The sequence below is a fragment of the Balneolaceae bacterium genome (assembly GCA_034521495.1).
Classification (GTDB): domain Bacteria; phylum Bacteroidota; class Rhodothermia; order Balneolales; family Balneolaceae; genus Rhodohalobacter.
In genome coordinates this window covers 57,672-115,342 of record JAXHMK010000019.1, presented here as the reverse complement: position 1 = coordinate 115,342, position 57,671 = coordinate 57,672, and the positions used below count along the sequence as shown (strand labels likewise).

General features: G+C 40.8%; 58 protein-coding genes and 1 riboswitch (1 of these 59 only partly in view). Of the genes, 31 read left to right on the top strand and 27 right to left on the bottom strand.

What is annotated here, in order from left to right; genetic code table 11:
• Positions 1–313: 313 nt before the first annotated feature.
• The 17 genes from U5K72_17725 (at position 314) to U5K72_17645 (ending at position 15,550) form a co-directional block, all read left to right on the top strand.
• Positions 314–550, top strand: a complete 237-nt coding sequence (locus U5K72_17725) for a DUF4007 family protein (protein ID MDZ7720661.1) — start codon at positions 314–316, stop codon at positions 548–550.
• Between the two features lie 202 nt (positions 551–752).
• Positions 753–1,079 (top strand): hypothetical protein, encoded by a 327-nt coding sequence (locus U5K72_17720; protein ID MDZ7720660.1) that lies wholly within the window; start codon positions 753–755, stop codon positions 1,077–1,079.
• Between the two features lie 35 nt (positions 1,080–1,114).
• Positions 1,115–1,453: a hypothetical protein gene (locus tag U5K72_17715; protein ID MDZ7720659.1), complete on the top strand. Its 339-nt coding sequence runs from the start codon at positions 1,115–1,117 to the stop codon at positions 1,451–1,453.
• A gap of 749 nt (positions 1,454–2,202) precedes the next feature.
• Positions 2,203–2,838, top strand: coding sequence for a hypothetical protein (locus tag U5K72_17710; GenBank protein MDZ7720658.1), 636 nt, complete (start codon positions 2,203–2,205; stop codon positions 2,836–2,838).
• 1,308 nt (positions 2,839–4,146) lie between these two features.
• Complete coding sequence (locus U5K72_17705; protein MDZ7720657.1) at positions 4,147–4,320, top strand: hypothetical protein; 174 nt, start codon at positions 4,147–4,149, stop codon at positions 4,318–4,320.
• A 260-nt stretch (positions 4,321–4,580) separates the two neighbouring features.
• Positions 4,581–4,721 carry a hypothetical protein gene (locus tag U5K72_17700; GenBank protein ID MDZ7720656.1) on the top strand — a complete coding sequence of 47 codons (141 nt, stop codon included), beginning with the start codon at positions 4,581–4,583 and terminating at the stop codon, positions 4,719–4,721.
• A gap of 770 nt (positions 4,722–5,491) precedes the next feature.
• Positions 5,492–5,686 carry a hypothetical protein gene (locus U5K72_17695; protein ID MDZ7720655.1) on the top strand — a complete coding sequence of 65 codons (195 nt, stop codon included), beginning with the start codon at positions 5,492–5,494 and terminating at the stop codon, positions 5,684–5,686.
• 1,340 nt (positions 5,687–7,026) lie between these two features.
• Entirely contained in the window at positions 7,027–7,368 is a 342-nt protein-coding gene (locus U5K72_17690) for a hypothetical protein (GenBank protein MDZ7720654.1), read from the top strand.
• A complete protein-coding gene (locus U5K72_17685; GenBank protein ID MDZ7720653.1) occupies positions 7,355–7,633 on the top strand; it encodes a hypothetical protein in 279 nt (92 codons plus the stop codon). The genes U5K72_17690 and U5K72_17685 overlap by 14 nt, the downstream gene beginning before the upstream one ends.
• A 612-nt stretch (positions 7,634–8,245) precedes the next feature.
• Positions 8,246–8,839 carry an ATP-binding protein gene (locus U5K72_17680; GenBank protein MDZ7720652.1) on the top strand — a complete coding sequence of 198 codons (594 nt, stop codon included), beginning with the start codon at positions 8,246–8,248 and terminating at the stop codon, positions 8,837–8,839.
• 41 nt (positions 8,840–8,880) lie between these two features.
• A complete protein-coding gene (locus U5K72_17675; protein ID MDZ7720651.1) occupies positions 8,881–9,210 on the top strand; it encodes a hypothetical protein in 330 nt (109 codons plus the stop codon).
• Positions 9,207–9,494, top strand: coding sequence for a hypothetical protein (locus tag U5K72_17670; protein ID MDZ7720650.1), 288 nt, complete (start codon positions 9,207–9,209; stop codon positions 9,492–9,494). The genes U5K72_17675 and U5K72_17670 overlap by 4 nt, the downstream gene beginning before the upstream one ends.
• Positions 9,495–11,616: 2,122 nt before the next feature.
• Positions 11,617–11,988 (top strand): HNH endonuclease, encoded by a 372-nt coding sequence (locus U5K72_17665; GenBank protein ID MDZ7720649.1) that lies wholly within the window; start codon positions 11,617–11,619, stop codon positions 11,986–11,988.
• A gap of 357 nt (positions 11,989–12,345) precedes the next feature.
• Positions 12,346–12,456: riboswitch (SAM-I-IV-variant riboswitch) on the top strand.
• Positions 12,457–12,508: 52 nt separating this feature from the next.
• Positions 12,509–12,961, top strand: coding sequence for a hypothetical protein (locus U5K72_17660; GenBank protein ID MDZ7720648.1), 453 nt, complete (start codon positions 12,509–12,511; stop codon positions 12,959–12,961).
• A gap of 1,066 nt (positions 12,962–14,027) precedes the next feature.
• Positions 14,028–14,756 carry a winged helix-turn-helix domain-containing protein gene (locus U5K72_17655; protein ID MDZ7720647.1) on the top strand — a complete coding sequence of 243 codons (729 nt, stop codon included), beginning with the start codon at positions 14,028–14,030 and terminating at the stop codon, positions 14,754–14,756.
• Complete coding sequence (locus U5K72_17650) at positions 14,740–15,009, top strand: hypothetical protein (GenBank protein MDZ7720646.1); 270 nt, start codon at positions 14,740–14,742, stop codon at positions 15,007–15,009. The genes U5K72_17655 and U5K72_17650 overlap by 17 nt, the downstream gene beginning before the upstream one ends.
• Positions 14,999–15,550: a hypothetical protein gene (locus U5K72_17645; GenBank protein MDZ7720645.1), complete on the top strand. Its 552-nt coding sequence runs from the start codon at positions 14,999–15,001 to the stop codon at positions 15,548–15,550. Before U5K72_17650 ends, U5K72_17645 begins: the two co-directional genes overlap by 11 nt.
• On the opposite strand, the gene U5K72_17640 is transcribed toward U5K72_17645, so the two are convergent.
• Positions 15,507–15,824: a hypothetical protein gene (locus tag U5K72_17640; protein MDZ7720644.1), complete on the bottom strand. Its 318-nt coding sequence runs from the start codon at positions 15,822–15,824 to the stop codon at positions 15,507–15,509. The genes U5K72_17645 and U5K72_17640 overlap by 44 nt on opposite strands.
• 606 nt (positions 15,825–16,430) lie before the next feature.
• On the opposite strand from U5K72_17640, the gene U5K72_17635 reads away from it, so the two are divergent.
• Both U5K72_17635 and U5K72_17630 read left to right on the top strand, forming a co-directional pair.
• Positions 16,431–17,432: an amidohydrolase family protein gene (locus U5K72_17635; GenBank protein MDZ7720643.1), complete on the top strand. Its 1,002-nt coding sequence runs from the start codon at positions 16,431–16,433 to the stop codon at positions 17,430–17,432.
• 299 nt (positions 17,433–17,731) lie between these two features.
• Positions 17,732–18,091, top strand: a complete 360-nt coding sequence (locus tag U5K72_17630) for a four helix bundle protein (protein ID MDZ7720642.1) — start codon at positions 17,732–17,734, stop codon at positions 18,089–18,091.
• A 667-nt stretch (positions 18,092–18,758) separates the two neighbouring features.
• Here the strand turns inward: U5K72_17630 and U5K72_17625 are convergent.
• Entirely contained in the window at positions 18,759–19,958 is a 1,200-nt protein-coding gene (locus tag U5K72_17625; GenBank protein ID MDZ7720641.1) for an AAA family ATPase, read from the bottom strand.
• Between the two features lie 291 nt (positions 19,959–20,249).
• Between U5K72_17625 and U5K72_17620 the strand changes: the two genes are divergently transcribed.
• Positions 20,250–21,386, top strand: coding sequence for a Fic family protein (locus U5K72_17620; protein ID MDZ7720640.1), 1,137 nt, complete (start codon positions 20,250–20,252; stop codon positions 21,384–21,386).
• Between the two features lie 236 nt (positions 21,387–21,622).
• Here U5K72_17620 and U5K72_17615 read toward each other — a convergent pair whose 3' ends face one another.
• The 5 genes from U5K72_17615 to U5K72_17595 form a co-directional block, all read right to left on the bottom strand.
• Positions 21,623–22,792 (bottom strand): ATP-binding protein, encoded by a 1,170-nt coding sequence (locus U5K72_17615; GenBank protein ID MDZ7720639.1) that lies wholly within the window; start codon positions 22,790–22,792, stop codon positions 21,623–21,625.
• 972 nt (positions 22,793–23,764) lie between these two features.
• Complete coding sequence (locus U5K72_17610; GenBank protein ID MDZ7720638.1) at positions 23,765–24,502, bottom strand: hypothetical protein; 738 nt, start codon at positions 24,500–24,502, stop codon at positions 23,765–23,767.
• Positions 24,503–25,132 carry a SatD family protein gene (locus tag U5K72_17605; protein ID MDZ7720637.1) on the bottom strand — a complete coding sequence of 210 codons (630 nt, stop codon included), beginning with the start codon at positions 25,130–25,132 and terminating at the stop codon, positions 24,503–24,505. It lies immediately after the preceding gene.
• A 229-nt stretch (positions 25,133–25,361) separates the two neighbouring features.
• Positions 25,362–25,688: a hypothetical protein gene (locus U5K72_17600; GenBank protein MDZ7720636.1), complete on the bottom strand. Its 327-nt coding sequence runs from the start codon at positions 25,686–25,688 to the stop codon at positions 25,362–25,364.
• The gene (locus U5K72_17595) at positions 25,591–26,649 is read right to left on the bottom strand and encodes a serine hydrolase (GenBank protein ID MDZ7720635.1); all 1,059 of its coding nucleotides are present in this window, start codon (positions 26,647–26,649) and stop codon (positions 25,591–25,593) included. Before U5K72_17595 ends, U5K72_17600 begins: the two co-directional genes overlap by 98 nt.
• A gap of 429 nt (positions 26,650–27,078) precedes the next feature.
• On the opposite strand from U5K72_17595, the gene U5K72_17590 reads away from it, so the two are divergent.
• The 4 genes from U5K72_17590 to U5K72_17575 all read left to right on the top strand — a co-directional run bounded on the left by U5K72_17590 (position 27,079) and on the right by U5K72_17575 (position 29,317).
• Complete coding sequence (locus U5K72_17590; protein ID MDZ7720634.1) at positions 27,079–27,279, top strand: hypothetical protein; 201 nt, start codon at positions 27,079–27,081, stop codon at positions 27,277–27,279.
• On the top strand, positions 27,227–27,673 hold the full coding sequence (locus U5K72_17585; protein MDZ7720633.1) for a nucleotidyltransferase: 447 nt from the start codon (positions 27,227–27,229) through the stop codon (positions 27,671–27,673). The genes U5K72_17590 and U5K72_17585 overlap by 53 nt, the downstream gene beginning before the upstream one ends.
• A gap of 32 nt (positions 27,674–27,705) precedes the next feature.
• Positions 27,706–28,425: a DUF1080 domain-containing protein gene (locus tag U5K72_17580; GenBank protein MDZ7720632.1), complete on the top strand. Its 720-nt coding sequence runs from the start codon at positions 27,706–27,708 to the stop codon at positions 28,423–28,425.
• 196 nt (positions 28,426–28,621) lie between these two features.
• On the top strand, positions 28,622–29,317 hold the full coding sequence (locus U5K72_17575; GenBank protein MDZ7720631.1) for a DUF1456 family protein: 696 nt from the start codon (positions 28,622–28,624) through the stop codon (positions 29,315–29,317).
• Between the two features lie 2 nt (positions 29,318–29,319).
• On the opposite strand, the gene U5K72_17570 is transcribed toward U5K72_17575, so the two are convergent.
• On the bottom strand, positions 29,320–29,760 hold the full coding sequence (locus tag U5K72_17570) for an NIPSNAP family protein (GenBank protein MDZ7720630.1): 441 nt from the start codon (positions 29,758–29,760) through the stop codon (positions 29,320–29,322).
• Positions 29,761–29,957: 197 nt separating this feature from the next.
• On the opposite strand from U5K72_17570, the gene U5K72_17565 reads away from it, so the two are divergent.
• From U5K72_17565 to U5K72_17555, 3 genes are all read left to right on the top strand, one after another.
• The gene (locus tag U5K72_17565) at positions 29,958–30,707 is read left to right on the top strand and encodes a cyclase family protein (GenBank protein MDZ7720629.1); all 750 of its coding nucleotides are present in this window, start codon (positions 29,958–29,960) and stop codon (positions 30,705–30,707) included.
• Between the two features lie 1,049 nt (positions 30,708–31,756).
• The gene (locus U5K72_17560; protein MDZ7720628.1) at positions 31,757–32,707 is read left to right on the top strand and encodes a nucleotide excision repair endonuclease; all 951 of its coding nucleotides are present in this window, start codon (positions 31,757–31,759) and stop codon (positions 32,705–32,707) included.
• A gap of 406 nt (positions 32,708–33,113) precedes the next feature.
• Positions 33,114–33,878 (top strand): MIP/aquaporin family protein, encoded by a 765-nt coding sequence (locus tag U5K72_17555; protein ID MDZ7720627.1) that lies wholly within the window; start codon positions 33,114–33,116, stop codon positions 33,876–33,878.
• Between the two features lie 100 nt (positions 33,879–33,978).
• On the opposite strand, the gene U5K72_17550 is transcribed toward U5K72_17555, so the two are convergent.
• The 3 genes from U5K72_17550 to U5K72_17540 all read right to left on the bottom strand — a co-directional run bounded on the left by U5K72_17550 (position 33,979) and on the right by U5K72_17540 (position 36,398).
• Positions 33,979–34,593 carry a protein-tyrosine-phosphatase gene (locus U5K72_17550; GenBank protein ID MDZ7720626.1) on the bottom strand — a complete coding sequence of 205 codons (615 nt, stop codon included), beginning with the start codon at positions 34,591–34,593 and terminating at the stop codon, positions 33,979–33,981.
• Positions 34,594–35,158: 565 nt separating this feature from the next.
• A complete protein-coding gene (locus U5K72_17545) occupies positions 35,159–36,064 on the bottom strand; it encodes an arsenite methyltransferase (GenBank protein ID MDZ7720625.1) in 906 nt (301 codons plus the stop codon).
• A gap of 1 nt (position 36,065) precedes the next feature.
• Positions 36,066–36,398: a metalloregulator ArsR/SmtB family transcription factor gene (locus U5K72_17540; protein ID MDZ7720624.1), complete on the bottom strand. Its 333-nt coding sequence runs from the start codon at positions 36,396–36,398 to the stop codon at positions 36,066–36,068.
• Positions 36,399–36,658: 260 nt separating this feature from the next.
• Here U5K72_17540 and U5K72_17535 point away from each other — a divergent pair, with 260 nt between their 5' ends.
• Positions 36,659–38,398, top strand: a complete 1,740-nt coding sequence (locus U5K72_17535; GenBank protein ID MDZ7720623.1) for a GMC family oxidoreductase — start codon at positions 36,659–36,661, stop codon at positions 38,396–38,398.
• 101 nt (positions 38,399–38,499) lie between these two features.
• Positions 38,500–39,234, top strand: a complete 735-nt coding sequence (locus U5K72_17530) for a gluconate 2-dehydrogenase subunit 3 family protein (protein MDZ7720622.1) — start codon at positions 38,500–38,502, stop codon at positions 39,232–39,234.
• A gap of 15 nt (positions 39,235–39,249) precedes the next feature.
• Here the strand turns inward: U5K72_17530 and U5K72_17525 are convergent, their stop codons facing one another.
• The 6 genes from U5K72_17525 to U5K72_17500 form a co-directional block, all read right to left on the bottom strand.
• Positions 39,250–39,423 carry a hypothetical protein gene (locus U5K72_17525; GenBank protein MDZ7720621.1) on the bottom strand — a complete coding sequence of 58 codons (174 nt, stop codon included), beginning with the start codon at positions 39,421–39,423 and terminating at the stop codon, positions 39,250–39,252.
• Between the two features lie 29 nt (positions 39,424–39,452).
• Entirely contained in the window at positions 39,453–39,749 is a 297-nt protein-coding gene (locus U5K72_17520) for a type II toxin-antitoxin system RelE/ParE family toxin (GenBank protein MDZ7720620.1), read from the bottom strand.
• Entirely contained in the window at positions 39,734–39,967 is a 234-nt protein-coding gene (locus U5K72_17515) for a hypothetical protein (protein MDZ7720619.1), read from the bottom strand. The genes U5K72_17520 and U5K72_17515 overlap by 16 nt, the downstream gene beginning before the upstream one ends.
• Positions 39,968–40,548: 581 nt before the next feature.
• Entirely contained in the window at positions 40,549–41,133 is a 585-nt protein-coding gene (locus U5K72_17510) for a hypothetical protein (protein ID MDZ7720618.1), read from the bottom strand.
• Between the two features lie 265 nt (positions 41,134–41,398).
• Positions 41,399–42,343 carry a hypothetical protein gene (locus U5K72_17505; GenBank protein ID MDZ7720617.1) on the bottom strand — a complete coding sequence of 315 codons (945 nt, stop codon included), beginning with the start codon at positions 42,341–42,343 and terminating at the stop codon, positions 41,399–41,401.
• A gap of 516 nt (positions 42,344–42,859) precedes the next feature.
• On the bottom strand, positions 42,860–45,217 hold the full coding sequence (locus U5K72_17500; protein ID MDZ7720616.1) for a transglycosylase domain-containing protein: 2,358 nt from the start codon (positions 45,215–45,217) through the stop codon (positions 42,860–42,862).
• Positions 45,218–45,610: 393 nt separating this feature from the next.
• Here U5K72_17500 and U5K72_17495 point away from each other — a divergent pair, with 393 nt between their 5' ends.
• Positions 45,611–46,045 carry a peptidylprolyl isomerase gene (locus tag U5K72_17495; GenBank protein MDZ7720615.1) on the top strand — a complete coding sequence of 145 codons (435 nt, stop codon included), beginning with the start codon at positions 45,611–45,613 and terminating at the stop codon, positions 46,043–46,045.
• Between the two features lie 5 nt (positions 46,046–46,050).
• On the opposite strand, the gene U5K72_17490 is transcribed toward U5K72_17495, so the two are convergent.
• From U5K72_17490 to U5K72_17470, 5 genes are all read right to left on the bottom strand, one after another.
• On the bottom strand, positions 46,051–47,175 hold the full coding sequence (locus tag U5K72_17490; protein MDZ7720614.1) for a DUF445 family protein: 1,125 nt from the start codon (positions 47,173–47,175) through the stop codon (positions 46,051–46,053).
• A gap of 150 nt (positions 47,176–47,325) precedes the next feature.
• Positions 47,326–48,690: a toprim domain-containing protein gene (locus U5K72_17485; GenBank protein MDZ7720613.1), complete on the bottom strand. Its 1,365-nt coding sequence runs from the start codon at positions 48,688–48,690 to the stop codon at positions 47,326–47,328.
• A 2-nt stretch (positions 48,691–48,692) separates the two neighbouring features.
• Positions 48,693–49,193, bottom strand: coding sequence for an rRNA maturation RNase YbeY (ybeY, locus tag U5K72_17480; protein MDZ7720612.1), 501 nt, complete (start codon positions 49,191–49,193; stop codon positions 48,693–48,695).
• Entirely contained in the window at positions 49,159–49,626 is a 468-nt protein-coding gene (locus tag U5K72_17475) for a hypothetical protein (GenBank protein MDZ7720611.1), read from the bottom strand. Before U5K72_17475 ends, ybeY begins: the two co-directional genes overlap by 35 nt.
• Positions 49,627–49,765: 139 nt before the next feature.
• The gene (locus tag U5K72_17470; GenBank protein ID MDZ7720610.1) at positions 49,766–52,801 is read right to left on the bottom strand and encodes a DUF2723 domain-containing protein; all 3,036 of its coding nucleotides are present in this window, start codon (positions 52,799–52,801) and stop codon (positions 49,766–49,768) included.
• Between the two features lie 273 nt (positions 52,802–53,074).
• Here U5K72_17470 and U5K72_17465 point away from each other — a divergent pair, with 273 nt between their 5' ends.
• Positions 53,075–54,583, top strand: a complete 1,509-nt coding sequence (locus U5K72_17465; GenBank protein MDZ7720609.1) for a sodium-dependent transporter — start codon at positions 53,075–53,077, stop codon at positions 54,581–54,583.
• Between the two features lie 114 nt (positions 54,584–54,697).
• On the opposite strand, the gene U5K72_17460 is transcribed toward U5K72_17465, so the two are convergent.
• The 5 genes from U5K72_17460 to U5K72_17440 form a co-directional block, all read right to left on the bottom strand.
• Positions 54,698–55,249, bottom strand: a complete 552-nt coding sequence (locus U5K72_17460) for a PH domain-containing protein (GenBank protein MDZ7720608.1) — start codon at positions 55,247–55,249, stop codon at positions 54,698–54,700.
• Between the two features lie 171 nt (positions 55,250–55,420).
• Positions 55,421–55,999 (bottom strand): peptide-methionine (R)-S-oxide reductase MsrB, encoded by a 579-nt coding sequence (msrB, locus tag U5K72_17455; GenBank protein MDZ7720607.1) that lies wholly within the window; start codon positions 55,997–55,999, stop codon positions 55,421–55,423.
• A gap of 185 nt (positions 56,000–56,184) precedes the next feature.
• Positions 56,185–56,508: a hypothetical protein gene (locus U5K72_17450; GenBank protein ID MDZ7720606.1), complete on the bottom strand. Its 324-nt coding sequence runs from the start codon at positions 56,506–56,508 to the stop codon at positions 56,185–56,187.
• Between the two features lie 43 nt (positions 56,509–56,551).
• Complete coding sequence (locus tag U5K72_17445) at positions 56,552–56,764, bottom strand: cold shock domain-containing protein (protein ID MDZ7720605.1); 213 nt, start codon at positions 56,762–56,764, stop codon at positions 56,552–56,554.
• A 275-nt stretch (positions 56,765–57,039) separates the two neighbouring features.
• Positions 57,040–57,671, bottom strand: the 3' end of a protein-coding gene (locus U5K72_17440; protein MDZ7720604.1) for a TonB-dependent receptor. 1,405 nt of this gene lie beyond the right edge of the window; 632 of the gene's 2,037 nt are visible here — the last part of the coding sequence; its start codon lies off the right edge, out of view — the gene reads right to left on this strand; the stop codon is at positions 57,040–57,042.

The following is a 57,671-nucleotide window of genomic DNA, read 5'->3' as shown; positions in this document are numbered from 1 at the left end:
GGTTGATGACGAAAATGAACGGCCTACAAAATTAGCTCGATTTTTATTTGGGTAAGCTTGGCGGATCCATATTTAGAAGATTTAGGAACGCTTTGGCTTCTGCATTACAAATCGGCGAAAAGTTGATCAGTATCCATCACTTGGTCTTCAGATTCGCAAACAGCGAATTGAATTTGACAAAAGATCATCTCTCAACTTTTTGATAAATGAATGTGAGAGAGTAGATGAAACCCATTGAAATTCTATTGAGAAGATATAGGAGTTTTTTAAAAAAGTCAAATGTGCACCCAATCAGGAAAGAAAAGGATAAATATTGAGTATCTATTTGTCTCTGTTGATTGATCTAAACCTCGTAAAGAAATTTGAAAATTACGGAACGGATGAAAGTGAATGGTATAAAATTGAAAGTTCTGACAGGGAAATGCTGCCAATTGAGATCTTTTTTTATGTGATTTTAGAAAATGCAGAAACTCATGGAAAATCTATCTCATTTCATAAGTTAATGAATGAAGATAACAGTCCAGGTAATATATTTGCACTTACAATTTAGACGGCGTGCTTGTGGCGAAAATAAATAAGTTGGTCAGTAAGTACTATGGACTCTCTTAAAAGAGGATGGAGGCGTTCGTGAACTCCAAATTAATACTGAATTTGATAAAGAAGAGATTTTAGACCAGATGATGCAGAAAATTAGAAGGTTGAAATCTCTTGGTAAATATAGAACGGAATCTTTGTAAGAACAAGTTCTAATTATGTCGTTAGTCCCAACTTCTTGCCAGATATTTTACAACCAATTAGTGGGGAGTTTAAAAACGGGTACACATTCCTTCTCGATTATCGGTTCTTATGGTACAGGGAAATCTTCTTTTTTGGTAGCATTTCGGAAAAATCTCATCGGAGAGACTCTCTATTTTGAACCACTAAATGGAGAATTTTCTGATCTCAGTGGATTTGAGTTTGATTACATTGTCGGGCAATATGGCTCACTTATTGAAGAACTCGGTCTTCATTTTGATGTTGATGACTTTCGGAATGAAAAAGAGATCATAGCACTGATTGATCGGAACATGAGGAATTAAAAAAGGAAAAATTTTGGTTTTGGTTATTGATGTATTTGGAGCATCTTGAATATGCTGCTAAAGAAAATCCTGAACAGGAGCTTTATTTTATTCAATTGCTGGCTGAGTATGCAAATGAAGAGGATAAAAACATCTTTTTTATTACCACTTTGCATCAGGCATTCGACTCATACGCACATGGACTTGATCTACAACAGAGAAAGGAGTGGGATAAGGTTAGGGGAAGATTAAAAGAACTAACCTTTAATGAACCTGTCGAACAATTACTTTTTATCGCAAGCGAATACGAAGCTGTAGAAGAAGCCGTTTTGCCATTGAGAAAAAGATTAATGGACTACTTAAAGCGATTGAACTTGCAAAAGTTTTTCCGTTAAAGAGTGAGCTAAATCTTGATTTGGCAAAAAATCTTTATCCTTTAGACCCGCTTTCTGGTGCTGTGCTATCATTAGCACTCCAGAAATATGGTCAAAATGAACGTTCACTATTCACCTTTTTACAGTCAGATGAATTTCTCGGTATTAACGACTATGATACTGAGACAAATCCATTCTACAACTTGGCTTGTGTTTATGACTATTTAATTCATAATCACCATTCATTCTTTCTTCAAAGTACAATCCCCATTACGTGCAGTGGGGAAGGTGTTAAAGAAAGCTCTTGAACGGGTTGAAGTAATTTTGAAGAGAATGTTTTCGAAAGTTTAAAAAGTATTGGTGAAAAGTTATTTGGTTTTTATATTTTTGCCACGGAAAGGTGCTAAGGTTGATAATAGTTTTCTTATAGAAGATGGTGAAAGAAGCATCCTAGATTTTGATGTCGATTCTATTAAAGATCTCAAAAAGATATTGTTTATTTTACAGCGATATATTTCGTTCAGGGTACCGATTTTTAATATAATCTGAACTTCAGCAGGCGTCAAGCAAAATTGACCCCGTAACGGAGGAATTGTAACTCCTTTAAAAAAAATACTTTGCGTTTCCATACAGACCGGCAAAGCGGGCTTATTATGAAAAAGGAACTCCCCGTTTCTTTGAATTCGTGCTTTATGGAAAAACCTCGTTAGAGAACCCCCGGTACAGCCCGATTGATGGTTATATCAATCTGGTGTTCAACACTTCCTTCGATGAAGTATCGGGAACTTTCTAAAGATGTTGAGGGGCCGATCCTATATGGAGTTTTTGAAAATACTTCTGAAATTGAAAATCAGATCTTTTTGATTGAACGTACGAAGTTCGTGATTGGAGAGATTGAATCAGATAAAATAGCTGAACGGGAGTTGAAGGGGCTGCTTGATGTTCAAATTGATGAGCTGAACAGCATGATTATGGATAATATTTATTCGGCTGCCGAAGATTTGCGTTGGACCCATAATGGGTTTGAGTTTAAAATTAAGAATAGCAAAACTCTGAATAATGAGCTTTCTAAGATTTGTGAAAGGATTTATCACAAAACCCCCATCTTTGATAATGAACTGATTAATAAGGAGAAGGTAAGTCCTGCAATTTATAAGCCGCGAAAAACTCTCCTGAAACTTTTAATCGAAAGTTCTGAAGAGGAGAATTTAGGATTAGATCCAGATACTTTTCCTGCAGAAAAAACGATCTATCTTTCTCTGTTCGAGCAAAATGGCGTTCATGCTGGAGATGGTGAAACCTGGGAGATTAGGAGCTACGCTGATGAGGATCAGTCGGATTCAATCAGCTTTGGGATGTTTGTGAAGAAGTTTTTTGAAGCACAAAAACAGGCAAGAAGCCCATAACGATATCAGGTGTCCATTTTGAAGAAGCCGCCCCTTGGTTTAATAGAATGGATCTATCGAAGCTGTGGGTGCCCGTTTTTCTAGAGTCATCAAAGAAAATGATTATGCACTTTTTCAAGAAGAGGCGTATATACCCGAATTGACCTATGACATCGTAAATCTGGTCTACAGAAATCCAAAGCTTTTTGAAATTAAATCCTATCAAATTCATGTGATGTAAAGAAAAAAGTATTACGCGAAATATCGAGCCTATCATGATCATGACGAGACGACGGATTTTTCGAATCAAAGCTTTGTCGAAACAATCCGTCCGTTTGTTGCTAGCTCTATAATTCACTGACCTGGATATTGGCCGCCGGACCACAAAAATAAGCCAGGCGGCACAGAAATTACGGGAGCACGGTGTAAAACAGCGACAGAACCAGAAAAAGCGTTCTTCGAAGATTTTCCATTAGCGCTTGGATATACAAACTTAGAAGCTCTTCGATCCGATAAAAGCTTGAAACAGTTTGTAGATGATTTACATAAGTCGATCGAAGAGATCAAACATTCCTACACGCATTTAATTGATCGAGTGGAGCGATGTCTTTTAGATGCTTTAGACTTTAGCCAAGATATAGATTTTGAAACATACCAAGAGAAAATTAGATCTCGATATGACTGACAAGAAAACCTACAAGCTGGCACTCATCTCAAAAGAAGTTACTGGGACGGTTATTGTACGCACTTTCGGATCGTGAAAAATGGGTGAGTTCGGTTGCGTTTGCTATCCTCGACAAACCACTCACAAAACTGGAGGACTGACGGAAGAACCACTCCTCCTTGACAGATTATACACCCGAATTGAAGAACTTGACAATTTGCGTGATTTAAGTAGTTTGAATATCTGATTTTAGAAAGAATGAATGCACAGGGTTACACTTCAAGGTTTTGACAGGACGCCGATTGATTAGCGAATCTCATTATCGATGAAGCCGAAACTTTCAAGAGACAAATCGACATTAAAGAGTTGAAACGTCTATTAACTGACGACAAAAAAACGAATATGGCATTATTGCTAAAACTGATTGAGGACGTAAGAAAAATAAATCAGTGATGTACGACAAGTTATTGGTATTAGCGGCGGCAAAGATGGTGCAGCGCTCATCAATCTATCTTCAAGAGCATTTTCCGATCTCTCTGACTTAGAGCTTTATTGCTGTGATACGGGACGCGAACTGATAGAAACCTATGAGCTAATTTGAAAAATTAAAGAGGCTCACTTAGGGTAAAGAAGTAAAACGGCTTAAGGCAGTTGATACCGATAACATGGCCAAACCAAATTTTGAAGAAGAGGAAGAGATCTCCCCGTTTGATTATTATCTAAAAGACTATGATGGGGTCCCTTCCCTCATCCTATGCTCGGTGGCGTACACAAAAAATCTGAAGTTGAAACCGTTTGAAGAGTACATATCGGAGACGACCCGACCACATCGTATGTAGCAATTCGTGGAGATGAAGAACGAGAGGCGTATGTCTCAACGCAACAAAACGTTCAAACTATTTTTCCTTTCAAAAAGAACATCTGGAGTTTTGACGTGATCTCATTAGTACTGGACCAGCACAATATTGGTCAGTTAAAAGAAATTTATGAGAAGAAAGTTAAGCCACACCAACTTGAACCGGATTCAGGAAGAGGTTGAACGTCCCGATTTCGGTTGAACACAATTTAAACCGAAAAACGAAAACACTCATCGATTTAGATGCCAAGACGGCGTTTCAACTATGCCCGTTTTCATTTCTTAAAAAAAACCGATTATCCCTTGGGTCGATTAGATGATTTTCCATTGCTGGACAAAAGCCATCTGATGCCGGATGAACAGGTGATTGTACGAGTCACGTAGTGTTAAAATGTTGGAACGAACCGATCAGGGTTTCGCAGAGATCCTCAAGAAGATTAGAACACGAGGTGGACGGGCAAACGCGAACCTGTTCCCGAACACGTTCAGGGTGCTTCTTACTGTTTCTACCAGCAAAAAATTGAGTGGGTGTGGCTCGTACTGAAAACAACCGCGAAAAGTTTGATCAGGCGGTAAAGTATGAAAAGGATGGATTTACCTGCCTGGAAGATGAATCCTCTACTTGAGTTAGCCAACACCTGAGCGACGAGACGAAATAAAACGACAACACTTAAAAAAGAAACAGAACGGGTCCAGCAAAAAATCTAAAACTCTGTTGAATAATCTTTAGAGGATGAAGAAAAAGGAGAAATAATTTCGATAAAGAGGATGAGGATTATGCTGGGTGTACGGTTTGTTTCTAAATAAATTATGAGTGAACTCATCAATAGAAGAAATAGATACAGTGAACTTGTTCAATTATGAAGACTGTAATCCTATTCTCTTTCCACTCGTCTTTCCAATATGAGTGTTCTCTCAGGTGAGCCTACCATACTGATTATCAGATTTTGAACAAGTTAGATTATTCAATGATGATAACCAGGATCTTGAGCAAATTATCTTATTTAAAGGGGAGTAAGTTCACACATCAAGAGCTACGTTCATTTTATTCGGCTCAATTAAAAGTTTCTATTCAAAAAAGACATCAAAAATTTATTCAAAGAACAATTTAAGCAGCTTTGTGACTATTAGAGAATCCCTTCCATTATTTTCTGATGAAGCATGATCATGAAGGGGATATAGTGGAAAACGAGTTATTGGAAGAATTTCCTGAATTGTTGGATGAGGTTAGCAGAGATAACGTAGTTACTGAAAATGAAAAAGAACTATTAATTGAACGGGCTAATGAATTAGGCTTACCTGTCGAGAAAATTGACCATCTACAAAATAAAAGATTCATTGGTTATTAAAACTTTTAGAATTTTAGTAGATCAAGTTTGTGAAGATGGTATTATAACAGATCGAGAACACTCCTTTGTATTAGAAAAAGCAGATCAATACAATGTACCCAAGAAATAGTCTCTAAATTATTAAAAAAGGGATTAGCAAAGGTAAAGATTCTAAAAGAGAAATCTGTAGATGAAGATTTTTATCTGTATATAGTTTCTTTTTTTGTGCTTAGATTTGTTGAGAAATCAATTGGCAAAAATATAGTTGATGAAAATTTAACTGAAAAAATATTCAACGTTGACAGTGTTACAAGTTCTTCAATTCGAAGCCATTCATGGGGATGTATTGTAAGCCATCGAGAAGTCGCTCTGTACTTATCTGAATACTGATATTAAAATAAATAATGTGAATGTATTCTTAAGAAATTTAGGATTAAATACCCTATCGAGAGATGAAGCTATAAAAAGATACAAATCAAATATTGAAGGGAGGACATTAGAAGATTTTCAGAAAAAGATACACGAGTTCTACTAAAGAGTTTAAAGGTTTTTTATACCAGCTTAACTATAAATCTATGAACTCCAATGAATTATTTACTCATAAGGTAAAAGGAGATGAAGTAATTATACAGATAAATATTGACCATCCTCTCTTCATACAGAACAACAAACAGGTTGAAGTAATTGAATTTTTTATAATAACGCTCATATCGACAAAGTTTGAGTACACAAATAATAAACACGTGAACCATTTTTGGAATTTATTTAAGCTATATCAGCAACACTTTACAATAACAAACCATTAGTATGAAAGAGGCTTATTATTATATAAATAAAATACCAGATGGAACTCTATTATGAATTAATTGGTGAAGATGTACATAGGGCTATTGAATCATTATTATGTCAATGAACCGGATAAGAAAAAAGCCTGACTATGCAAAAATACTTTTTAATTAAATATGGTCGTAAAATCTTATTCCGAAAGGATGTATTCCAAAACTTAGTTTGGTTTCTAAGTGATTCTGAAATTACGTGCTATTAGAGATTTTTTGAATTGGAATAAAGACCAAAGTATTGAAAAGCTAAGAAAAAAGCTATCTAATAAAACGATTTGGATACGGGAGCCATAAATTTTCTCAATCTGTTCTTAGAGCTTTAAATCTCGATGTTGATAAATATTTCCCACCACGTGAAACGGTAGAAAAAAGTTTTGAAGATGTTAAAAGATCCGCAATTTCCATTACATCAGTATCAAAAGAATGTAAAGGATGAAGCAATTAAATATTTATTAGATCCACAAACTTCTCAAAGACTTTTCAATTCATATGCCAACCGGTTCCGGAAAGACTAAAACAACAATGGAAATTATATCAGATTATCTCAGATGCCGTTCAATTAATACGGGGTTTGAGAAGAAAACTGGTATAGTTTGGTTAGCACATACAAAAGAACTTTGTCAGCAATCCTCTGAAAGCTTTAGATTAACATGGGATTTAAGAGGAGATACTGCTATCGATGTTTATGATTTATATGGAGATAATGAATATCCTGAAAAGTTATTAGATTCCGAAAAATTCATTGTTTTTGCTGGTTTTCAAAAGATGCATGCTCTAAGAAATTCTAATAAAGATTTACAAAAAAAGATTAAAAGAAAGCTAAGGAATGACACAAACTTAGTCATTGTGGATGAGAGCACATAAATCTCTTGCAACTACATATAGTGAGTCAATTAATTATTTAACTAAAGCGAATGTAGATCAACAATTAATTGGATTAACGGCAACGCCAGGAAGAACTGCTGATGATGATATTGAAAATAAAATGCTTGCCAATTTTTTTAGATCCAATAAAATAACTTTAACAGATGAGTTTGGAATAGAGGTTGAGAATCCAATTAAGTATTTACAGGATATTGAAATTCTGGCAAAGCTTAATCGTAGAAGCTTTATTCCAATATTGAAATAAAATTTACGGAAGAGGAGCTCAGACAACTGAAACTATATGGTGATGAAAAACTGGGTAAAATTTTAAATGCTTTAGCTGTCCATCCGGGAAGGAATCAAAAAATTATCACTCGAATTGAACAATCAGTAAATAGTGGTGAGTCTCATTTTAGTTTTTGGTTGTAGTGTTGATCATTGTATTATTTTGGAATCACTTTTAGCTCAAATCAATATTGAGGCAAAAAGTGTATTGGGTCAGACAAGTAAATCAGAAAGGAATAAAATTATTACTGATTTCAAAGAAATAAGCTTAGTGTATTAATTAATTTATGGGGTACTTACGACAGGTTTTGACGCTCCTAATTTAAATACAGTTATTATTACTCGACCGACTACCTCAATTGTTCTTTATAGTCAGATGTTAGGTAGAGCTTTACGGGTCCAAGAAATGGTGGTAACTACCAAAATACTGTCGTGGATATAAAAGATAATTTTGATAAAGGGACCACAGGCAAAATGTTCTCATTTTTCAATAAGATTTGGAATTAATCATATAAAATATTATGGCACAAGGAGTACACTTTTTTGATCCAGAAGGTATTTTATCATTAAGAAAAATGGATATCGAGATACGATGGCTTTGGCTGAATTAATTGATAACTCAATTCAGGCTGATTCTGAAAATATTAGAATCATTCTCATAGAGAGAATTAGAGAGGGTAAGAGAAGAACATGGAATGTTGATGAAATACTAATCGTGGATGATGGGCATGGTATGAGCAAAGATGAGACCATGCGCTGTTTAAGATTCGGTGGAGGTACGAGACATGGAGCTAAAAAAGGTCTTGGGAAATTTGGTTTTGGTCTTCCTAACTCTTCAGCATCACAATGCCCAAGGTTTGAAGTTTATACATGGCAAAATCCGTCAGTAATCTACCGCAATTATTTTGATTTTAATGAAATCTATAAAGAAAAAACTGAATTTCTTCCTGAAGTAGAAGAAAGTAATAGTTTACCTGGTTCATTTAGTCACTTGGGTATAGATGTAAATAAAAATAATACTGTGATAAGATGGATTGATTGCGATCGTTTGTCTTTTAAAACTGGAGGACGTTTAGCTAAACATATAGAAAAACCTGTTGGTAGAATTTTCAGACATTTTATTAACGATGGTTTAATAAACATTAAAATAGATGTTTATCAAGATAACGGTGATAAAATTAGCTAAGAAAAAGGAGATGTATAAGTAAAGTTAAACCGTTGGACCCTATGTTTTTGATGACTGGTACACAGTTACCTGATCCCTATGGCAATGAAGCGACAGATATTGTTCATCCGCAAGGAATGGCGAGTAATGAATATTTCACAGTTAAGGTGAGAGAAGAAACTGATAATGGGGAAATAGAACATAAAGTAAACGTTAAATTTAGTAGAGTTGAAAACAGAGAAAATATTCATGGTGGTTCTGAACTCGGTGAGATTTATAGAGAAATGCAGGGAGTTTCAGTTGTAAGAGCTGGGCGAGAAATTGCATTTAGACTGACTTTGGGTTTATGCACAGATGTAAGTGATCCCAAAAATAGATGGTGGGGAGTTTGAAGTTAGATTTGAGCCGATTTCTAGATCACTTGTTTGGTCTTGATAACAGTAAGCAAAACGTATTCAACTTTAAAAATGTACTCAACGATGATGCAATTGATGTTCTTAATGATGAGGATAGCCCAACTGCTTTTAAGTTGATGCATGAACTTGCCAAACTCATCAATCCCAATATCAAAGAAATGAAAAAAGATATTGATGAGATGAAGAAAGGGAGTAGATCAAAACAGGAAAAAGAGACTGAAGATGCAGGTGAACTTGAGGATGAAGTTAGAACCGATTAGAATTCCACCAACGGATGGAAAGCGAGATAAAGAGGTAACTGCAATGAAGGATATAAAAGAAGCCAAAGAATGGATTTTAAATCGGTATCCTAGTCACAGCAGTGAACCGCAGAAGTTAAATGCTTGCTTTAGACTGGTTCTTCAATAAAAATCCTTTTGAACAGTTTATCGTGTTTAGGCAACTAGGCGATAATGACTTACTTAAGCTATACAAAAATTAGGAGATCAAAACGATTATTGCGGTAAATCGCAACCACGAATTTTGCCAATAGATTTATTGTGCCAATTTTTAATAGTGAGGATTATAGTAAAATAGATCCTTTTGTTAAGTCTTTTTGGTGCTATGGTACAATCAGAATTGGCATTTGTCCAGAATCTAGACAAGGTCCTTCAAATACTTTCAGATCTCAATTAATTGGGATATAATTTGAATTTGTATATAAATGAATGGTCAGCAATATCTAGTAAGTAAAATTTAATCTTTTACAATAATTCCTTTGATCACTTCGGAAATTATAAAAAATGAGTATCTAAAGTTCATTGATAAGAGGATTAATTGAAATTTTTTGTCCAGTCATATCTTTTTGAAGTTTTTAAGAAAATAATCAATAAGACAGAGAGGACAACAAGGGTTATAACGAGATGGAGATTATCTGATTTTAGAAATGGATATGCAGATATAAGGATATATGACTTATGTTCTCTACATGGGATTGATTTATATTTAAATCCAAGAGTTCATCTGAAAGCTACCATTAAAAATATGAAGTCGAATGTTATTCATTCTCTTCACAGCAAATCTAACAGGAAGAGGTTTAAATATAGACTCTCCTGAACGTATACAACTATGAATTATCTGGAATCCTCAGAACAAGTAGCATCCAAGATTTTAAGATATTTTGAAAGGATTGTACAGGATTCAAATTGATGGTGAAATGAAACGGTAGATGTGAGAGATTAAAAAAAGTTTAGTAGAATTGGATTCTTATGAAGTTACTGAACCTAAAGAATTTGATTTCATGACAGATAAAGCATTTTATATTTCACAACTTCCTCAAACATCTTCTACAAGGACTTTATAGCTTCTAGTAGCTAGCTGCATCTTTCATGAAATTTACTGATGAAGATTAATAAATTGTGCAATTCACGACTGTATCAATTTATGAAATTCTCGAGAAATTAAATTGATGAATGTTCTCAGATGCTTTGTCTCATGCTTTTTTTAGTCATCCTTTTATTAAATAGATATGATTGAAGAAGTCAATACATTGATCGCGCTTCATGTGTTTAGTGAAGCTGTCAAAGCAATTGGATTCAAAATGATGTCTTAGATTGTGCCAGTTCCTAAAAGGAGAGAATTAACTGAAAAAGTAAAGGTACTCTACAAGTGGATTGAAGAGTTAGGGGGAGATAAGTTTCAAATAGATAGGCCTCGTCATTCACAAAGGATAAAGATTGTAGATTTAGATTAAACATCTGTTGTGCACCTGACCCACACTTCTTCACCACAAAAACCGATGTCATTCTCGATAGTGGTAAGTCCTGGTTGCTAATGATTAAATATTGCTTATCATTACTATATGTCAACAGATTCATTAGAATCAGAACAGCCGCTTTCAAGCTGGTTAAATAAACTGATTAATCACGTGGAAGATGTTTGTCAAGAGATTTACTTCGAAAAGGGTTTGAATTCAAAGGTTTGCGAATTCCTTTGGTTTCTCCACAAGGAACCTTCAAGCCAAAAGAAGATGGATTATCCCTTAGCGATTACGACACGTCCCAAGGTCCGTACGAAGATAGTTTCAACTATAAAGATCAGCTTCTCTACAAATATCGGGGCACTGATCCGAAACATAGAGATAATGTAGGTCTGAGAGAGGTCATGAAGCGAGAACTCCCACTCATATATTTTCACGGAATTATACCTGGCCGATATTTGCCGATATTTCCGGTATATATAATCGAGCAGCAGAACCCAAATGACCTTTCTTTTTTACCATAGTTGCCGATGAAAAAGTCATTAATCCAGATACGTTGAAGACTTCTGATTTTGTAGCAGTGAAAGAATGAAGGTCTGTAAGGTCTTACATCACAAGGCAAGTTAAACAAGAGGTCCATCAGCATGGATTTCGAAGAGAGAGTTATTGCAGCATACCGCTCACAGTGTGCATTGCCCGTCAATGAAACATGGTGCAGACTTTCAGATGCCGCCCATATTGTTCCCGATGGAGAACCCGATGGCACACCAACAGTTGATAACGGTCTCGCACTTTGTAAAATTCATCACTCAGCATTTGATCAATACATTATTGGCGTCACACCTGATTATCAAATTAAAATTCGAAATGATATTTTAAATGAAATTGACGGTCCAATGCTCACTTATGGTTTTCAAAAACTCCATGACCAAAAACTCATCCTGCCTAAATCAAAAAGTTCATGGCCAGATCGTGATAGGCTTGATTGGAGATATGGAAAATTCCGGCAGGCTTAATTCGGAAAAGCTCCCGAAATTCTACCAGCTCAAAGGCTCGCTGGAAAAGTCCAGCAATAACTTACCGACCTGAATGCCTGGCTTGCGCCAAAGTACAAGGACTTTGCAAAAATGATATACGATTGGAGATCATGCCGGTGCGTCAGATATGCGATAGTAGGTAACTCAGATATCAGAAATCGAATATCGCATATCAGAAATCGCATATCCTCTTTAATCTTTGTTTTTTTCACCACCCCAAACATCATATCATCATTCGAACTCTTGCAGTCCGTCTGTTCCTCAGCTTCTTTTGGGAACCAGATCATCCACTTCCAAAAGAGCATTTTGACTAACTGTCTCAATATCTCTATAATTGAATTGCATCAAGAAATTCGTCAATCGACGGATTACCAACCGGCCTTCTCGGGCACGGTGGTTTCAGCGATGTGGGATAGGCAGATACGATATCCAATGATACGAGTCCCATCTTATCGGTCTTGATGTAACGAACCAAAACCTTCATAAAACGTTACATCTTATGCAATCAAACAACGATCAAAAAAACCAATACAATAGAACGCTCAATGCCGAAGAGCTTAAAGATCTCAATCATTCCTTTACACAGGCGGGTATAAAATGGATTGCCATGTTTAAAGGGATTTGGGCTGAAGTGGCAGAGGTTAAAAACGGACAGGTCACCATTTTGGCCACATTTCCAAAGCGAAGCAGTGACTCTCCGGAACCCGACCTGGTCCTTAAAATTTTCTTGCACTGCCGTGCCTTTAATTTTATAGATGACGTGCGACAGATTCTTTTACTTATGTATAAGGATCAGGGATCTGCAGGTTCAGTACGCCTGGAAAATAACCTCTCAGAAAAAGAGAAAACGCTTCTTGCACAAGCATCTGCAACGTTTGGGAGTTCAAAAGTTCACATTGGTGAACGGCTTTATAAACGCAAAGAGTTGCTGAAGATCTATCAGGAGTCCTGATAAATCTAAAATTATAAAGTGAATGCTAAATTAGTGGCAGCCGGATGAAGGCTGCCTTTTTAATCTTAAGTGGTTTAATTCCCCGACCCTCTGAGTCGGAAAAGATTAAAGTCCCCCTTCCCACGAAGTGATCCCTTCGGGAGAAGGGGGAAAGCGAGCGGAGTGAGCAGGGGGATGACTATCTGAGTTTTGAATTGACAAAGTCTTGGTTCTGAAGCATTACACCCCTCCCGGCTAAAGCCGTACTCCCCTCAAGGGGAGATTGATCATCCCCCATTGCCCCCTTCAAAGGGTTGACATTACCCATAAAACCTCAATTTTTGAGATGATCTCTTTATTAAGGTTTATTGGAAAGGTTGAGTATCATTTATAAAAATAGTTTATCAACCTTATCGTTTACCTTGTTCATTTTGTCTTGAAACAAAAGAACCAAAAATTCAAGGCGGTGAAAGAATTGGCGGCGGTCACTGAATCTCTGCTACCTTTTATCAATGGTCCGCCTCGTTTATAGCTCGTTAAATTAGTTCAGAGCCGGTATGATAAAAGGTCCCCGCAGATCTTCAGGCTTCCTCAATCCGCCAATTCTTTCGAGGCCGGAGTTGTTCTTACCCTAAAATAAATCAACTCTAAAACGGCGATAAATGGATGTTGAAATAACTATTATTCCTCTTTCAAAAAGCTTATTGTAGATCTATTTTTAAAATGTTAATCGGATATATTTAAAAAGTATACATAACAGCTTTAAGTCAAGAATTACCAACCCTTTACATAGCCTAAATTGGCCATATTTAAAATTACATGGGTATTGTCAGCTTCAAAGGGGGACACTTTACAATAAGTGCAACCATTGTTAAAAAAATTTGGATTATAAGTTGATACCTCGTAGGCTCTGCCCCGAGGTACGTCATTAAAATTGAAATACGATTGCTGGCACCAGCCTGGCTCCCGGCAGAGGCGAAGTCAGGGATCATTTCATCTCGACCATTCTCAGATACATTCCACACTTTTGCATATAAACAGTAGTTGTTATAAATTAACAATTGTTTACTAATATTAACTACTGTTTATGAGATCTGTAGCAAAATCAAATAGTTCATTAAAGGTTCCGCTGAATGATATCCTGGGATACCAGGCCAATATTCGTGTGCTCAGGTATTTGACGATACATCCTGCATCTGTGAGTTATAGCGAACTGGCAAAGCAGACAGGCATCACTCTTCCGGGAATTCACAAAACCGTGAAAAGACTGATAGAAACGGGAATTATCGTCTATGCCGGCAGCGGGAAACAGCAATTGATTACTCTGCGAACCGAACACCCGTTGTCGGGAATCATCACTGAGTTGTTCAAAAAGGAAGATGAGTATTTTAAGAAGCTCAAAAAAAGCATCAAAAACCAGATAGACAGATTACAGGTTGAAATATTTGCAGCATGGATCTATGGTAAAGTTGCAGACGGGTGTGATGAGTATGGCGATCCGTTACAAATTGCCGTTCTTGGAAAGGCAGATACGGTTGATCGTGCTGCAGAAGAACTTCGAAATTACCTGTTCAAAAGTGATATTGAAGCAGACTTTGATGTTACGATTGAACTTAACGGAATGACGCCAGCGGATCTTGAAGTGAGTAAAAAAACTCTGACAGGGAGAATCATTCATCTCTATGGAATGGATCCCATTATCTATGCGGAGGGGCGTGGTTTTTTTACAGAAAAAGCAGAAAATCATCAAAATTTAGATAAGCGCTCGCAACTTGCAGGAAAGGCCTGGGGTACTGTTTGTGCACCAACATCCTGAATTGATCTCAAGAACCATTCAATCTTTAGAAAAAAGAATAGAGGAAGGAGACAGCCATACAAAAAATGAATTAAAAGAATGGAAAGACTTTCTGGAATCAACATCTGTTCAGCGGCTTGCGAAGTTCCTGGAGTCTGAATCTGAGCGGGCAACACAAATGCGGCAATCAAATCCTTTTTGGCTGGTGGTATCAGATGAAGAAAAAGAGGAATATGAGAAAATCCTGTCCAAATTAGTACAAAATGAATATTGAACAACTGAAACACGCCATTCGGGCCGCTTGTAATGTGGCAAACGACAATGAAATGATTGTCTTTGGATCACAAGCTATTTTGGGCATGTTCCCCGAGGCCGATTCCAGGTTAAGAAGGTCGATTGAAGTGGATATGGTTCCTAAAAACAAGCCCGGAAACGTCGACAAAATAGATGGTGCTTTGGGAGAAATGTCTGCTTTTCACAAGACTCATGGTTTTTATGTTCATGGCGTTTCTGTTGAATCTGCAAAATTGCCTCCGGGGTGGGATAAGGGGATTTTCAGATCAGAGATCGGATATCGCATATCAGAAATCGCATATCAAAAAGAGAAATCATGGTGTGGCAGGCGAGATTTTTTCTTGGTTGAAATGTCCCTAAAAATGGTTTTATGTAAAAAGACTGATATTCGATTGGAGATATTTGATTTCAGATATGCGAAGGGCGGGACAGATCAGAAATTGCATATCGCATATCTTCACAAATTTCATTTTTTCTTTACTCCCTTACCCGATGTACCCATTCGCGCAGTTCTTCACTAAATGAATCAAGATCTTCCTCTTTCATGAGGCCGTGGCGCAGCATCATCAGGATATGCATATCCATATTAGATTTTGTGTATCCATCCAGGCAGTCGCGCAGGATTTTTGCCTCTTCCTTCATAGCATCCAGCGTATCCCAAAATTGCTCCGTTGGTGTTCGTTTATCGCTGTTCAGAAGTTTGATAAATGTTGGATTGCGTTCGGCGAGATATCGTTCGCGCAGCTCCGGCAGCATATCACAGAAGGTTTTCCAGTCCCGTTTTGTTGGTTTCATTACTGAGAGGTTTAGGTTGAGGGATTTATTTTGTTTGATGTAAACCTGGTCGATTTTAATCTGTCAAAGTCTCATAGATCACCCAATGGTCCTTTTGCGCAAGGAGGGGAGCCTCTGATATGCGATTGTGAGAATCGACACTGAGGTTGTCGGTATCATGCATGTAATTTGATCTCGATGATATGCGATTGGAGATTAGCGGTGGTCGGACAAGTATCTGATCTCAGATATGCATAGTCGGAGCATATCAAATATCGCATATCAAAAAGAGAAATCATGTTGAGATAGGCGAGATTCTTTCTTGGCTGAATTGTCATTAAAAGGAGGCTTTGAAATACCCATCTGTCGGTTGTTTTTACCGGCTGATGGGTGTCCCCAACCCGTCAGCCCGCACATACAGCGTGCAGACGGGCAGTAATGCAAAGCCCTCTAAAAATGGTTTTGTGTCAAAAGATGATATGCGATTGGAGATATCCGATCTCAGATATGCGAAGTAAGGAACAGATCAAAGATCAAACTCCTTCAATCAAAGATCTGTTGTGCGTAACACCAAAACGGTATGATCGTAATCTTAAGAGAACTCATTTTCATCTGAACTCTATGATCATGAAAAGATTTCGAATTTTGTTACTTCTCATTTCTGCTCTTCTTTTTTCTCCATTTTTCACTCTCATCGCCCAGCCGCCAACGGTGGATCACCATTTACATATCCGCAGTGAAGACGGGACCCAGGCGCTGGTTCGAATCCTGGATGAAGTGCAAGGCCAGCAAGGAGTGAAGCTGCAGCCGTCAGTGGAAGCCGGAGATGTGGTGGCTCTGCTGGATTCAACCGGTACGGAGAAAGCGGTTCTTCTCTCCACCGCCTACTTTTTTGCAATGCCCGACCTGGAGTTTGAAAACGAACGGGAGCGGCTCCGCCGGGAAAATGAGTATGTGGCGGAGCAGGCCGGACACAACCCCGACCGGCTGATTCCCTTTTGTGCCGTGAATCCCCTCAGCGAGTACGCACTGGAGGAGATTACCTGGTGCGGAGAGGATGAACGGTTTGCAGGGCTGAAGCTGCACCTCGCCAATTCTGATCTGGACTTTCGAAATGAACAACATGTAAAGGCACTGCAGGAGGTCTTTAAACGAGCCGGGGAACTGGACCTGGCACTGATTGTGCATCTCTGGACGCGCCACCCGGATTTTGGAGCGAAGGATACAGAGATTTTTATACAGGAAATTCTGCCCGAAGCCGGAGATGTGACGGTTCAAATTGCTCACTTGGGAGGTCCCGGAACCTATTCGGAGGTAACCCGCGAGGTAGCCGGCACCTTTAGCAAGGCGATCCAAAACGGAGAGGTAAACGGCAGTAATCTCTATTTTGATCTCGCCGAGGTTCCCGAAAGGCCGGAACGGGCATCGGATGAACAGGAACGCCAACGCAGAGAACAGGCGAACCGGGAGCTGGCGGACCTGATCCGGGAATTGGGAACAGATCGCGTGTTATGGGGAACCGACTGGATTGCCGGTCCGCCGCAGGTTTACATGTCAAAACTTCAATGGCGGCTGCCGGATGATCTCTGGGATGCAATTCGGGAAAATAAGGCGCCATATTTGAGGTAAGAATCCGGGTAAAAGATGATATGCGAAGTACGTGAGATATGCGAAGTAAGAATAGATCAGAGATCGCATATCGCATATCTGAAATCGCATATCAAAAGGGCAGAACTTAACATGATAAAGACTAAGATACTTTATTAACTGAATTGCTATTAAAAATGCTGGTGTGTCGAAAGATGATATACGATCGCAGATATTCGATCTCAGATATGCGAAGTTAAAACAGATCAGAGATCATATATCGAAAAAAATACTGTAAGGGATCTGTGATTTTTGGTTCATACAGATAAAAACCTATGAAAATGAACCGAAAAGACCTTGAAAACCGACTTATCGATTTTGCAGTGATAATTGTGGATCTCGTAGATGAAATTCCAAAATCGAAAGGCAGAAATCATCTGATAGGCCAACTTGCCCGATCTGGTACATCTCCGGCTCTAAATTATGCAGAATCTCAAAGTGCAGAGTCCAGAAAAGATTTTATTCATAAGATGAGCATTTCACTAAAAGAACTGCGAGAGACTCTGATGTGTCTGATCATCATTCAGAGATCAAAAAAATATAAGACGAATTCGGAGATGATTGCTGCAACAAAGGAGTGCGACGAATTGGTTTCAATTTTTGTTAAAAGCATACAAACAGCTAAAAAGAAGCTTCGTTGATATGAAAAGGGTTTTAAATCAGAGATCGCATATCGTATATCAAATATCGCATATCAAAAAAGAGAAATCATTGTTTAGGAAACGGATTGTTTTATTGGCTGAAATGTCATCAAAAAAATGTTGTGTTTTAAAAGACGATATACGATTGGAGATATGCGATCGCAGATATGCGAAGTAAAACACATATTAGTCATCGGTTGAGTGATTTGGGCTATTATAGCAACCAGTAAATTAATATAGTGTTAGATCAATCCATCAATTTAATAGTCAACTTGGAAAGTGGCCACAAAAGCACAAAAACACTAAATATTTTGTGTTTTTGTGGCTATCTGATTGACTATACGAAGGCTTTGCAAAACCGTTGGTATACGTCAATCTGAACTCGATTCAGATTCTCCATTCGTCTTTATAGCCAGTATTTGGAGATCCTGAATCGTGTTCAGGATGACGGTCATTGTTTTGCAAAGCCTTCTATACTTTTTTTAAAGATTATAACGCTGATCCCACTCCGAAAAGGCGATATTGGGGAATTATACCCCCTTTCATTGGCTTTAAAGGCTTCTTTTTTTAAAATAGACTTTTCGGAGTAGGCTCAACGCTAGAGTTTTAATAAGATTCTCAAAACTCATCCGATGTCTTCGGCTTAGATCAAAGATCAATCCTGACATCAGTAGAGAAAACCAAATAACCAAAGAGGAATTCGATTCAGATAGGGATGTTCAAGTCCATCCAGAGCCAGGAACGCGTTTTCGGTCTGTTGAATCTGCCTGTCGCTTTTGGAAGGCCCGCCGATTTCAAATGTCCATTTTCCATCTACCAAAAAATCTCCATCACCGGCCAGCTCTATAGTATAACCTGCATTTCGCAATTGATTAATGAAAAACGTTTCACGAAGTGTGCCGACCTCGGGATCATTTTTCAGGGCATAGCTAAAGTTTGTGTTTTCCATAAATATCTTATCCGGCTTTTGCAGGGATGCAATTCCTTTGGATGAACGCGTCAGCAAATTCAGCATCCGGGCATCTTCAAGATTCTTCAGATATGTTTTTACGGTATCTCGTCCCATCTCCAATCTGCCCGCAATTTTAGAAATATTGGGCTCAAAAGGAGCGGATTCTGCAATTACTCCCAACAATTTCTTTATTTTAATGGTATTGGCCGCCGAATACCCTTCAATCAACTGAAGATCTACCTCGATGACGGTATTGATCACTTGATTAAGCTTTTGCCGAAACGTGGATTGTTGTTCGGTTATCGAAAATGGAAAGTATCCGTGCTGAATATATTTTTCAAAGAGGGGGAGGGGGTGTTTGATGTTATCGAGAATGGGTTCCGCAATCTCTTTTGGATTCCCCGTTATCTGTTCCAGTTGTACGGGGTGAAACGATTTCTGATATACAAATTCTAAATACTCACGGAATGAAAGGCCCGTAAGTTCGTAGGTTAGCGCTCTGCGGCTAAGGTCGGCTTCTCCTTTTACCAGCTCCAATGCCGAGGAAGCTGTGAATACTACATTTAGATCCGGCAACCCGTCGTAGATGTTTTTTAACTCTCGAGACCAATGAGGGTATTTATGGATCTCGTCAATCAGCAGTAGTTTGCCTCCATACTTTACAAATTGGCGGGCAAGATCATACAGCGAATGTTCGTAAAACCATGTATGATCGGCAGTAACATAAAGCACCTGGTCTTTGTCGGGTGCGGAGAACTTCAGGTGTTGCAGCAACATTGTCGTTTTTCCGGTGCCGCGCAAACCGATGATCCCGAACATCCGTTGATTCCAGTTGAGCCGATGAAAAAGGCTGCGAAAATAGTGGTCGGTTATCGATTCCAGTACCTCTTCTTGGTATTCAAATAGTTTTTCCATGATAGTTGACTTGAGTACACATCAATATTAATAATTATTGACCTATACACAAGTCAAAAATACATAATTACGACTTCTTAACGAGTCAAAACCGATATTCGATTGGAGATATTCGATCGCAGATATGCGAAGTGGGAATAGATCAGATATCGCATATCAAAAAAGATCAATACGTATTAAGGCCATAAATCCTGCCAAACATTAAAAAACGGAATTTTTAATGTTTGTTTCGATTGTATGCTTTATTTTAAGGTTAGATTTCCTATCAACCCTTAAAACGATGGAATATTAATGCCAAATAAACAGGTTTATCCGGTAAACCCCGACCGTAATCGTCCATGGAACGAACTTCCGGAGCTTCCGGTGGATTCCTCGCTCTATCGGGACGTGGAGATTTATGAGCAGCTTGGCCATGCAAAAGAGGCGCTTGCTTTGCTGGCGGGCCGCAGCATTGCTATCCCCAATCCGTCGGTGCTGATCAACTCCATTACCTTACAGGAAGCGAAAGTATCAAGCGAAATAGAAAATGTGTTCACCACCAATGATGAACTCTACAAGGCGGTGAGTGATTCCAGGACAGAGAGCGAAACGCCTGCTCCGGTCAAAGAGGTGCTGCGCTACCGCGAGGCGTTGTGGGAAGGCCATCACTACCTGGAAAAACACGGACAGTTCGACCGCGACTATTTTATTCGGCTCTACCGCACCATTATGGAAAGCGGAGATGGTATTCGTCCGCCGTTTGCACGCACATATATCCGGATGGGCGGAACCGGGCCGAATGCGGGCAAGCCGGCATATACTCCGCCACGCGGGAATGGAGTTGTAGAAGCCAGGCTGGACAATCTGATCAGATATCTGAATGATAAAAATTCGGAACCTAAAGATGTTCTGCTGAAGATGAGTATCGCACACTTTCAGTTTGAAGCCATTCACCCGTTTCGCGATGGCAACGGAAGGGTGGGACGAATCATGAATCTGCACATTATCACACAAAATCACCAGCTCGGCCTGCCCATCCTCTACCTGAGCCGTTACATCCTGGAACACAAAACCGATTATTATGAGAGGCTTGCCGGAGTTTCGCAGCGGGGCGACTGGAAAAGCTGGATTCTCTATATGCTGAAAGCGGTAGAGTGGACAGCAAGGCTGACCCTGCGGAAAGTAAACGACATCATCGAAAACAAAGAGGAGATTTTGCAGGTGATCCGGGATCAGACGGATATTCGCCGGCCCGAAAACCTGGCCGAAGCGATTTTTACCCAGCCCTACACGAAAGTAAACCATTTGGTTGACCGCGGCCTGTACGCTGAAAACACCGCCCGAAACTACCTGAATGAACTGGCGGAATTGCAGGTCCTGGAAAAACGGGAGATCAAAGGAAGGCACTATTACATCAACCCGGCTTTGGTGGAGATCTTATCATACTGAGTTCGCAAATTAAAAGATGATATGCGATTGGAGATCGTGCCGATCGTCAGATATGTCGCAGGACAAGTCCGATCAGCAGATGCAGAAGTCGATCAGAGTCGCATATCTAGAAATCGCATATCAAAAAACCAATCATTTGTTAAATCTGAACCCTGAACCTCGTGTCCTGAGCCCGGGAATCAGGCTCTGGGAGGATCCCGCAAACTACGCGAGAACTCTACCAGGTCTTGGGGATTTTAAATCGCACTCCACTCTTTCAAAAACTCTTCCAGCCCAACCACGTCAATTTGTTTGTGAACCGGGTACCGGTCATGTCCCGGAGTAATGATAAAGTTACGGGCCGTCTGGTTGTCTTCAATTACGTTATGAAACCCTTTCGTAGGTTTGGGGGACCGATTGAGCTTAAAATCGATACAGAACAGAGGTTTTTCATTTTTAACCACAACAAGGTCGGCCTCGGCGCCCTGGTGAGTTCGGTAAAAATAGAAGGAGTAGTTATTGGGTGCAGTTGCGAGTAACTGCTGCAGAACAAATCCCTCCCAGGATCCGCCCGCAGCCGGGGTTGACCGCAGTGCATCTTCGCTGTGAATATCCAACAGGGAGTGCAGCACGCCGGTATCGCGGATGTAGACTTTAGGAGATTTGACAAGCCTTTTTTTTACATTTCTGTGCCACGGGTGCAGTCTCCGGATGATGTAGGCATGCTCCAGGTAGTCGAGATATTTTGAAATTGTTGGTGAGGTTACGCCCACCGATCGTGCAAGGTTCTCCTGGTTCAGTAGCTGACCGTTTTGATGGGCCAGCATTTTCAGGAAGTTTTTCAGCTTCGAAAGATCCGTGTTCAAACCGAGTAATGGAAGATCCCGCTCGATGAGTGTACGTGTATAATCGCCGAGCCAGCGAAAGGTGTGTTGTTTTTTCCCGCTTAGAAAAGGTTCCGGAAATCCTCCCCTGATCCACAGCCGGGAGATCTCATAATGGTTTGAGATTTCAGGCCAGGTAAGTGGTTGCAGCTCCTCATAGGTAATCCGTCCGGCAAGAGATTCGGATGACTCGCGTATAAGTACCGGCGAGGCGGATCCTAAAAGCAAAAACCTTCCGGACCGGCGGTTCCGGTCGATCACAGACCGAAGAACAGGAAACAGATCGGGTCTTCGCTGTACCTCATCAATGATGATCAAATGATCATAAAATCGCTCAAAAAAAAGTTCCGGTTCAGAAAGCTTACCGTCATCCCGTGGTGATTCAAGATCAAGGTGTAGAGTCTTGCCATCTATTCTATCTGCTATTCGCCTTGCAAGTGTAGTTTTACCCACCTGCCGGGCACCGGTAAGTGCCACAACGGGATAATCCTGAAGCAGATCAATGATGGCATTTTGTTTGATCCTGTCAATGAATGTTTCCATGAAAATTGCAACTTGTATTTAAGGATTTCATGGGTAATATATATTTTTTAACATGAAATATTAAAATATAAATTTAAATATTCTTGGTTTGTGAAAGGAGAAAGAGTGTAAAAGATGATATGCGATTGGAGATATTCGATCTCAGATATGCGAAGTAAAACATATCAGTCATCGGATAAGTGATTTGGACTGCTCTTTTATTTTTTGTTGTCTATACTCATCCGATGAGTTTGGCTTATCGATCAGCGACTGCCACCTGAACCGTCTTATCGTATGGAACACAAGTTTATTTAAAAAAAAATCTACCCAAATGAATGATCAATGGTTTTCTGGAGATCCCTCCACTACAATTAAAAAAGAACGGATTTCTGGTCGGGTTGACAGTGAAGTGGTGAATCAACCGCGGCCACCGACAAGTGTGTCGAGACAGGCGTTTCAGGTAAAGAAGCATAATCCCATTTTGTCTTACGCCGCTATGGCTGTTTGCTACCACAGACGGCGTGGTGATAAGTGTGAATCTGGCAGGTGCGTTATACGCCGTCGATAATACCCCGGCCCACCTGTCATTCAGAGTGCAGCCGACCGATAGAGAGGCGGAACGAAGAATCTCGTTAATGAAGGACAGGCCCGCCGCTTTTTGACTTCTGCCCTGTCATTCCTGCCATGTGAGCCTGCCTGCCAAAGCTTTAGCACAGGCCAGGCGCAGCGAACGCACGGAGAGATCTCAATAATAAAAGCTATAAGCGCTATTGCGCGACTACATTTAGATCTTAATATGTACTGAATGATTTATAAGATGTGTCCACACGATAGGAAATGTTGGGATGAGAAATCGCTTATCAAAAAGCACGAATTGCGAAATAATGCCAAGAATCCAGACAACCTCAAAACGGTGGAAAATTAATGCCAAAAATCGGCAGCGGAAGTGAGATCGGCAGACGTTATTGAACACTCATTCAGTGGTTTTCGGATTCAAAGGAAAATTTTAGTAGCGTATGCGGAAAACATCGCAAAAAGAACAGAAATCAGTGTTCCGATAAGGATATATTCATTAAAGCTTTTCTTTCCAAAATCAGGATAGCGCACAATTCCTTTTGCGGCAATGATAAAGCCAATGGCGGTATATTGATTTAGCAGAATAAAGAGGAATACAAATATTCGTTCAAGAAAACCGATTACACGCCCTGTTTGGAATTGCTCGTCATCAATTTTGTGATGATCGTTGCTCAAAGGTGCTAAATTCAGTTTTTCAAGAGTAAAGCGGATCGCAATATTACTCTCATTCAGTACCATCAATAAACCGAATAAAACTGCATTGAAATATAGCCAGTCGACGAAAGATTCTTCCATCAAAAAAATATCAATAAGCCATTCACTTGCGGTTTCAGACCAATATGCAAACCGCATTTCAAAAAGAGGGCTTGCCAACAAACCAATCACCAAAATATTTGCAGATAACGTAAAAATACGGTTCCGGTTAAGCCTGTTATTTGATCTTTCAAGAAACGTTAAGACGAGTGGTCGGATCAGAAGATAAAGTGCAAGTAAAAACCAACTTAGATTGACGCTAAGAAATGGAAGAATCAACAGTGGTATTATCGTCAGCCAAAAAAGATCTTTTCGGCCGGAGATTCCATCATCCCGCATGGTAAGACGAAGCCTTGAAATAAGAATCAGGTTTACGATAGAAAAAAAGATAATGTAGTCCATTTAAAGCATCTCCTCAATTGTTTCAGAGATTGATTCCGTAAGCTCCCGGAGGGCTTTCAGTGTACCAGCATTTATATTTTTATATATGGCTACATCGGACAGTCCGATCTCTTTTGCGATCTGTTTAACTTCTTTTTCTTCATACATTTTTTGCAGTATCAGGAATCTGTTTTTTTTCCAGCTTCGCAGATCGGCCTCAAGTATGAGAAAGGCGCTATTAACCAGCCGGTTAAACTTTGCTTTTTCAGTAGAAACAGATAACAGGATTTTTTGTTTTTTCATCTGCTCTATACATTCGCGGGCTTTGTAAAATGCCGGACCATCCATTCCAAGGGAGTTCCTTTTGTTGACCCCCGTTGTGATCTTACCCACTCCAATTGAGAATCGTACAAAAACAGGATGAACAGCGGCCATGATTGTCCAGATATGTTTAAATATCTCTCCGGCAGAATCATACACTACCTGAAATTCATCTCCCAAAGTAATAGTGTATGGAGAAACGATATTGGCTGATGACCGGTTTAGTTCCTCAAAAACAGATTCGAGTTCATTCTGTACCTGTCTTCGGTCATTCGGACTCAACTGTTTAGATTGTTCAATATCTCCGATTATAACGATATATGTATTCATCACGAACCATAATGGTTTAATTGACTAATAATTAACCAATATAGTTATAAATATCAAAATTTAACTTATTTGGTTTAATATATAGATCTGCAAACTTTATTGGTCAGTCATCAGATAAGTGATTTGGGCTGCTCTTTTATTTTCTGCTGCCTATACTCATCCGATGACTCCGGCTAAAATCATAGATCGCATATCGCATATCAAATATCGTATATCAAAAACACGCCATTTAATTCATCGCCTCATACACTTTTTCGACAAACTCGCCCAGTTTGGAGCTGTCGAGCCAGCGGGTGACGATCACAAGATCGTTTTCCTGGTCTGCGATAATAAAATTACCGCCAAATCCTGCGGCGTAATAGAGATGGTTGGGGACGCCAGTCCAGCCGGAATCGTCATTCACCAGCCACCACATGTAGCCGTATTCGGGATTGGCTTCGGAGGGGGTTTGGGCCCGGTCAATCCACTCTTTTGAGATGAGCTGCTCTCCGTCCCATATTCCCTCCCGGGCAAAAAGCAGTCCAAACCGTGCCTGGTCCAGCGTATTGATAAACATTCCGCCCACCGTTGTGTCCGCCGCCGCTTACGCTTTGAATTTTTCGTCCGTCAACCTCCGTCCACGACTGATCATATCCATGCCATCTCCATGTTCTGGAGGCACCGATGGGATCCATAATTTCATTTCGTAACACCACCGGCAGCGGTTCGCGCCACACTTGCAGGAGGGAATAGGCGAGGAGATTTACTCGTACATCGTTGTATTTAAAGTGGGTGCCGGGCTCGTGGAGTTCGCGGTCCCGCCAATCGTCGATATCTCCGTCTTGCGGCGGACGATCGCCCCAGTCTTCCAGTCCGAACAGGGTTCCGCGCCAGTCCGATGACTGGGTCAGCAGATGTTCCCAGGTGATTTTGGAGTTGTGTTCGCCGTCGAAGGTTCGGTCCCATACATAGTTCGTCATGCTATCGTCCAGAGAACGGATCAATCCGCGGTCCCACGCCAGGCCAGCCACTGTAGAAAGATAGCTTTTGGTAACGCTGAAGGTCATATCCACGCGTTCGAGATCACCCCAGCTTGCGGCAATATACCCGTCTTTGATGATGATTCCGGCGGGACCGCCTCGTTCTTTGACCGGCCCCAGGAGTTCATGATACGGCTCATGACTGAACCCCTTCAGAATAGCAATCCGCAGATCCCGCTCAACGCTGTTTTCGTTTTCAACGGCAAAATCCACCGCCTCATCAAGAGTTGCTTTATTAAAGCCGAGAGCTTCAGGTGACCGTTGTTTCCACTCCGGTCCGGCGGGCGGGTAGTATGGATTCTGTGCAGTGAGAGATATTGGAATGAGAAAAAAAGAGAAAAGGAGGCAGATGGGTGTAATTCGAACATTCATAGATACCGGATGGAGTTCCTGTTTCAGGTTAAAATAGGCAATTTTTGGAAACAGGCGAAGGGGATCAACCTGATGAAACCTGGAATCATTCTTGAAGGGCTTTGCAAAACCGTGGTTATTGGTCAATCTGAACTCGATTCAGATTCTCCATTCGTCTTTATAGCCAGTATCTGGAGATCCTGAATCAAGTTCAGGATGACGGGCAGAGTTTTGCAAAGCCTTCTCTTGAGAATCATGACGGGTTCATTCCACAGTTTTACAAGTAAAGTGATATTTGACCCATTATTTGTTGATCATGATGGACTCAGTTAGCTGTCATTAATGTATTATCTAGAAAGGTTTGGAGTGCTTTTAACTACTATTATCTAACATTACTTAAGTATCCCAATATCAATTTGGTAAAGAGAGGCAAACCCCGCTATCTTAATAAGAGTTGCATGAAACAAAAGCCTTTCTAAAGCGACAAATTCACTCCCGCCTCTGATATCCTTTCATACTTCATAGAGAAAATTTTATATTGTTTATGTAGTCGGGCAGATCAAACAATACGTGAATATGGACAGAGATATAAAAATATATGACGTGCACGATCCTCAACAATATGAAGATGACAAAGAGTATTGGCAAAACAAAACTCCGGAAGAGAAATTGCACGCTCTTGAAATAATTAGACATGCAGGGGATAAACTCGGAATAAAACAGAATGGAGACGAACAAAGACTTCGAAGAGTTTATAAAATTATTGAACGAGAATAAGGTTCGTTATTTGATTGTTGGTGGATACGCTTATGCAATTCATGCGGAACCAAGATATACGAAGGATCTGGATATTTTTTATGAACCGAGTCAAACAAATGCTGGCCGGTTACTACAAACTCTACAGCAGTTTGGAATGGAATCGCTGAGTTTAACGGTCGATGATTTTACAACCCAGGGACAAATTATTCAAATAGGCTATGAGCCCCTTCGGATAGATCTGATCAATGAGATTGATGGACTTACATTTAGAGATGCCTGGGATAACAAAGAAGAATCGAGGTATGGTGATCAGACGATATACGTAATCAGTAAATCAGATTTGATTAAAAATAAGAAGACATCCGGCAGAGAGCAGGATATGTTGGATGTTAAAAAACTTAAAGAAAGCTAAATTTTCCTTTAAAACTATCACTCATAAATACAATGAAAAATCACCTGTTATTTCTTTTATTTTTATTTCTGATCTTTTCTGCCTGCCAACCCAAATCCCAATCTCAGGATCAATCAGAGCAAGACTCACCAACCATTTCCCTTTTCAATGGTGAAGATCTGACCGGATGGCATATGGACGTTCCGGCGATGGATGAAAATCCAGATACCACAAAACCGTTTATCGTGCGGGACGGGATGCTGGTCAGCCTGGGCGATCCGCGCGGCCACCTGATCACAGATGAGGAGTATAGCGATTACCGACTCGAGGTGGAGTATCGTTTTCCGGGAGAGCCGGGCAACTGTGGCGTGTTGGTTCATGCTTCTGAGCCAAGAGCATTGTATGAGATGTTTCCGCAGTCCATCGAGGTACAGATGATGCATGAAAATGCCGGCGATTTTTGGGTGATTGTGGAGGATATTACGGTGCCGGATATGGTGGAGCGACGCGGACCGGAAGAGGATTGGGGAATCCGCGAGGGAGAGAACAGGCGCATTCTAAACCTGACGGACGGATCTGAAAATCCGCTGGGAGAATGGAATCAAATGACCATCGAAACACTGGGCGATTCTCTGAAAGTTTGGGTGAACGGCGACCTGGTCAACTTTGGATACAACTCCACAGCCGAAAAGGGGCACATTGCCCTCCAGGCGGAAGGTGCCGAAGTGGAATTCCGAAAAGTGGAATTGACTCCGATTAGGGACATTGAGTGAATAGGAAGTTTGATTTTTGACATAAAATTGGAAGCTTTTTTGAGATTTGAGATTTGAGATTTGAGATTTGAGATTTGTGTTCATCATTCAACATTCATCAATCAAAATTCCCCCAAATCCCCATTCAACATTCTCTTTCCTTTCCCGTACCTTTCTATCGATCAAAAATCAAAACTCAATAGCTTAACATCTCTTCATGAGAAACGACGACATCATTCAAAGTATCCGATATATTTTAGACGTTGGCGAGGGCGAAATTGCCAACATTCTAAAGCTAACCGACTATAAACCGAAACGAAAGGAGATCGAATATATCTTTGACGATACGATCCCGGAAGACCGAAAGGTAGATACGACGCACGAACTTACCGCTTATTTTCTGGATGGGTTGATCTACTACAAACGGGGCAAGAGTGATAAACATCCGCCGCGTCCCATCAAAACGCCGGTCACTAATAATATGGTCATGAAGAAACTCCGGGTGGCGTTTAAACTGCGGGATGATGATATCCTTGAATATTCTGAAATCGACCGGTTTTTCAATTTCAAAATCAGAAGTAAATGCGCTGTTTCAAAAGGAGAAACACTCCAACTACATGGAGGCAGGAGACCAGGTTCTTCGATATTTTTTGAAGGGATTGGCGAATCGTGTTCGGGAGGATTAATAAAAAGTTCGGGAAAACCGGAAATCTCTTACAAGGGATGGGAGAGTAATTTTAGATATTGCATTGTCACTTTTGTGTGTAGAAGCGGAGCTTTCGTCAGGCTACGAAGCTTCGCAGGCCGGCGGTACTCTGCCAGAGTCGCTGGACTTCTTCAGGTACGAACTTCGGTACGAGTAAAAAGTGTTTTATATTCTCTGCGCAACCCTGCGGCCTCAGCGGTTAAATAAATTTATTTCATCGGGGAGAATTCTGTACTCGTCATAAACACAGATTCAACGTTCTCTACGATTGGGCCATCTTCGCGTGATGCCTGGTAGACTTCCTGCCAATTGGAATCATTGCGAAACGCTTCCCAGCTTTCCTCAGCGGCTTCCCGGCTGTCGTGAGCTATGATGTAGATCAGCGTATTTTCCATATCCATCGGGGTCCAATATGCGATGTTTTCCATTCCGTGTTTTTCAAAAAGCTCCATGGTGTGATTGGCAAAACGGGCATGGAGGTCATCCAGTTTGCCATCATGGGTTGTGTAGGTTCTGAGCTCAAAAACTTTCTGTTGATCCTGCGTAAACTCTGCCGGTTTGATTGTATTCGTAAACTCTCCATTCAGGAAGAAAATGGCAGCAGTCAGTATTGCACCGAGCAGTGCAGGATAAAAATTTCTATATATCATAATGTTTGATCTGTTATGGTTGGTGATTAATTCTCACAAAGAGTAGTAGTAATCAATTGGTTGGATTTTAATCAAATGTTGGAAGATTATCTGAACTTTTTTTCTTGTTAAGGCAAAAGAATCTACTTTGGTTGAAACTATGCAAAGAATTGGTTTTCTGCTTTTTTTATAATCCCGTTAACTTTAAATCTACTCCTATGAAATTATCAAATATTTTACTGCTTTTCTGCTTACTGTTTACTGCATCTTGTACCCGCGTTGAGCAAGTAGATTGGGAAGATGGAATCTGGATCGATCTGACCCATGAATTTTCTGAAGAAACGATCTACTGGCCAACCTCTGATACATTTCAGCTTGATACGGTTTTTTCGGGGGAAGCCGAGGGCGGATATTATTATGAAGCCTATTCATTTTCCTCAGCAGAGCATGGCGGAACCCACCTGGATGCTCCCATCCATTTTTATGAAGGAGGAAAATCTGTGGAAGAGATCGAGATCAATCAACTGACCGGTTCTGCGGTTGTAATAGATGTCAGTGAGCCGGTTGCAGAAAACCGGGATTACCAAATACAACCTTCAGATATTGAGTTTTGGGAAGAAGAGCATGGGGCGATTCCTGAGGGTTCAATTGTGCTCTTTTACACCGGCATGGGAGCATATTGGCCGGATGCCGAAGAGTACCTGGGAACGGCCAACAGGGGAGAGGAGGCACTGTCTGAACTCAGCTTTCCGGGTATTCATCCCGATGCGGCTCAATGGATTGTTGATAACAGGAATGTAAAGGCGGTTGGCCTGGACACTCCGAGCCTGGATTATGGTCAGTCAGAACTGTATGAAGCGCATCAAATACTATTTGAGCATAATATTGCCGGTTTCGAAAATGTAGCGAACCTCGATCAAACTGCCAATAACCGGCGCATATGTGATTGCACTACCGATGAAAATTAAAGATGGCAGTGGCGCTCCGTTGCGGATTGTTGCGCACGTTAGTGAGTGACTCATCCCCCGGCCGCTTTCCTATACCGGAAAAGTACGGCACAAGGAAGGGGAGCATTTTACTTGTTCTGAAGGTCCTCCTTCGTACGTGTTTAGCGACCTGACAGCGTGGTCCGGTGCTTTTTCGGATCTCCTGTCAGCGTCGAAGGGAATTGCCTTTGGTCCACAACGCTGACAGACCCCCCATAGGGCTGACATTACCCATGTAATTTTTTTTGATATAAGCTATTGCTGGCCATTATATAAGGCCTTTAGGTTTTTATGTTGTCTTGATGCGATTTTACAAATAGAGATCTGTTGATTTGGAGCCAATACAAAAAGCTCTAAAAGAGCGCAAGAACATAGCCCCGGGCAGAGTGAGCTTACGAACGACGCCCGGGGATAAAGAAGCATGAGAAGAGACCCCGAGGCGGTGGACCGCGTACGGGCAACACTTATTATCGAGGGGCTTTCGGAAATACCATGGTAAAGACGATACCCTCCGAATCCCGGATACGCCGGTCAATCCAACCCTCGAACTCGTACGAAGCTTTTCAACATCCGGCGGCTCGGGTTTGGGATTTGCTGCCTCCTACCCCCAGGCGGCGTTCGGAATATCTCCTCACTCTGCCTGGGGCTGTGCTCTTTGGACTCTTTCAGAGTCGGATGTCTGCCTTTCATGACTCCATAGGATGTTTTAAAATCTTTTGATCAAAAAATTAGATGAACTCAATGTCTGGTCCACCCATACCCGGAATCTTCAAGGGTTTAAGATTATATGGGTAATGTGAACATTGGGATCTCTTCGGGGCGGTTGGTGCAGTCAGGTTGTTTGATCGACCCGCTAAACAGATACTCTCCTTCGGAACACTGCGATAGGAATCTCCACTTCTGGTAAAAAGTATAGCCATTCTTTATCCAATTCCTTTCTGGATAATGAGGAATTTAAGGTGGGTCCAATGACACAATGTTGTCAGCCCAAACTTATATACTTTTCAAAACACTCAATCAAAATTAGCAATGTGAAAACCTGTGAACTCTTTGAAACCCCTCCATTCCTGGAAAAACGACTTGGTACGGAGGTATTTGATGATGTACCGAAATCGCCTGGTATTTACCGGTTTTATGATGAAGACGATCTTCTGCTTTATGTAGGGAAAGCCAAAAACCTGAGGCGCCGGCTCTTCACCTATAAACGAGCCAAACCCGGCAAAACGTCCCGAAAAGAATCGAAATTGATTAGCCGAATCAACCGGATTGAGTTTGATCTTTTTGAATCAGAAAAGGAAGCCATCCTGCAGGAGAATCGCTGGATTCGTAAATATCGACCCGAGTTTAATCACGCAAATAAGTATACCGAGACCTACTATTTTATTACGGTTCAGAGGTCCGAAACCTCATTTATTTTTGGACTTTCTATGAATCCATCAGGACAACTATTACCCGAGAAAGACAAGCCTCTCTATCATAAATTTCCTCATTCATTTAACAACCATATTTGCTCAAAAACATATGGTTGTTTTAAAGGGCACAGAACGGTTCGAATATCTCTTGGATCACTTCTTCAACTTATCTGGATGGATCAATTTGGATCTCTGTCGCCACACTTTTTACCGGTTCAGCTCAGCCGAAACCTGACTCCAATGAGATTTCAACTTCCCATGCAACATCAAAATGAAACCGAATTAGAATCACTGGAAATCATGTTAGACAACTGGTTATTGGGGAACTCGACGAATCTCCTTGATCATCTGAAGGAGAAGGTTCAACGAAGAAGTATGACAACATTTACAAAAAATTTTGTTGATGAGAATATTGAAATTCTGGAAATCTACTTCCAAAAAACTTTACTTCGCTATCGAATCATGAGAGAATTAAAGAAAAACAAAGAATCTCATTTGATTGAACAAGGTGAGCTTGATGATTTAATGACCCGATGTAATAGCAATCAACAACAAACCAAAGACAACTGACTGTGCTTGAGAAGTTACCCAGAAAATTATTTTATTTGAACTATCAATGATATAAAAATTTATAGATAACGCTTTAATGAAGTGGAAAACCTTATTCCCTTGTTTCACCGCTCGGCTGTAAACAGGATGCAGGCGGTGCTATGCCCACCGTCTCTTGGCTAAATACAGGCAGCAGAGCAGCCCTGAACACCATCCCGGAGCAGAGTACTGAGACGAGAATATATTACAGTTCATTTTTCATTAGAAAATAGGGTAAGTCTTCACTGTACTTCTATTGCTATTCATTCATTTTTCTGTTTTTTTAATTCAGATTAAATCTAATTCCTAAACAGTAATTACAGCCTAACTGTTTAGAAATGCATTTTGAGAATCCAATTAAAAATTAAAACAACAAAAAAGGTCAATTATGTCTCCTATCATTGCAGAAATTATTGGTACCGCAATATTAATCTTATTTGGTGGCGGGGTAGTTGCTAATGTTGTTTTAAATAATACAAAAGGAAATAGCAGTGGCTGGATTGTTATCACCTGGGGATGGGGAATGGGAGTATTTATTGCCGTTTTTACAATGGGCCAGTTCAGTGGGGCACATATCAATCCGGCTGTTACGGTTGGTTTGGCCATAGCAGGTTTGTTTGAATGGGCACTGGTAATTCCCTACATCATAGCACAAACAATCGGTGGTTTTTTAGGTGGGGTGCTGGTTTGGCTTGCCTATAAAGATCATTTTGAAGCAACGGAAGATGGGCCAACTAAACTGGCTATTTTTTCCACCGCCCCTGAGATCAGAGATTACCCTGCTAATTTTTTGACAGAGGTAATTGGGACATTTATTCTGGTTTATGGTGTTCTTCTTTTGCCGTCGCCTGGCTTTATCGGTGCGAATGGCGAACTGCTTACAACGATTGTGATTGAAGGACAAGAAGTAGGATTTGGTTTGGGAGCTCTTTCAGCACTGCCGGTTGGGCTTCTGGTTTTGGGGATAGGCCTGGCGTTGGGTGGCCCCACGGGATATGCTATCAATCCTGCACGGGATCTTGGGCCGAGAATTGCCCATGCCGTACTTCCTTTTTCTAATAAAGGCAGCAGCGATTGGGCCTATTCATGGGTGCCCGTCATAGCACCGCTTGTGGGTGCCGCTATTGCTGCCGGGTTGTACCTTCTTTTTTAGCCATGCGTGCTTCTGCGGCTGTTGGCAAATTTTACAAGAGACATCATAATTGGAACCTCAATCATCTCTGGAAGAAGGCAAAAATCATAAAAAGTTAAAGTCACTCCGATAAACAGCTCATCATATAAAACATTTCTGTACCAATTTGATGGCAGCGTTCATCATACACCTCTTTCTCCCGGTCTGTCCCATCCGATTCTTTTGGATCACGGTAGGTGATCGGCTTTCGAAACTCGGCACCTGGTACAAACGGACAATTTTCGTCAGCGTCTGAACAGGTCATAATCGCTGCAAATTCTTTATCAGGATTTGCAGGATCGTCGAATGTTTTTGAGAAGCAGATCATCGGTTCTTCTTTTTCATCAAATCGAATCTCATATTTCGGATTTTCTCCCCCCGGATTTTTAATCTCAAATCCGGCGCGTTCTAACGCTGCAACCGCCCTGGGATTGAAAGCTGTAGCTTCCGTTCCACCCGAATACGTTTCTATATTTTCCACGCCATAGTGGTTGGCAGCTATCGCTGTCCAGATCTGAGCGAGATGACTCCGCCGGCTGTTATGAGTACAGATAAAATTCAGCTTTGCTGTCTCCGAAGTATTTAATTTCGACTGAATATATTCAGCTACTTCACCAAGTTTATCTTTTCTGTCTGAGGGAATGGAATCTAAATCAGATTCCAGTTTTGAAATGTAGGAGTTTAATTTGGGGTACATAGATTTTTTGGAATGTTTAATCCTAAGTGGTTTAATTTCCCGACCCTCTGGGTCGGAAAAGATTTAAGTCCCCCTTTGAAGGGGGAAAGCGAGCGGAGTGAGCAGGGGGGATGACTTTTTAAGTTCTGAATTGACCATATCTTGATTCTGAAGTATTACACCCCTCCCGGCTAAAGCCGTACTCCCCTCGAGGGGAGATTGATCATCCCCCATTGCCCTCTTCGAAGGGGGACACTTGACAATAAGTGCATAGATTGTTAAAAATTTGGATTATAAGTTGATTCCTCGTGGGCTCTGCCCCGAGGTAGTTCATTTTAAAAGGAGTCTAAAAAATGTCATTCTGAACGTTGCCACTTGCATTTTTTTGGGATTCAGAACCTCCATTCATTCATCAAGCCCGGAGATACCGGGTCTGTCTTTTGCAGCCTTAACTACGCGTAAAGCTTTGTAGAGCAGGCTTGGCGTAGTTAGGTCGGGGACCTGTATGACAACATTGATTTATTTAGCTTAGCTCAGATTTTTTTGGACAGTCCTTATGATTTAGATTTCTGTATATGACAATTTTTCAACAGCAACCGGAACCCGGACTACAAGCGATATCGGAATGCAGCAGATCTGTTTTTAATTCAATTTTGTCAGATGATTCTGCATCGGCGGACTTTTGTGCAAATACCGTAATACTGTAAATGCCGGCTCCGCCTGTGTTGAACTCTGCGATCTCTTTATCATTCAGATACTGTCTGAGAATCTCATCCGGGAGTTCTATCGGTTTTTCTTTTTGAATAGTGATGTTTTCAAAACCTCTATTTCGAATTTGACCGAGATAATCCTCTTTTTGAATCGCCCCGGCTACACAACCTGCATACATTTCGGCATCACTTTGCAGCGCATTTGGCAGATCCCCTTCCAGTACAATATCAGAGATACTGAAATGGCCTCCCGGTTTTAAAACACGGTGAATCTCAGCAAACACTTTCGTTTTATTGGGAACAAGGTTCAACACGCAATTACTAACAATTACATCAGCAATATTATCAGAAACGGGCATCTCTTCGATATCACCAGATCGAAATTCAACATTATTAAAGCCTAATTTTTCGGCATTTTTTCGGGCTTTCTGTATCATCGGTTCGGCAAAGTCAATTCCTATTACCTTGCCTTGTGCACCAGTTTCATGTCGGGCAACAAAACAATCATTTCCGGCGCCCGAACCGAGATCAATAACAGTATCACCCTTTTTGATTTTGGCGAATTGAGTAGGGAGGCCGCATCCAAGTCCAAGATCTGCATCGGGATTATACCCCTTCACCTCGCTGTAATCATCCGTCATAACATTATACACTTCTGTGGATTCTCCACCTCCTCCACAGCAGGAACTATTATTTTGACCAGAATCCTGTTCACTGATTTGGCTGTATTTTTGACGAACTGTTTCTTTGAGCTCTTCAGGAGATTTTTGTGTTGTTTTCATATTAGCAGCATGTTGAATTTTCAGTTGAAAGAGTTGTTAAAAAGGTTTCCATGATGGCCTTTAATTCGGCCAGGTTTTCTTCATCCAGGCAGTAGCAGGTTCTCACACCGTCAATTTCACCTTTAATAATTCCGGCTGACTTCAGCGCTTTTAGATGTTGTGAAACTGTGGATTGAGCCAATGGAAGCTGGTCGGTAATGTCACCACAGATGCATGTATCTCGCTGAGCCAGTATTTCCAAAATGGCTATTCTGGCGGGGTGTCCTAAAGCTTTTGCAAACTCGGCTGTTTTAACCTGGTTTTCTTCAAATAATTTCGCTTTTGTTATTGCCATAATCGTATATCGTAATTTTACGATGAATATAAAATGGATTCAGCCCGTTGTCAATAGTTGATAGGATATAATTTATAAAGTAAACTTGTTGCTTGCTTTGTTGTCAATCCAGAGATTGACATGTTTCAATTTGTAAAACTTCCAATCACAAACAGAAACAAGCCAAATTTGAAATAAACGGTTTCAATTTTTAATGAAAAAATTGTAATGTGTGCGACGAATAAGACGTTGTACTCAGAAATTAATTCAACACAGTATATATGAGTTTTCAAATTCTATCTTCCGGTGATAAATATGATGTTGCAATTGTTGGATCCGGAGCCGGTGGCGGGATGGCTGCCAGAATCCTTGCTGAAGCAGGACTCTCTGTTGCAGTTTTGGAAGCCGGCGGCTATTTCGATCCTGCCCAGGAAGAATACAGAACCCAATTGCGCTGGCCGTGGGAATCTCCCCGAAGAGGAGCCAGTACTGTTCGGGATTTCGGTGATTTCGATGCCGCGTGGGGTGGCTGGGAAATAGATGGTGAACCCTACACCCGGAATGATGGAACGGAGTTTGATTGGTTCAGATCCCGAATGCTTGGCGGACGAACGAATCACTGGGGACGAATTTCACTACGGTTTGGTCCGCAGGATTTTAAGAAGAAAGATATTGACGGATTGGGTGAGAACTGGCCGATCAGCTACAATGATATCAGCCCATACTACGATCGTGTTGATAAACTGATTGGCGTTTTTGGAACGAATGAAGGGTTACCCAATGATCCTGATGGATATTTTTTGCCTCCGCCAAAACCGAGACTTCATGAACTCTATATTCAAAAAGCAGCAGAACAGGCGGGAGTACCGGTAATTCCATCACGGCTTTCAATTTTGACCCGGCGCGTAAGTGATCGAAGAGGAGCCTGTTTCTATTGCAGACAGTGTAATCGGGCCTGTAATGCGTATGCTGATTTTTCAGCCGGAACATGTCTTGTGCAACCTGCCATGGAGCGCGGCACTGTTGATCTTTACACCAACGCCATGGTCCGTGAAGTAACAACCAACGGAGATGGCCTGGCTACCGGAGTTCTCTATATCAACAAGGAAGATATGAAGGAGTACCAGGTAAAAGCCCGGACAGTAGTATTGGGAGCTTCCGCTTGTGAAACTGCACGAATAATGTTGAACTCCAAGTCGGCACAACATCCCAATGGCCTGGCAAACGGCAGTGGCGTGGTAGGCCGATATCTCCATGATTCCACGGGCACTTCACGATCGGCGATTATTCCGGAACTGATTGATCGCAAGCGATATAATGAAGATGGTGTGGGCGGAATGCATGTCTATACACCCTGGTGGGGGGATAACTCCAAACTTGATTTCCCGCGCGGGTACCACCTTGAGTATTACGGAGGTATGGGGATGCCGCTTTACGGTACGGGATTTGGTATGGACTCGGCCCGGCAGTACATAAAAGATGAATTTGGAAACCCATCACCCAACGGCGGATACGGTACAGCATTGAAGCAGGATATTCGAAAACTATATGGTTCTACGGTTGGAATTTCCGGCCGGGGTGAGAGTATCGCTCGTTACGATAATTACTGCGAAATCGATCCCGACACTGTGGATAAATATGGCATTCCGGTGCTTCGCTTCAACTACACGTGGAGTGAGCATGAGGTGAAGCAAGCCAAACATATGCATGATACGTTTGAAGAGATTCTTACCAATATGGGCGGAATTCTTTTGGGGGATAAACCCGGCCCCGAAACGGATTATAACCTTGCAGCCCCCGGACGGATTATTCACGAAGTGGGAACGACAAGAATGGGCGATGATCCCTCAACATCCGTTTTGAACAAGTACGCCCAGGCTCACGAATGTGAGAACCTGTTCGTTGTAGATGCCGGTAGTTTTGTGTCTCAGGCTGATAAAAACCCCACATGGACGATTATGGCTTTGTCGTGGAGGACATCAGATTATATCGTCGATCAAATGGAAAAAGGAAATCTCTAAAACTTTTGTTATCCCCCTTTGAAGGGGGCGCAGGGGGATGATCTGTTCCATTCAGCATTTACGAATACTAAATTCAATTCAAAGATTAATACATTATAATTATGGACAGACGAGAACATCTAAAGTTATTGTTAGCAGGCGGTGCGGGAGCGGCCCTTTTTATGTCGTCTTCCTGTACGGAAGAGGATCGCCGAAGAAGTGAAGAAATAATTGCTGAGAATGGCGGCGGTCCCGGTTACGGACGAACAGAAGAAGAAGAAAAGCGTGATGCACGATTCCGTTCTCAAACTTTTTTTACAGAACATGAATTGGCAACAGTAGCTGTGTTGGCGGATATCATTATTCCGGCTGACGAGGAATCCGGTAGTGCCACGGATGCCGGAGTTCCCGATTTTATTGAATTTATGATGAAGGATTACCCTCCTTTCCAGGACCCAACACGCGGCGGGTTGATGTGGCTGGACAGCGAATGCAATAAACGGTTCGGTAAGAGATTTGTTGATTGTTCCGAAGAGGAACAGATGGAGATGGTTGATATGATCGCCTGGCCGGATGAAGCCGAGCCTGAAATGATGTATGGAGTGCGATTCTTCAACCGAATGCGAGATTTGGTGTCGACCGGGTTTTTTACCTCAGAAATGGGCGTTGAGTACATGGACTATAAGGGGAACACTCCCGGATTTTGGGACGGTGTGCCGCAGGATGTTCTTGAAGAACACGGCTTCTCTTATGATGATGAGATGATGGACAAATATATCAAACGAGAGGAGCGATATATCTTAGCTGAGTGGGATGAGGACGGGAATGTGATCAATCGGTCGGGCAATAACAGTTAATGATCTATCAATTTTTTAACGATTGCTACCTACCGGCTTGAACTTTTTGAGCTTTTCGGCTGATTCCTGAAAATATTTCTTCTCTTCCTCAAAGGTCATACCTTGAATATCTTTACTGATCTGAGTTCGCCTGTTTTGCATCAATTCGACTGCATCAAAATCTTTCTTCTTTTCTATTTTAATTTTCATAGTCCAAAAGTTCTCTGGTGTTCTAATTTCTACTGGAGAACTAATTTATCGGGATTCTGCCGACTGTCCCAAATCGTCAGAATATATACTTTTTCGTCAACCTGCTCATAAAATATTAAGTAGTCACGTACAATTTTGAATCTGACATACTTGTCGCTTGTTGGTTTGCCAATGTTCGGACGCTCGGAAATTAAATGCTCGGCTTGTTTGAATAATTCGTTTAGCTTAAGACTATAAGTATTGGATTTATTGTGTTCTATCCAATACTCGAGAATTTCTTTACGTTTTCGTTTGGCTAACGGCGACCAAATTACTTCTTTAGCCATTCATCGATTTCTTTGTTCACCTGATTGGAAGGAATACCTTTGCCATTTTTAAGTTCCTTGCGGGCTTGCTCTATCTCGTATTTTTGAAGTTCATTTAATTCATAAACCGATTCATCCAAATCTATATCCAGAAGACGATAAATCTCATCAAGAACATCTTTGTCCTCAATATTTTTGATCCTTCTGATTAATTCTTCTCTATGTTTTAGATTTTCCATAATTTAAATATACGAAAATTCAGTAGATGTAGTTAAAGGAGGCTTGTTTCTAACGCTGTTAGCGGGTCGTTGTTTATTTCACGATTGGTCATCTAAAAATTCTTGCCAGATTTCTTCTCATTTATTTCTGTGTGCTTCTGCTGATTCGTAATTTGGATATTCAACTTCTGTCACTTCATTATATTCTTGTTTTTTATATTTTTCAGTATTTGGGTGTTGAATAAAATCTTAACGTTTTTTGTGTTCAACCACCATCACATTAGTTTTCCCTAAGTCTATGTTTGTCTGTAACTTGAAACATTTAACCGTAGCTAAATTTAATGTTACACCACCGTGCGTAACTACTCTTTGTGAATTCATATTTAATTGTTGTTAAGTCCGAAAGAATTTGTTCCTAATTTGTTTTTAAAAAGTCTTTCCTTTTTAATCGCTTCGTCCGCTGTTATTGTTTTTGGTAAAAGCATTAGAATTGAAAACTGAAAATTTTGTCCGTAGTTTGAGTCATTTGCAATAAGTTCTTTAAGTGTTTTATTGTTTCCGTGACCATTTGTTGAAACGTATTTTGACCAGCGTCCCCAAATTCAGTCTTCTCCATATGCAGAACCAACATAAAGTTTACCTGTTTTTGTGTCGTTTATTAGGTAAACACCTTTTGTTGCTGAAAGCATTTTTTTCCAGTCGCTGTATTGATTTTTTATGATTTCTTTTAGTTCGTCAAAATTTAATATGAAGTCTGAATAGTCCGTGAATTGTTTGTAATGTAGTCCAGGATGGATTTGAATTACTTCCATTTCATTTTTAATCCATTGATTCCAAGAAATAGCGTTTCTCCATTGAATTATTACACGTTCTTTTAAGTCATCAAACAACTCTGTGACTTCTTCCATTTTATATTCAAAGTGGTCTTCAGCTAATTTTTGTCTATCCTTAATTCTGTAAACACCTATAAAACGAGATTGCAAGCCTTCTTCTCCGATAAATGAAACAATAAAATCAACATCATTAAAAACGTCTTTTGATTGAGAGTTTTGATATGCTAAAAATTCTTCTCTATTCGTTTTGTATAGATTGTATAAATCTTGTCGGCTGTCTTTGTGTCTTACAAGTTTAATCTTGGATTTTCTGTCGAGCTGTCTATTAAAAAGTAATTCTTGAATTGTTATCATATTAATATTTTGTTCTGTCGTTTCGGTTTTTCTACAATGCCCGCTAACATTGGCATATCACCAACGCTATTGAGGTTATCCCTACTTCGTATGCAAGTTTTATTCATATTATTCTTAAAATAATCAGGATAAGATGAAAAAAATCGGAGTTGATATCAAAGTAAGCACATCGCCTTACGCTCCAATGATATAGCAAAAATGCATGGCGTCTCTTTGAGTAAACAATCTATACAAATATCTACTGAAGTGTTAACCACAGCCAGGTTTATTCTGTCTTGCGTATCCTAATCCCATATGCATTTTGGGGATTTTGAAGAAGTAACTGACCGATATCTTCATCCGAAAAACCTCTCTCTTCCAACTCAGGAACCAGATAATCGAATATGTCGGTATATCCTCTGAAATCACCACCGTTTTCGGTATCTGCTTCATAATAACCGGCATCGTGAGAGATCAATATCTGGTTCAGAAAACCGGCTTCTTTCAGTTTACCGATTCGATCTGCAATCCTCTCAATATTTCCGGTGCCGTCGCCTTCATCATTTACGTTATCAAGCGAGATCCATGCTCCTTCTTTTGCAGCTTCAAGATTTCCTTCAAGAGTACCCGATTGTGCATGCGTCCAGACCCAGGCAGTGGGAGAGACTCCGTTATTTTTAAGTCGTTCAATCTGTTCATGTGCAGGAATGTTGCCAACGGTGTGTGAGGTGATAGTCAGCCCTGTTTCAAGATGAGTTATGATGGCAGCATCCACAATTTTTTGATGCAATTCAGACAATGGTTGTTCAGATCCAACGGACATTTTTATAAATCCCGGTCGGATTTCGCTTCCATCAATTCCGTTTTCAAATTCATCAATCCAGATGTTCGAAATTTCTTCGGCAGATCGTTCATAAGCAAGTTGAGGCATATAGGTATTATCAACAGCCCCGTAAAAACCCGTGTTGGTAATCACGTTTAGTCCGGATTGTTCGGCTAATTCTGCCAGGATAAATGGATCGCGGCCGAGATAGGCGGGAGTCAAATCAAAAAAGGTATTCACTCCCTTCTCTTTGGCCTCAAGGAAAAAGGGCAAAACTCTTTCAACAACATCATCCCTGTTCCAGCGGTGATACCCGGTACTGTCCGCACCGATCCAGTCGACCATTACATGTTCATGGACAAGAGTGGTATCCATTTCGGAAGCCTGAATGGGTCCATTCACTGTCATGATAGTGCGGCTTTCTTCCATTGAATCTGACGTGCAGGAAAGAACGGTGATCAAAGTAATGATTAAAAGAGGTACAAAAGATCTGAATGAGTGCATGGTCAAAAAAAATTGCAGTTGATATTGAAGAAAGTAACTCCTACCAAATTAAGATTTGATTCATAAATTGCAACTAAATAAGATGTTGTGTCAGGAATAAGAATTTGGGTGAATATGACATCCGAACTCTTTCAGAACAACATCCAAAACTCACGTTATTGGTTCGACATGTTAACTTTAATAATGGTTCGAGAGACTTCGGAAGTCTGTGAGTATCAGAAGGCTTTGCAAAACCGTGGTTATCGGTCAATCTGAACTCGATTCAGATTCTCCATTCGTCTTTATAGCCAGTATCTGGAGATCCTGAATCAAGCCTGCCTGCGCTAAGCTTCGGCAGACAGGTTCAGGATGACGGTCAGAGTTTTGCAAAGCCTTCTATCAGTTATTCCGGTGTTGACAAGACATGAAGATGTTGGATTTTTAGTTGTCTTCACTGTCTTTCTCGTCTTTGTCATCTTTTGTAAATAGATTTTGAATTCTGCCAAATATTGATTTTTTCTCCTCGCCATCTTCAACAACAGCTTCATCATCATCCCGGCCTTTGAAGAAGTCTTTTAGACGATCACTAAATTTATCAGGCCTGAAGTCGGGACAACTCAACCGGTAGGAAAGCTGAGTCTGTTCAGCATAGAATTGATTGGGTTGTTCAAAATCGGGATACGTTTGAAGATTTTGAAGAAAATAACCTGAAATTGGAAGAGCAGTTTGGGAAGCATAGCCCATCGCTCCATCAAATCGAACCCGGTAGTTCCAGCCGCCTACCCATGTACCAAAAACCATTTCGGGAGTCATACCCACAAACCAACCGTCGGTGTAATTTTGGGTGGTCCCGGTTTTTCCGGCAAGTGCATGATTAATCCCAAACCGAGAGCGTAGTCTGTATCCGGTTCCTTCGTTTACCGCTTTCTCAAGCATTTTAACCATCGTAGCGGCTGTACGCGGAGAAATTGATTCTTTTTTATTTAAAGCTGAAGCTATCTGTTCATTATAACCGGGAATTTCACTTTCCGGCTGATATATAACATCACCCTGCGCGTTTTTGATTGATGTGATTAGAATGGGAGCAGATGGATTTCCTCCATTTAAAAAAGTTGTATAGGAAGTAACTAATTCCATCAGGGAAACTTCGGCTGTTCCAAGAGCAATAGAGGGTTCTGGCGGGATGTAGGAATGGATTCCCATTTTTTGTGCTGTGGTTTGAACTTCAGAAATACCGGTTTCCATGAGAAGATCTACAGCAATGGTATTATAGGAGTGGGCCAAAGCAGCCGAGATAGAATATCGTCCGCCATACTCATCGGCATGGTTTCGGGGTGTCCACTCTTCATACTCTTCGTAGGTAGTAAGAACATTCCTGCGATATTCACACGGCCTGAGACCTGATTCGAGAGCCGCGGCATATACAATTGGTTTAAAAGCCGAGCCCACCTGCCGTTTTGATTTTACATGATCGTACTTAAAATGCTTATGGTTGATTCCGCCAACCCAAGCCAATACCTGTCCGTTTTGAGGATTCATTGCCAAAAAACCGGAGTTCAAAAAAGATAAATAGTGCCGCAGAGAATCGTATGGTGTTACTGATTTAGTTTCATATCCATCCCAGGTGAACAGATCCATTTTTTCCGGAGTATACAGTATGCTGTCAAGCTCAGTTTGGGTTCGGCCGGCATTTTTAAGTTGCTGGTATTGATCGGATTGCCGCCAGGCGTAATGGATGGTTGAATCGCCTTGTGATTCAAAAATGGGCTCTCTTTCAATCTGACGATTCAGCAGTCCCTGTAACTCTTCCATTTGAACGGCTACTGCTTTTTCGGCCGCCTCTTGTACGCGTGAATCAATTGTGGTCTGAATTTCCAGTCCGTCCGTATAGATATTGTATTTTTTTCCACCCGGCGCTGTAGTAGATTCCAGAATTTTTGATACTTTTTGGCGAATATGCTCGCGGAAATAGGGAGCTGGTCCCTCACTTGAAGTGATTCGTGTGTAATTGACCTGCATGGGAAGAGCTTTAACGGAATCGGCAATTTCGGGTGAGAGAGATCCATACCGTACCATCTGTGCGAGAACAATATCTCTTCTCTCTTTGGCCCTCTCCGGGTGATTTTTTGGATTGTACCAGGAAGTCCCTTTTAGCATTCCGGTCAAGGTAGCGGCCTCCTGCAGATTCAGATCGCCGGCATCTTTACTGAAAAACCGACGGGCGGCCATTTCAACTCCGTAGATCTCCTCACCAAAGGAAACGCTGTTCAGGTAAAGAGAGAGGATTTTCTCTTTTGAATAGACACGTTCCAGCCTTTGAGCGATGATCATCTCCCGGAATTTATCACCCACAAGGTGAAACCACCCGCTCTCCTCTCTTGGATATAGATTCTTTGCAAGCTGCTGGGTAATGGTACTTCCACCCCCGGTTTCCTGTCCTAAAAGTATAGTTTTAAAAAGAACCCGCGCTAATGCCCGTTCATCAATTCCATTGTGTTCGTAGAATCGTGCGTCTTCAACTGCTATCAACGCCCGGGTCATCAGAGGATTGATCTCCCCGAGAGATACTTCCGTTCGATTTTGAAGGTAATATGTTCCAAGGAGTTTTCCATCGGACGAATATACCTGAGAGGCTTCATAGTTTTGGATAGATGAGAGTTCATCCGATCCTGGTACGGGACCAAAGAAGCCTCCGTAAACCATAGAGATAAAGATGAATGCGATAACAAAAGGAAGAGCGCAAACACCAATCAGGAGGCGTTTTGTGGTTTTACTGAATTTGATCTGTTTTTTTGCCAAACTTGGAATATGGATTCGTTAGAAAAAGCGGGTCCGCAAATGATGTATACAACGAGAAGGTAGATCAGTTCCATTGGAAATACTAAACATTACGTGTTTACCGCTTAGTCTAAAAAGTGACCTTGAAGCGTCTGCAGCCTGCCTACGCTAATCCAACTATGCACAAAGCTTCGTTGGACGTGAGCTTCGGCAGACAAGCAGAGCGTCCCGACAGCTGTCGGGAAAGCGTCACGTATTCTTATAGTAAATCACCAAAAAGGACGCTTCAAGGACCTACGGACGCTTGAAGGTCTTTTAATTGGTAAACGTGTTAAACTTTAAAACCTTTATCATTCCATTGAATAGCGTATATTTGCAGCCAAACAAATACGAAATCAAACAGAAGATACTATTATGCCGAAAGCAATCATAAAAACTGAAAAAGGGGATATGGAAGTCAACTTTTTTTCTGAAGACGCTCCCAACACAGTTGATAATTTTGTAACGCTCTCGAAAAAAGGATTTTACGATGGGCTTACTTTTCACCGTGTGATCCAGGATTTTGTGATTCAGGGTGGATGCCCGAAAGGGGACGGCTCTGGCGGTCCCGGATATACGATCGATTGTGAACTGGATGGTGACAACCAACATCATGAGCGTGGAGTGTTATCAATGGCTCATGCCGGTCGTAACACGGGAGGTTCTCAATTCTTTATCTGTTTTAATCGAAAAAATACTGCTCATCTTGATGGAAATCACACAGTTTTTGGAAAAGTTGTGGAAGGCCTGGATGTGATTGATGAGATTGAGCAGGGAGATCGGATTGAGGAGATTGAGATTGTTGACTGATACTCTTATTGATACAACCGCCAGTCGATCAGGTAAACAGTTCCAAATATAACACTCAACACCACCAGGCTGAGAATCGGCTCCCAGATTACAAATCCGCCGATGGTTCCTAAAACTGCACCAAGATACTGAATGGTTTTAAGCTGTTCATTTGTAGCATTTCGAATCATTGTTTCCAGTCGCTGCTCATCATATGTTTTAAGATTTTCCTCCACTAATTTCTGAACGTTTAACTGGTTGATCAGTTTATAGAGGAGCAGGGTAATCACCTCATCTATCTTATCGCTGTTGCGGTGGATTTTGTCAGGGAATTCGTCCAGGTACTCTTCTATGTACCCAATGTTTCGTTCTGCTGTTACCGGCAGGCGCTCCAGTAGATTTTCGATAAACTGTTGCAGAGTTTGGCCGCTGAGAAAAGAATAGGTTTTTAATGCGGCTTTCTCCAGCGCCCGGTTTTGAAGTGCATCCTCAATTTCCAGTAAGATGTGATCGGATACCTTCTTCCTGAATTCAGGATTCTGAACCATCGAGTCAACATATTCAAGGAGCCAGGTTTTTAGATCTTCCCGGAAATCATCCCGCTGGGTGATCTGTTCAATATGTTCAATTGCTTGCAACCGGTAGCGGCTGATCGCTTTTGATTCACGGATTTTCTGTTTAATCAGCTCCGGATTGATGAGATCCTCCGAAACTGCATGCGAGAGACGATGCGCAATTCTGTCTTTATGGGCAGGAACCAGTCCTTGCCCCAGCAGGGGCCGTTTTTTAACCGGTTTAAAAAGCATGGTGATGGCAATCCAGTTGGTTAGATAACCGATCATACCACTGACGGAGATAATACGTATGATTCCTTCAAATTGAAGAGAGAGTGCAAAAATTTCGGCTGAGACGCCGGGAAAATCCCAAAGAAAGGATCCTAAAAACAGTCCGCAAAGAATCCAGGGGATCGGCTTTAGAAACTTTAAAATCGGAAGCTTTGCAGTGTCAGGAGAGGAGTGAATCTGGGCGTCCCTTATGTTTGTATCTGAATCAAACTCCAGGTATTTGGACAGTATTTGGCCAAGATTTTTGAAATGGCTCTTCTCCCCGGCTGATTCAGGAGATACAGATTTTTTTTCTTCTGCTTCCATATGTTGTTTTACTTCTAATGTGAATTGCTCTTTGAAGGGGACAAAGGAGGATGATTCGTACAAATCTACTTAAAGTCAAAAAGAGTAATGTTCTTTTGTTATCCACCAGTTTACTCCGCTCACTTCCTCCTTAAAAGGGGAAAGTACTCTTTAAGACGTTATGATATTGACAACAGTTTCACGTTTCAGTGTGGGTTCCTCTTTTAATCGTTTCAGTTCCATTAGTTTTTTACGTAAAGAATGTGCCTGATCCAGTTTTCCCAAGATTTGATTACCCGGAGTAACAATTCTGCCATTTAGTTCTATCCATCCTTTTGAGATCCATTCATCAACAGTTTTTCCAAAACCGGATGGTTTCATCACTCCCAGTTCATGAAGTTGAATTCCAAAATCGCTAAGAGTTACACATGGACGAAGTGACTCAGCAGATGTTACACTCTTCTCTGAATCTTGAAAAAACACTATATCCGGGTTCAGATCGCTTACCAAAATTTGATCTACCGGTTTCGGCATTGATAAGCTTTTAATTGTTTGATCATAAATCCATCGGTACAATTGCCCCGTGTTACTTGGTAGTTCTCCTGAAACGGAATCAGGTGCCAGTGAAAGATCAATGGGATGAATGCTTTCATGCGGACTTTCTGAATCCGCAATTTCCTGCAAATAGGTCGTTTTTAAGTCGTTAACAGATCCTCTTTTTAGATACTGTTTTCGAAGATCTGTCCAGGTATCACTGTAAAATGCCTGCGCAGATGTACGCGGATAACTGATCAGTGACTCTTCAGAAAAAGGTAAAATTGTTTGAAAGAGCTGATTGAGGAGAAGTTGAGAATCATATCCTGAAGGAACTTTCTGTTGATGGATTAAATACTCTAAAACATCAAATGTAGAGAGAGGTTTTGATGATCGATAATGATTGTTGCTGTGCTCTGTTCTTACGCTAATCCATTCGTCAAAATCACATTGTACATGGGCTGAGCTTTCATAAACAGAATCATTTTGGTCTAAAAAGGTTTGAAACCATTTATTTGCACCAAACACGGAGATTAAACCTGCAAATTGAAGATCAGGAGTATCTGAATATTTAGACCAGAGATGTTGTATCAGAAATCTGTTTTTCAAACGGGTTTCGAGATGAGATTCATCCAGTTCTGCGGTGTTACTCAGCATGGAGTAGATCCCCGTTCGGCTCAACCCCTGAAGTTGTGCTCTTTTTACATTAGATGATTTGATAAACCGATTTATAGACCATGCTATAAAATCACCCGAAGCATCAGAATCAACAGCTACCACAATGGTATTGGCAATTTTTGACTGTTCTTTTATCTCCTTTCGGATCTCTCGTTTTTCAGGATCAGCAATCGCTTTTATTTGATGAGTACCTGAATCGTATTTGGGACGCCAGCAGAATCCATCGGTGGAAAGAACATATACCGATGGCGGACATATTTTCTGAATAATTCCGGCAATAGTTGGAGATTCTACTATGAGGAGAGTATAGACGGACGTGTTCATAATCAGTTGTCCATCTGTTCCAGGTAGTGGTTTTCGAGTTTTGTCATGGTCTCTTTTTCGTCCGCTGATGAATCTTCATATCCCGCAAGATGGAGCAAACCATGCACAAATATACGATAAAATTCCTGTTCAGGGTCAGAGTCCATCTCATAGCTTTGTTCCTCTATTCGAGGGGCACAACAATAAAGGGTACCTTCGATGCTTTTTTTTGAGGAATCCGATGGTTCAGCATCATCATTATAATTAAACGATATAATATCGGTTACGTAATCTCTCTGCAGGTATTTTTTATTGATCTCAACAATCTCTTTCTCATCTACATACACAAGTTCCACGAGTTGAAATGTCACATTCTCGCCTTTCTGGATAAGCTGCAGAATCGTCTCAAGAGTTTTTTGATTTACGGGGAGATCAAAATGGGAGGGATTATTTACGGAAAGTACAGTTTCTTCAGGTAGATCCGGAAATTCAGGAAACGTTGTCATCGTCGAAAGAAAAGTCATCGATATCGAGTGTATCAGTCAGCGAGAGAGCTACACCACACATCATCATATCTTCAGGAAGTTGTGTGAAATCACCTGTCAGTACGGAATCATCTACATTAGAATACAAGCTGCACCCGGCCCCCTGTTCAATAATCAGGCCGGAAGTCATTCCATTCTGCTTACCGAAAAATGTAACCTGTTTCAGCATTTCGCTGGCAATGAAAGCTGTACAGTTGTGAAGTTGTAAAAAGGTATTTCCGGAATAAACGGATATCAGGTTCATGCGTTTTCCATTAACCTCAAGCCCCAGATGGATTTCGAATGCAAGTTTACTTCCGTCTTCCTGGTTTGTCATTTCCAGGCGGTAAACATCGTTACCCAGTTTTTTGGGTGTAGATTCCAACACTTTTCCAATGGACAGAATGTTCTCTTCCGTAAATTCGTGTATCATAGAGTACTCAATTGAAACTTTATTTGATGAAGCCTGTGCTAAACCACCCCGTCCGCACACTGATTTTGCGGTCAGACGGAATATTCCATAAGCTTCTGAACCTGTAATATACGATCTGAAAGAATCATATTAAATATTATCAGTTACCAAGACCAAATTGACTGACTCGCTGCCTGCTCTCCTCTATGGAATCGGGCAGTGCTAACCGCCCGTCAGTAATTGAATTCACTTCGAAACGAAGTTGCTCAGCAGATTCAATATCGTCATTTTCGTAAAAAATATTTTGTAAAATTGTTAGGCGGCTTACCGAAAAACTAATATTCTGAACAATTGATTCTCTTCTGTCAGACAACTGCTGCTGACGATTTTGCAAAGTCCGGGCTTCTTGTGTTTGAGCCCGGGAGCGTGCCATCTGGATATCTTGTTGAAGAGTTTGCAGCTCGCTCTCTAATTCATTCAGATCTTTCATGTCGTACCGTAGTTCACGCTTAAGTTGGTTGGCTACAAAAGAAGCAAGCTCTTTAGCTCTTTCTGTTTCGCCTGACTGCAAATATTTATATGCGTAAAGGGTTGCCACAGTCCAGTCGTGTTCAATATGCCGGAATGGAATGTTGTCTTCTCCATAGGCCAGCCATTTAGCGGCGTTTGTTGAATCTCCCCGTTCCATGTAGGCATCTGCCAGTTGAGAAAAACTGTACCGGTAGTTGCCAAGCATTCGGCGAATGTTTTCATCAAAGTAGACATCGGGAGAGTTCCAATTTTCGAAACGGAAATTTTCAAGGCGTTGTGCATGCACCTCGGGATCAACATATCCAAATGGTCCGGTTTGCCTTTTTTTCGGTACCACTCTGAACGCTTTGCCTTCAAACTGGAAAAAGTCATGCAAGCCAAGCTGACCCGAATTAGAAACTGTATTTGCAAAGTAAATCGGCCTCAGCCATCGGTTATTCCGCAGCATGTGGAGAATTAATTTATCCTGGGTTTGTAAATAAAAACGATCATTTCCGGCTCTGTCTCTTCCTGCCGGCCGGCCTTCGAGATACCAACTCACTTCGTCGTCCAGTTCCTCAACAGGTATAGAAAATGGTTCAGCCATTTGAAGCTGATTGTAAAGCATTGGTGTCAATTGAACATCTTCGGGCAAACCGCCTTGTCTGAAAAACTGGCTGGTAGAATCTTCGAGTTGCGAGGGGGTGGCCTCGAATACAGATGTTAAAAGATCCTTATCAACCGGAATGGTAATTTGTTCTGGTTCATGTAATTCAAGTTGAGACGTCATCTCGTCGATCTCCTCATCGGTAAGAGTAATCGGGAGAGGCAGGGATTCGTGAGTGGTTCTGTCGCGAAGCTGTTTGATATACCAGTCCGTATTTAACAAACTAAGATTTACAACCCGAACATCCGTCCTTACGCCTTCAACCTCCTGGATATACCAAAGTGGGAATGTGTCATTATCACCATTTGTAAAGACAATGGCATTTTCCTCGAGCGATTGAAGAAGATTGTAAGCATAATCTCTGGCTACGTATCGTTCACTGCGATCGTGGCTGTGCCAGTTTTCAGTGAGCATCCAGCCGGGAACAGCTAAAAACATTAATGTTAGGGACGCAAAAACCACCTGCTTACTTTTTCCGGTGGCGTCTTTAATCATTTCAACGATACCGGTTGCGCCTAAACCAATCCAGATGGTAAAGGCAAAAAACGATCCCACGTAGGCATAGTCCCGCTCGCGCGGTTCAAACGGTGTTTGATTGAGATAGAAAATGATGGCAAGGCCTGTTAGTAAAAACAATGCTAAAATAGAGAGACCCCTTTTCCAGTCATTCTTGAAATGGTAGAGAAACCCGAACAAACCAATGAGCAGCGGCAAGTAAAAATATCCCGAATGGGCAGGATTATTAGAGTGGCGGGTCTCTGAAAATCCGGCATACCACCCTGCATCCTGTACATCTGCATCGCGGCCAATAAAATTCCAGTTAAAATAACGCAGATACATGTGATTGACCTGGTAGTTCAGGAAATAGGATAGATCGGAATCGAATTGTGAATAATACTGCATATGCCGGGGTTGTGCAGAGTGGCGTCGCGGGAAAAGAACCTCCTCTTCACGATCAATTGCTCCGATGGAATTATCGTATGTATTTCCCATCAGAAGGGGAGATTTTCCATATTGATCCCGGCTGAGATAGCTCACAAAATCCTGAACAGTAGATGGGTCATTCTCATCGATTGGCGGTTCTGCCTGAGAGCGAATCATAATTAATGCATAACTTGAATACCCGATCATTATCATTGCATATGCAAGTAATATAATATTGGCAATTCTGTGGTTGTGCTTATGCGTATAGTATATTCCGTAACTTAATGCTGCAATGACAAGAATAACGAATGTCATTGGGCCTATTAAGCCGTATGTGTAGGACCCGATCTGCCCGGCAATATCCGGCAGCCAAATAACTGTTACAGGATAAACAGAAAAGAACCCGAGGACGGCAATACCAGCCATTAGTAAAAATGAGGAGGCGGAAAGTTCTACTTTCTTAAAGTAGATAATCATGGCTACGAAAAAGATTGCCAGTAAATTAAGAAGGTGAACGCCAATGCCTATACCAAACAGGTAGGCAATAACGATTAACCATCGCTCGGCATAAGGTTTTTTGTGATTCGCCGACCATTTTAAGGAGAGCCAAACAACAAGTGCCGTCAGGAACATAGAAGACGCGTACATTTCTGCCTCAACCGCATTAAACCACTGTGTGTGTGTAACTGTAAAAGTGAACGCCCCGAAGAGTCCGCCGGCATACAAACCAATCTTATCCATAAAATCCATCTCGTCAGCAGGTCCGCGCCACTCTTCAATCAGTCTCACAATAATCAGATATAATAACATGATTGTAAATGACGAGACAGTAACACTAATCATATTGATGCTCAAAGCCACATATTCTGTAGGTATAAACATAGATACTACCCTGCCAATAAGGGCAAAAAACGGTGATCCAGGTGGATGGGCAATCTGCAGTGTATGAGATATAGCAATATATTCAGCTGCATCCCAAAAAGAGGTGGTAGGAGCAACTGTCATCGTGTAGATTACAAAAGCATATATGAAGCTAATTGTAGCAAAGAAAAAGTTTCGCTTCCGGTGGTTAGCGAAAATTGACGATAAATCCATAAAATCGATTTAAAGTTATCTAATGTTTGATCTGCACTTTTGAACAGTTCATAACGAGACGGTCTCCATGATATTTCTGTTATCATGGATTATAGTTCAACATATTCATTGAATGGGCAAAGATACCGAATCAGACTTTGAAAGCACAATTGAAAAATTTTGTAGTTCAAATATTATGACTGAATTGTATAAACAAGATATGAAGTGCTTGCAAATGACTGGAAAGATGGTTATCAACTGAATTGTGTCCGAAAAGATCATCAATTCCAAAAAATGGATTCACATTTAAAAGGCAGTAAACGGCCCAAAGAGCGGTTTAGCACAAAGTGGGGACTTATTCTAAGTGTTTTGGGGATTGCCGTAGGTACGGGAAATATCTGGCGCTTTCCCCGAATCGCAGCACAAAATGGAGGGGAAACAGGTGCTGGTGCTTTTCTGATTGCGTGGGTTACTTTTCTGTTTATCTGGTCTATTCCGCTCATTATTGCTGAATATGGAATTGGCCGGAATGGCCGGAAAGGTGTGGTCGGCTCATACATAAAAATGGTTGGAAAAAATTCCGCCTGGATGGGGAGTTTTATAGGATTTGTGGCTACGGCTATCATGTTTTACTACAGTGTAGTGGCCGGTTGGTGTGCATATTATCTGATTGAGTCCGTTTTTTCTGTACTTCCCGAAAGTTTGGATCATGCCGAGATGGTATGGGCCGGTTTCCAAAGTTCTACGTTACCCTCTATTTTTCATGCGTTAATGATCTTTCTCGGGGCACTTGTGATACTAAAAGGAGTTAAAAGTATCGAACGGATTAACCTGATTTTGATCCCCTCGCTACTTTTAGTTCTTGTAATTTCGTTGATAAAGGCACTCTCACTTACCGGTAGTGGTGCAGGAGTCGCTTATCTTTTCACACCAGATTGGTCTACTTTGAAAGAGCCCGGATTATGGCTCGAAGCGCTCACTCAAAATGCCTGGGATACGGGAGCTGCATGGGGATTAATCTTAACATATGGGGCTTATATGCGCTCCAGCGATGACATCACAATCAGCGCTTTTCAAACCGGTATTGGAAATAACCTGGTTTCATTGATGGCGGCTGTCATTATCTTTTCAACTGTTTTTGGAACTTTGGGCTCATCCATGACTGACGGAGAGATTTTAGAGGTGATGCGCACATCCGGTCCGGCATCAACGGGGCTTACATTTATGTGGATGCCACAACTTTTTAATGAGATGACGGGGGGTCGAATTTTTGCAATTCTCTTTTTCCTCGGGCTTACCTTTGCAGCTTTCAGTTCACTCATCTCTATGATAGAATTGGCTACAAAGGTATTTGTTGATATGGGAGTTGCACGCAAAAATGCAACTATTGGTGTTTGTATTGTGGGATTTTTATTTGGAATGCCATCTGCTATTTCTGTTGATTTTCTCGCCAACCAGGATTTTGTGTGGGGGATTGGGCTGATGGTATCCGGCGGATTCATCTCATTTGCTGTAATTCGATTTGGAGCTGATAAATTCAGAGATACTTTGGTTAATACAGATGAGAGCCGGATTAAACTTGGATACTGGTGGTCAATTATCATCAAATATGTAATACCGGTTGAAGTGATAACACTTCTGGTATGGTGGATCTATTTAAGCGCCACAAGTTTTGCTCCCGATACCTGGTACAACCCACTTAGTTCATTTTCTGTAGCAACAGTGTTCCTGCAGTGGGGAGTGATGATGATCTTGTTCAAGATCTACAATAGGAAAATTGCTGATAAAACGATTTTGAATTGAGTCTTTAAGAAATCCGCGAAGTTTTTCGTCTTAATACATCAAAAACTATTTCTATTTCCATCTTTACATAAGTGAAACTTCGCGGATTTATCACCAAACAATTTTGGATAGCAGCTAAATCTTCTTCTCAATTCGCTGAAGGGTTTCAAGAATAGATTGAAGTGTTTCCTTTGATTTGCTATCACCTGATGAAGATTGAGTAGGGGAGGATGATGATCCCAGGTCGGTAATTTTATCTCTTTGGTCAATTACTTTCTCTCTGAACTCTCTCGCATCAACAATTCCTATCAGAGACATATCCGTACCTGTCTGGTTACTTTGTCCGGCTGTTTCTATTTTTAAAATGCTTAATCCAAAATACCTGAGAAGAGGTCCCTCCCGAAAAGTTAGATCCTGGATCTTGTCCAATGGAATGGTTCGTTCTACCTGGAAAAGGACTCCCTTTCTGAATTTTAGCGCCCGGGAGGTGAGTTCACAAAAAAGACTGTCGAAATATCTGTTCAGATACATTCGCCCGAAGATCAGCCAAAAAGGGATTAACACAATTCCAAAAATAGTAATGCAGCAGATCAAAATAACTGTGGCATTTATATAAGTTTTTATTTTTGGGTTGAATGATGCCTCAACAAGTGTTTGTGCTTTTCTGCTTGAACTTTGTGTATCCATATTATTGCAATAAATATTCGATTCCCAAGTAATGAATTGAATCCTGATGACAAGTACAATAAAAAAATCAGCATCTGGAATATTCCAAATACTGATTTATAAAGAAAAGATTAAATTTGAGACTCAATCAACTAAATCATCAACCGAACATTTTGTTTGTTCAAGTAATCATTATTCGTTTGATTGTGTTGTCTGCTCAGAATCTTTAGGCACAAAATGAAGCGCGGCTGAATTCATGCAATACCGGAGTCCGGTTGGTTGTGGCCCGTCATCAAATACATGGCCGATATGGGAATCACAACGGCTGCATACAATTTCTGTTCGGGTCATGAAAAAGCTATTGTCTTCTTTTTCTTCAACAGCATCTTCATCGATTGGCTTGTAGAAACTCGGCCAGCCGGTTCCGCTTTTATATTTGGTATCAGAATGGAAAAGTGGTTGTCCGCATGCTTTGCAGAGATACACTCCTGTTTCTTCATTGCTATTGTATTCGTTGATAAAAGGTATCTCTGTACCTTTCTTTCGTAGAACTCTAAACTCTTCTGAGGAAAGTCGGTTTTTCCATTCTTCTTCAGTTCGAACTACTTTTTCTTTGTTTTGTGAGTCGCTCATAGCTTCGGTATATGTAATATTGTTCAAAAAATGTTGGTGATCTTCCTCGGTCACTTCCTGATTCTGCGCAAAAGAGTTACAGGATATTGTAATTGCAATGAGAAGATATGCAGTTATATATAGGGTAAATTTTTTCATAATTGTCTTATTTCATATTCGGAACAATTCCAATCGTATTTACATTCGCTTTTTAATGACTTTCTACGACAATGGTCATCAGATTGTATGAATAGACAACTTTATTTTGATTCGTTTCGTACCCTAAAATTGAAAATGTTAGAAAATTGTTAAGGTTTGTCTAAAACGAAGGTAAGGAAGAGAATTTATCCTGATTGGCTGTGAACGTAATAAGCTACACCCCAAATAAAAACCCAGCCGGCAGCGGTGATATAGTGTATTCCATACGCAAGAAAAGCTACATTTAGAAAATAGAGAATATGGTACATCCAGTTTGGTGCGCTTTTGGTTTTTCTTTTGGTAATGGACCTGAAGTTTTGATTAAGTAGCGTAAACAGGCGAGCCAATACCATCAAACCGGTATATATATAAACTACATATTCCAATACAACTGTTGTATCAAAAAAGACAACAATCGCGATTACGATAGTGGCTATCAAATCTACGGTGATATGTTTTAGCCACTGCATCTAAATCGGGAGAGAATAAAAAATGCCTGTGAATGTAAAAAACTTATTGGAGCTGAATAACTTCTTTTGCCTGTAAGCCTTTCTCACCATCAGCAATTGTAAATTCAACTTTTTCTCCTTCGCTCAGTTTTTTAAATCCATCACTTTGAATTTCTGAGTAATGTACAAATACATCGTCACCATCTTCGCGGGTAATGAATCCATACCCTTTACCATTATGAAACCATTTAACAGTTCCTACTTCACGGTTTTCCATAAATAAATCCCATCTAACTAAGTTCCCATTGATAGTTATAACAGCCTGATCTTGTATAACAAAACCAAAACCATCATTTGCTAAAATACTTGGTTCGAACCTTTTAAGCAATAATCACTGTAAGTTCAAAAAAACCAATAGGAAAAAGGCTGAAATATTGTAAATGAGGTGTTAAAAATGGTAAATAGAGTTAAAATTACAGCTATATTTTAAGTCAGAAATACCGATATGTAAATAAAGTGATGTAATAATTTTACTCTTTTCTGTGAGTACGTCTAAAATAAACTTACTTGAATTCCTGCTCTGAAATTTCGGCTGCTACCCGGTTCGAAGTATCGATTTCCAAAAGCATTTACAAAAACTGACGAATTGTAACGGGTATCAAGAATATTATTTACAGCTACGAATGGTCGAAAAGTTCCTTCCTCAAATAGTTGCGGAACCTGAACTGTCCAGCGAAAATGAAGGAGACCATAGGAGCTGTTTTTGGCAGAGTTTTCACTATCTGCATAGTAACTGCTAATCCACTCGCTGTCGAGACTGAACTGGTGGTTTCCGGGAGTGAAATTCACTGAAGCACCAGCTCTGAAAGGGGCAACTCCGGGAAGATCATTTCCATCATAATTTCCACCATTGAATTTGGCTTGGAGATAATTGAGCATCAAGCGAAAATCGATATTTGTTCCGGTATTGTAAGCCAGGCCAAGTTCTACACCATAGTGATTGGTTTGTCCTTCATTTTGAAAATAAACCGGCCCGTCTTCAAGCTCAATTGGGACCAAGATATCTTCAACTTTCATTCCGTAAACTGCAAAATCGTAGCTTAGGCTATTGTTTCTTCCACGAATTCCGGTTTCGAGGCTAATCGTTTTTTCAGGTTCTATTGATTGGTTAAATCCGGCTCCTC

Excerpts from the sequence above, each read along its gene's own strand:
- U5K72_17720 (MDZ7720660.1), top strand. The coding sequence starts at position 753 with ATGTCGTTAGTCCCAACTTCTTGCCAGATATTTTACAACCAATTAGTG.
- U5K72_17710 (MDZ7720658.1), top strand. The coding sequence starts at position 2,203 with ATGAAGTATCGGGAACTTTCTAAAGATGTTGAGGGGCCGATCCTATAT.
- U5K72_17705 (MDZ7720657.1), top strand. The coding sequence starts at position 4,147 with ATGGCCAAACCAAATTTTGAAGAAGAGGAAGAGATCTCCCCGTTTGAT.
- U5K72_17700 (MDZ7720656.1), top strand. The coding sequence starts at position 4,581 with ATGCCAAGACGGCGTTTCAACTATGCCCGTTTTCATTTCTTAAAAAAA.
- U5K72_17695 (MDZ7720655.1), top strand. The coding sequence starts at position 5,492 with ATGAAGCATGATCATGAAGGGGATATAGTGGAAAACGAGTTATTGGAA.
- U5K72_17690 (MDZ7720654.1), top strand. The coding sequence starts at position 7,027 with ATGGAAATTATATCAGATTATCTCAGATGCCGTTCAATTAATACGGGG.
- U5K72_17685 (MDZ7720653.1), top strand. The coding sequence starts at position 7,355 with ATGAGAGCACATAAATCTCTTGCAACTACATATAGTGAGTCAATTAAT.
- U5K72_17680 (MDZ7720652.1), top strand. The coding sequence starts at position 8,246 with ATGGCTTTGGCTGAATTAATTGATAACTCAATTCAGGCTGATTCTGAA.
- U5K72_17675 (MDZ7720651.1), top strand. The coding sequence starts at position 8,881 with ATGTTTTTGATGACTGGTACACAGTTACCTGATCCCTATGGCAATGAA.
- U5K72_17665 (MDZ7720649.1), top strand. The coding sequence starts at position 11,617 with ATGGATTTCGAAGAGAGAGTTATTGCAGCATACCGCTCACAGTGTGCA.
- U5K72_17660 (MDZ7720648.1), top strand. The coding sequence starts at position 12,509 with ATGCAATCAAACAACGATCAAAAAAACCAATACAATAGAACGCTCAAT.
- U5K72_17655 (MDZ7720647.1), top strand. The coding sequence starts at position 14,028 with ATGAGATCTGTAGCAAAATCAAATAGTTCATTAAAGGTTCCGCTGAAT.
- U5K72_17645 (MDZ7720645.1), top strand. The coding sequence starts at position 14,999 with ATGAATATTGAACAACTGAAACACGCCATTCGGGCCGCTTGTAATGTG.
- U5K72_17640 (MDZ7720644.1), bottom strand. The coding sequence starts at position 15,824 with ATGAAACCAACAAAACGGGACTGGAAAACCTTCTGTGATATGCTGCCG.
- U5K72_17635 (MDZ7720643.1), top strand. The coding sequence starts at position 16,431 with ATGAAAAGATTTCGAATTTTGTTACTTCTCATTTCTGCTCTTCTTTTT.
- U5K72_17630 (MDZ7720642.1), top strand. The coding sequence starts at position 17,732 with ATGAACCGAAAAGACCTTGAAAACCGACTTATCGATTTTGCAGTGATA.
- U5K72_17625 (MDZ7720641.1), bottom strand. The coding sequence starts at position 19,958 with ATGGAAAAACTATTTGAATACCAAGAAGAGGTACTGGAATCGATAACC.
- U5K72_17620 (MDZ7720640.1), top strand. The coding sequence starts at position 20,250 with ATGCCAAATAAACAGGTTTATCCGGTAAACCCCGACCGTAATCGTCCA.
- U5K72_17615 (MDZ7720639.1), bottom strand. The coding sequence starts at position 22,792 with ATGGAAACATTCATTGACAGGATCAAACAAAATGCCATCATTGATCTG.
- U5K72_17610 (MDZ7720638.1), bottom strand. The coding sequence starts at position 24,502 with ATGGACTACATTATCTTTTTTTCTATCGTAAACCTGATTCTTATTTCA.
- U5K72_17605 (MDZ7720637.1), bottom strand. The coding sequence starts at position 25,132 with ATGAATACATATATCGTTATAATCGGAGATATTGAACAATCTAAACAG.
- U5K72_17600 (MDZ7720636.1), bottom strand. The coding sequence starts at position 25,688 with ATGTTTATCAATACGCTGGACCAGGCACGGTTTGGACTGCTTTTTGCC.
- U5K72_17590 (MDZ7720634.1), top strand. The coding sequence starts at position 27,079 with ATGGACAGAGATATAAAAATATATGACGTGCACGATCCTCAACAATAT.
- U5K72_17585 (MDZ7720633.1), top strand. The coding sequence starts at position 27,227 with ATGGAGACGAACAAAGACTTCGAAGAGTTTATAAAATTATTGAACGAG.
- U5K72_17580 (MDZ7720632.1), top strand. The coding sequence starts at position 27,706 with ATGAAAAATCACCTGTTATTTCTTTTATTTTTATTTCTGATCTTTTCT.
- U5K72_17575 (MDZ7720631.1), top strand. The coding sequence starts at position 28,622 with ATGAGAAACGACGACATCATTCAAAGTATCCGATATATTTTAGACGTT.
- U5K72_17570 (MDZ7720630.1), bottom strand. The coding sequence starts at position 29,760 with ATGATATATAGAAATTTTTATCCTGCACTGCTCGGTGCAATACTGACT.
- U5K72_17565 (MDZ7720629.1), top strand. The coding sequence starts at position 29,958 with ATGAAATTATCAAATATTTTACTGCTTTTCTGCTTACTGTTTACTGCA.
- U5K72_17555 (MDZ7720627.1), top strand. The coding sequence starts at position 33,114 with ATGTCTCCTATCATTGCAGAAATTATTGGTACCGCAATATTAATCTTA.
- U5K72_17550 (MDZ7720626.1), bottom strand. The coding sequence starts at position 34,593 with ATGTACCCCAAATTAAACTCCTACATTTCAAAACTGGAATCTGATTTA.
- U5K72_17545 (MDZ7720625.1), bottom strand. The coding sequence starts at position 36,064 with ATGAAAACAACACAAAAATCTCCTGAAGAGCTCAAAGAAACAGTTCGT.
- U5K72_17540 (MDZ7720624.1), bottom strand. The coding sequence starts at position 36,398 with ATGGCAATAACAAAAGCGAAATTATTTGAAGAAAACCAGGTTAAAACA.
- U5K72_17535 (MDZ7720623.1), top strand. The coding sequence starts at position 36,659 with ATGAGTTTTCAAATTCTATCTTCCGGTGATAAATATGATGTTGCAATT.
- U5K72_17530 (MDZ7720622.1), top strand. The coding sequence starts at position 38,500 with ATGGACAGACGAGAACATCTAAAGTTATTGTTAGCAGGCGGTGCGGGA.
- U5K72_17525 (MDZ7720621.1), bottom strand. The coding sequence starts at position 39,423 with ATGAAAATTAAAATAGAAAAGAAGAAAGATTTTGATGCAGTCGAATTG.
- U5K72_17520 (MDZ7720620.1), bottom strand. The coding sequence starts at position 39,749 with ATGGCTAAAGAAGTAATTTGGTCGCCGTTAGCCAAACGAAAACGTAAA.
- U5K72_17515 (MDZ7720619.1), bottom strand. The coding sequence starts at position 39,967 with ATGGAAAATCTAAAACATAGAGAAGAATTAATCAGAAGGATCAAAAAT.
- U5K72_17510 (MDZ7720618.1), bottom strand. The coding sequence starts at position 41,133 with ATGATAACAATTCAAGAATTACTTTTTAATAGACAGCTCGACAGAAAA.
- U5K72_17505 (MDZ7720617.1), bottom strand. The coding sequence starts at position 42,343 with ATGACAGTGAATGGACCCATTCAGGCTTCCGAAATGGATACCACTCTT.
- U5K72_17495 (MDZ7720615.1), top strand. The coding sequence starts at position 45,611 with ATGCCGAAAGCAATCATAAAAACTGAAAAAGGGGATATGGAAGTCAAC.
- U5K72_17490 (MDZ7720614.1), bottom strand. The coding sequence starts at position 47,175 with ATGGAAGCAGAAGAAAAAAAATCTGTATCTCCTGAATCAGCCGGGGAG.
- U5K72_17485 (MDZ7720613.1), bottom strand. The coding sequence starts at position 48,690 with ATGAACACGTCCGTCTATACTCTCCTCATAGTAGAATCTCCAACTATT.
- ybeY (MDZ7720612.1), bottom strand. The coding sequence starts at position 49,193 with ATGACTTTTCTTTCGACGATGACAACGTTTCCTGAATTTCCGGATCTA.
- U5K72_17475 (MDZ7720611.1), bottom strand. The coding sequence starts at position 49,626 with ATGATACACGAATTTACGGAAGAGAACATTCTGTCCATTGGAAAAGTG.
- U5K72_17470 (MDZ7720610.1), bottom strand. The coding sequence starts at position 52,801 with ATGGATTTATCGTCAATTTTCGCTAACCACCGGAAGCGAAACTTTTTC.
- U5K72_17465 (MDZ7720609.1), top strand. The coding sequence starts at position 53,075 with ATGGATTCACATTTAAAAGGCAGTAAACGGCCCAAAGAGCGGTTTAGC.
- U5K72_17460 (MDZ7720608.1), bottom strand. The coding sequence starts at position 55,249 with ATGGATACACAAAGTTCAAGCAGAAAAGCACAAACACTTGTTGAGGCA.
- msrB (MDZ7720607.1), bottom strand. The coding sequence starts at position 55,999 with ATGAAAAAATTTACCCTATATATAACTGCATATCTTCTCATTGCAATT.
- U5K72_17450 (MDZ7720606.1), bottom strand. The coding sequence starts at position 56,508 with ATGCAGTGGCTAAAACATATCACCGTAGATTTGATAGCCACTATCGTA.
- U5K72_17445 (MDZ7720605.1), bottom strand. The coding sequence starts at position 56,764 with ATGGAAAACCGTGAAGTAGGAACTGTTAAATGGTTTCATAATGGTAAA.